Annotated in this window: 47 protein-coding genes and 2 pseudogenes; 28 read left to right on the top strand and 21 right to left on the bottom strand. The window is 69.7% G+C overall.

Annotated features, from left to right (window positions below; genetic code table 11):
• Positions 1-177 precede the first annotated feature (177 nt).
• The 7 genes from ACNPQM_RS30545 to ACNPQM_RS30515 form a co-directional block, all read right to left on the bottom strand.
• Positions 178-918 (bottom strand): amino acid ABC transporter ATP-binding protein, encoded by a 741-nt coding sequence (locus ACNPQM_RS30545; RefSeq protein ID WP_418086493.1) that lies wholly within the window; start codon positions 916-918, stop codon positions 178-180.
• Positions 915-1,805, bottom strand: a complete 891-nt coding sequence (locus tag ACNPQM_RS30540; protein ID WP_418086492.1) for an amino acid ABC transporter permease — start codon at positions 1,803-1,805, stop codon at positions 915-917. Before ACNPQM_RS30540 ends, ACNPQM_RS30545 begins: the two co-directional genes overlap by 4 nt.
• A gap of 11 nt (positions 1,806-1,816) precedes the next feature.
• Positions 1,817-2,686 (bottom strand): ABC transporter substrate-binding protein, encoded by an 870-nt coding sequence (locus ACNPQM_RS30535; protein ID WP_358857391.1) that lies wholly within the window; start codon positions 2,684-2,686, stop codon positions 1,817-1,819.
• Positions 2,687-2,898: 212 nt separating this feature from the next.
• Complete coding sequence (locus ACNPQM_RS30530; protein ID WP_418086491.1) at positions 2,899-3,759, bottom strand: SAM hydroxide adenosyltransferase; 861 nt, start codon at positions 3,757-3,759, stop codon at positions 2,899-2,901.
• A 583-nt stretch (positions 3,760-4,342) separates the two neighbouring features.
• Positions 4,343-4,732, bottom strand: coding sequence for a hypothetical protein (locus ACNPQM_RS30525; protein ID WP_418086490.1), 390 nt, complete (start codon positions 4,730-4,732; stop codon positions 4,343-4,345).
• A 19-nt stretch (positions 4,733-4,751) separates the two neighbouring features.
• Positions 4,752-5,429, bottom strand: coding sequence for a DUF429 domain-containing protein (locus ACNPQM_RS30520; RefSeq protein ID WP_358857389.1), 678 nt, complete (start codon positions 5,427-5,429; stop codon positions 4,752-4,754).
• Between the two features lie 430 nt (positions 5,430-5,859).
• Positions 5,860-6,177: a hypothetical protein gene (locus ACNPQM_RS30515; protein ID WP_418086489.1), complete on the bottom strand. Its 318-nt coding sequence runs from the start codon at positions 6,175-6,177 to the stop codon at positions 5,860-5,862.
• A gap of 368 nt (positions 6,178-6,545) precedes the next feature.
• On the opposite strand from ACNPQM_RS30515, the gene ACNPQM_RS30510 reads away from it, so the two are divergent.
• A complete protein-coding gene (locus ACNPQM_RS30510) occupies positions 6,546-8,495 on the top strand; it encodes a S53 family peptidase (RefSeq protein ID WP_418086488.1) in 1,950 nt (649 codons plus the stop codon).
• A gap of 126 nt (positions 8,496-8,621) precedes the next feature.
• Here ACNPQM_RS30510 and ACNPQM_RS30505 read toward each other — a convergent pair whose 3' ends face one another.
• Positions 8,622-9,680, bottom strand: a complete 1,059-nt coding sequence (locus ACNPQM_RS30505; RefSeq protein WP_358857387.1) for a Ku protein — start codon at positions 9,678-9,680, stop codon at positions 8,622-8,624.
• Positions 9,681-9,750: 70 nt separating this feature from the next.
• On the opposite strand from ACNPQM_RS30505, the gene ligD reads away from it, so the two are divergent.
• The 7 genes from ligD to ACNPQM_RS30470 all read left to right on the top strand — a co-directional run bounded on the left by ligD (position 9,751) and on the right by ACNPQM_RS30470 (position 18,924).
• Entirely contained in the window at positions 9,751-10,638 is an 888-nt protein-coding gene (ligD, locus tag ACNPQM_RS30500; protein ID WP_418086487.1) for a non-homologous end-joining DNA ligase, read from the top strand.
• A gap of 127 nt (positions 10,639-10,765) precedes the next feature.
• Positions 10,766-12,925 carry a HEAT repeat domain-containing protein gene (locus tag ACNPQM_RS30495; protein ID WP_418086495.1) on the top strand — a complete coding sequence of 720 codons (2,160 nt, stop codon included), beginning with the start codon at positions 10,766-10,768 and terminating at the stop codon, positions 12,923-12,925.
• Positions 12,922-13,239, top strand: a complete 318-nt coding sequence (locus ACNPQM_RS30490; RefSeq protein ID WP_358857385.1) for a zinc-ribbon domain-containing protein — start codon at positions 12,922-12,924, stop codon at positions 13,237-13,239. The genes ACNPQM_RS30495 and ACNPQM_RS30490 overlap by 4 nt, the downstream gene beginning before the upstream one ends.
• A 239-nt stretch (positions 13,240-13,478) precedes the next feature.
• The gene (locus tag ACNPQM_RS30485) at positions 13,479-14,804 is read left to right on the top strand and encodes an ATP-binding protein (RefSeq protein WP_418086486.1); all 1,326 of its coding nucleotides are present in this window, start codon (positions 13,479-13,481) and stop codon (positions 14,802-14,804) included.
• Positions 14,805-15,021: 217 nt separating this feature from the next.
• Positions 15,022-16,401: an FtsW/RodA/SpoVE family cell cycle protein gene (locus ACNPQM_RS30480; protein ID WP_418086485.1), complete on the top strand. Its 1,380-nt coding sequence runs from the start codon at positions 15,022-15,024 to the stop codon at positions 16,399-16,401.
• The gene (locus ACNPQM_RS30475; protein WP_418086484.1) at positions 16,398-17,927 is read left to right on the top strand and encodes a penicillin-binding transpeptidase domain-containing protein; all 1,530 of its coding nucleotides are present in this window, start codon (positions 16,398-16,400) and stop codon (positions 17,925-17,927) included. The genes ACNPQM_RS30480 and ACNPQM_RS30475 overlap by 4 nt, the downstream gene beginning before the upstream one ends.
• A 121-nt stretch (positions 17,928-18,048) precedes the next feature.
• Positions 18,049-18,924, top strand: coding sequence for an alpha/beta fold hydrolase (locus ACNPQM_RS30470; protein WP_418086483.1), 876 nt, complete (start codon positions 18,049-18,051; stop codon positions 18,922-18,924).
• 174 nt (positions 18,925-19,098) lie between these two features.
• Here the strand turns inward: ACNPQM_RS30470 and ACNPQM_RS30465 are convergent, their stop codons facing one another.
• Entirely contained in the window at positions 19,099-20,202 is a 1,104-nt protein-coding gene (locus ACNPQM_RS30465) for a ferritin-like domain-containing protein (protein ID WP_358857380.1), read from the bottom strand.
• A gap of 178 nt (positions 20,203-20,380) precedes the next feature.
• On the opposite strand from ACNPQM_RS30465, the gene ACNPQM_RS30460 reads away from it, so the two are divergent.
• From ACNPQM_RS30460 to ACNPQM_RS30445, 4 genes are all read left to right on the top strand, one after another.
• A complete protein-coding gene (locus tag ACNPQM_RS30460; RefSeq protein ID WP_418086482.1) occupies positions 20,381-21,316 on the top strand; it encodes an AurF N-oxygenase family protein in 936 nt (311 codons plus the stop codon).
• A 254-nt stretch (positions 21,317-21,570) separates the two neighbouring features.
• On the top strand, positions 21,571-21,837 hold the full coding sequence (locus tag ACNPQM_RS30455; protein WP_327244355.1) for a hypothetical protein: 267 nt from the start codon (positions 21,571-21,573) through the stop codon (positions 21,835-21,837).
• Positions 21,838-21,937: 100 nt separating this feature from the next.
• Positions 21,938-24,550 carry a PQQ-binding-like beta-propeller repeat protein gene (locus ACNPQM_RS30450; RefSeq protein WP_418086481.1) on the top strand — a complete coding sequence of 871 codons (2,613 nt, stop codon included), beginning with the start codon at positions 21,938-21,940 and terminating at the stop codon, positions 24,548-24,550.
• A 193-nt stretch (positions 24,551-24,743) separates the two neighbouring features.
• Positions 24,744-25,913: an NlpC/P60 family protein gene (locus ACNPQM_RS30445; protein ID WP_418086480.1), complete on the top strand. Its 1,170-nt coding sequence runs from the start codon at positions 24,744-24,746 to the stop codon at positions 25,911-25,913.
• 281 nt (positions 25,914-26,194) lie between these two features.
• On the opposite strand, the pseudogene ACNPQM_RS30440 reads toward ACNPQM_RS30445, so the two are convergent.
• Both ACNPQM_RS30440 and ACNPQM_RS30435 read right to left on the bottom strand, forming a co-directional pair.
• Positions 26,195-26,678: pseudogene (locus ACNPQM_RS30440) on the bottom strand (hypothetical protein); the annotation flags it as partial.
• A 102-nt stretch (positions 26,679-26,780) separates the two neighbouring features.
• Positions 26,781-26,963 carry a hypothetical protein gene (locus ACNPQM_RS30435; RefSeq protein ID WP_418086479.1) on the bottom strand — a complete coding sequence of 61 codons (183 nt, stop codon included), beginning with the start codon at positions 26,961-26,963 and terminating at the stop codon, positions 26,781-26,783.
• 274 nt (positions 26,964-27,237) lie between these two features.
• On the opposite strand from ACNPQM_RS30435, the gene ACNPQM_RS30430 reads away from it, so the two are divergent.
• Complete coding sequence (locus ACNPQM_RS30430; protein WP_418086478.1) at positions 27,238-27,780, top strand: carbonic anhydrase; 543 nt, start codon at positions 27,238-27,240, stop codon at positions 27,778-27,780.
• Between the two features lie 81 nt (positions 27,781-27,861).
• On the opposite strand, the pseudogene ACNPQM_RS30425 reads toward ACNPQM_RS30430, so the two are convergent.
• Positions 27,862-28,189 (bottom strand): annotated as a pseudogene (locus ACNPQM_RS30425) (tyrosine-type recombinase/integrase); the annotation flags it as partial.
• Between the two features lie 293 nt (positions 28,190-28,482).
• Here ACNPQM_RS30425 and ACNPQM_RS30420 point away from each other — a divergent pair.
• The 7 genes from ACNPQM_RS30420 (at position 28,483) to ACNPQM_RS30390 (ending at position 35,032) form a co-directional block, all read left to right on the top strand.
• A complete protein-coding gene (locus ACNPQM_RS30420) occupies positions 28,483-28,953 on the top strand; it encodes a hypothetical protein (protein ID WP_418086477.1) in 471 nt (156 codons plus the stop codon).
• 120 nt (positions 28,954-29,073) lie between these two features.
• The gene (locus tag ACNPQM_RS30415; RefSeq protein WP_418086476.1) at positions 29,074-30,225 is read left to right on the top strand and encodes a DUF4331 family protein; all 1,152 of its coding nucleotides are present in this window, start codon (positions 29,074-29,076) and stop codon (positions 30,223-30,225) included.
• Positions 30,226-30,314: 89 nt separating this feature from the next.
• A complete protein-coding gene (locus tag ACNPQM_RS30410; protein ID WP_418086475.1) occupies positions 30,315-31,298 on the top strand; it encodes a tetratricopeptide repeat protein in 984 nt (327 codons plus the stop codon).
• Positions 31,299-31,343: 45 nt separating this feature from the next.
• Positions 31,344-32,675 (top strand): Dyp-type peroxidase, encoded by a 1,332-nt coding sequence (locus ACNPQM_RS30405; RefSeq protein ID WP_418086474.1) that lies wholly within the window; start codon positions 31,344-31,346, stop codon positions 32,673-32,675.
• Positions 32,676-33,023: 348 nt separating this feature from the next.
• Complete coding sequence (locus ACNPQM_RS30400) at positions 33,024-33,407, top strand: hypothetical protein (protein WP_418086473.1); 384 nt, start codon at positions 33,024-33,026, stop codon at positions 33,405-33,407.
• Between the two features lie 240 nt (positions 33,408-33,647).
• Positions 33,648-33,872 (top strand): hypothetical protein, encoded by a 225-nt coding sequence (locus ACNPQM_RS30395; RefSeq protein ID WP_418086472.1) that lies wholly within the window; start codon positions 33,648-33,650, stop codon positions 33,870-33,872.
• A 395-nt stretch (positions 33,873-34,267) separates the two neighbouring features.
• On the top strand, positions 34,268-35,032 hold the full coding sequence (locus tag ACNPQM_RS30390) for a hypothetical protein (protein ID WP_418086471.1): 765 nt from the start codon (positions 34,268-34,270) through the stop codon (positions 35,030-35,032).
• 436 nt (positions 35,033-35,468) lie between these two features.
• Here the strand turns inward: ACNPQM_RS30390 and ACNPQM_RS30385 are convergent, their stop codons facing one another.
• From ACNPQM_RS30385 to ACNPQM_RS30360, 6 genes are all read right to left on the bottom strand, one after another.
• A complete protein-coding gene (locus tag ACNPQM_RS30385; protein WP_418086470.1) occupies positions 35,469-36,017 on the bottom strand; it encodes a GNAT family N-acetyltransferase in 549 nt (182 codons plus the stop codon).
• Positions 36,018-36,204: 187 nt separating this feature from the next.
• On the bottom strand, positions 36,205-37,452 hold the full coding sequence (locus ACNPQM_RS30380; RefSeq protein WP_418086469.1) for a styrene monooxygenase/indole monooxygenase family protein: 1,248 nt from the start codon (positions 37,450-37,452) through the stop codon (positions 36,205-36,207).
• Positions 37,453-37,748: 296 nt separating this feature from the next.
• Positions 37,749-38,399: a GTP-binding protein gene (locus ACNPQM_RS30375; protein WP_418086468.1), complete on the bottom strand. Its 651-nt coding sequence runs from the start codon at positions 38,397-38,399 to the stop codon at positions 37,749-37,751.
• Positions 38,380-38,793: a DUF742 domain-containing protein gene (locus ACNPQM_RS30370; protein ID WP_358857364.1), complete on the bottom strand. Its 414-nt coding sequence runs from the start codon at positions 38,791-38,793 to the stop codon at positions 38,380-38,382. Before ACNPQM_RS30370 ends, ACNPQM_RS30375 begins: the two co-directional genes overlap by 20 nt.
• On the bottom strand, positions 38,790-39,272 hold the full coding sequence (locus ACNPQM_RS30365; RefSeq protein ID WP_418086467.1) for a roadblock/LC7 domain-containing protein: 483 nt from the start codon (positions 39,270-39,272) through the stop codon (positions 38,790-38,792). The genes ACNPQM_RS30370 and ACNPQM_RS30365 overlap by 4 nt, the downstream gene beginning before the upstream one ends.
• Positions 39,269-42,127, bottom strand: coding sequence for a nitrate- and nitrite sensing domain-containing protein (locus ACNPQM_RS30360; RefSeq protein ID WP_418086494.1), 2,859 nt, complete (start codon positions 42,125-42,127; stop codon positions 39,269-39,271). The genes ACNPQM_RS30365 and ACNPQM_RS30360 overlap by 4 nt, the downstream gene beginning before the upstream one ends.
• 365 nt (positions 42,128-42,492) lie before the next feature.
• Here ACNPQM_RS30360 and ACNPQM_RS30355 point away from each other — a divergent pair, with 365 nt between their 5' ends.
• On the top strand, positions 42,493-43,278 hold the full coding sequence (locus ACNPQM_RS30355) for a hypothetical protein (protein WP_418086466.1): 786 nt from the start codon (positions 42,493-42,495) through the stop codon (positions 43,276-43,278).
• 110 nt (positions 43,279-43,388) lie between these two features.
• On the opposite strand, the gene ACNPQM_RS30350 is transcribed toward ACNPQM_RS30355, so the two are convergent.
• The gene (locus tag ACNPQM_RS30350; RefSeq protein WP_418086465.1) at positions 43,389-43,886 is read right to left on the bottom strand and encodes a MarR family winged helix-turn-helix transcriptional regulator; all 498 of its coding nucleotides are present in this window, start codon (positions 43,884-43,886) and stop codon (positions 43,389-43,391) included.
• Positions 43,887-44,111: 225 nt separating this feature from the next.
• Between ACNPQM_RS30350 and ACNPQM_RS30345 the strand changes: the two genes are divergently transcribed.
• Together ACNPQM_RS30345 and ACNPQM_RS30340 are read left to right on the top strand one after the other, a co-directional pair.
• On the top strand, positions 44,112-44,963 hold the full coding sequence (locus ACNPQM_RS30345) for a lysozyme (protein ID WP_418086464.1): 852 nt from the start codon (positions 44,112-44,114) through the stop codon (positions 44,961-44,963).
• Positions 44,964-45,131: 168 nt separating this feature from the next.
• Entirely contained in the window at positions 45,132-45,896 is a 765-nt protein-coding gene (locus ACNPQM_RS30340; RefSeq protein WP_418086463.1) for a polysaccharide deacetylase family protein, read from the top strand.
• On the opposite strand, the gene ACNPQM_RS30335 is transcribed toward ACNPQM_RS30340, so the two are convergent.
• Together ACNPQM_RS30335 and lon are read right to left on the bottom strand one after the other, a co-directional pair.
• Positions 45,884-46,099, bottom strand: a complete 216-nt coding sequence (locus ACNPQM_RS30335; protein ID WP_418086462.1) for a hypothetical protein — start codon at positions 46,097-46,099, stop codon at positions 45,884-45,886. The genes ACNPQM_RS30340 and ACNPQM_RS30335 overlap by 13 nt on opposite strands.
• Positions 46,100-46,202: 103 nt before the next feature.
• Positions 46,203-48,623, bottom strand: coding sequence for an endopeptidase La (lon, locus tag ACNPQM_RS30330; protein WP_418086461.1), 2,421 nt, complete (start codon positions 48,621-48,623; stop codon positions 46,203-46,205).
• 40 nt (positions 48,624-48,663) lie between these two features.
• Between lon and ACNPQM_RS30325 the strand changes: the two genes are divergently transcribed.
• The 5 genes from ACNPQM_RS30325 (at position 48,664) to ACNPQM_RS30305 (ending at position 55,930) form a co-directional block, all read left to right on the top strand.
• The gene (locus ACNPQM_RS30325; protein WP_418086460.1) at positions 48,664-49,044 is read left to right on the top strand and encodes a hypothetical protein; all 381 of its coding nucleotides are present in this window, start codon (positions 48,664-48,666) and stop codon (positions 49,042-49,044) included.
• A 114-nt stretch (positions 49,045-49,158) separates the two neighbouring features.
• The gene (locus tag ACNPQM_RS30320) at positions 49,159-49,851 is read left to right on the top strand and encodes a spermidine synthase (protein WP_358863164.1); all 693 of its coding nucleotides are present in this window, start codon (positions 49,159-49,161) and stop codon (positions 49,849-49,851) included.
• Positions 49,852-50,085: 234 nt separating this feature from the next.
• On the top strand, positions 50,086-50,823 hold the full coding sequence (locus ACNPQM_RS30315) for a response regulator transcription factor (protein WP_358863165.1): 738 nt from the start codon (positions 50,086-50,088) through the stop codon (positions 50,821-50,823).
• Positions 50,820-51,896 carry a HAMP domain-containing sensor histidine kinase gene (locus ACNPQM_RS30310; RefSeq protein WP_358863166.1) on the top strand — a complete coding sequence of 359 codons (1,077 nt, stop codon included), beginning with the start codon at positions 50,820-50,822 and terminating at the stop codon, positions 51,894-51,896. The genes ACNPQM_RS30315 and ACNPQM_RS30310 overlap by 4 nt, the downstream gene beginning before the upstream one ends.
• 260 nt (positions 51,897-52,156) lie before the next feature.
• On the top strand, positions 52,157-55,930 hold the full coding sequence (locus ACNPQM_RS30305) for a multifunctional oxoglutarate decarboxylase/oxoglutarate dehydrogenase thiamine pyrophosphate-binding subunit/dihydrolipoyllysine-residue succinyltransferase subunit (RefSeq protein ID WP_418086459.1): 3,774 nt from the start codon (positions 52,157-52,159) through the stop codon (positions 55,928-55,930).
• Positions 55,931-55,977 lie beyond the last annotated feature (47 nt).

Raw genomic sequence — 55,977 nt, 5'->3', positions numbered from 1 at the left:
ATGTTTGCCCCGTGAGGAGCGTCGTCCAGTGCGTGCGATCGCAAGGCGGGCGGAAGTCCTTGTAGCGGAGCTACCAGGACTTTTGGCCAACGCGGAAGGGGGTCCCCCCTGGCCCTTAAGGCCTTGGGGGAGGGCGTGCTGGACGGTGCGACGGGGCAAAGCTTGCCGGGAGGGGCACTAGCGTTCCAGCACGCGGGACAGGAAGCGCCGGGTCGATTCGTGGCGGGGGTCGGTGAACACCTGCTCCGCGGTGCCCTGTTCGCGGATCACGCCGTCCTGGAGGAAGCAGACCTGGTCAGCGGCCTGCCGGGCGAAGCCCATCTCGTGCGTGGCCATCAGAATGGTCAGGCCGCGCTCCTTCAGGTCCGTGACCACGTCCAGCACCTCGCCCACCAGTTCGGGGTCGAGCGCCGAGGTGATCTCGTCGAAGAGCAGCACCTGCGGGTCGGTGGCCAGGGCCCGGGCGATCGCGGCCCGCTGCTGCTGGCCGCCGGAGAGCCGGTCCGGGTAGTCGTGCGCCTTGTCCGCGAGGCCCAACCTGGCGAGCAGTTCGCGGGCCGACTCCTCGGCCTGCCTGCGCGGCACCTTGTGCACCTGGCGCGGGGCGAGCGTGATGTTGTCCAGCACGTTCAGGTGCGGGAACAGGTTGTACGCCTGGAAGACGATGCCGATTCGTCGGCGGGCCAGGTTCGCGTCCAAGCGAGGATCGGTCAGCTCGGTCCCGCCGAGATGGATGGTGCCGTCGTCGACGACGTCCAACAGGTCGATGCAGCGCAGCAGGGTTGATTTGCCTGAGCCCGATCCACCGATCAGGCAGACCACCTGGTGCTCGGCGACATCCAGGTCGATCGAGCGCAGGACCAGGCGCGATCCGTACGCCTTACGCAGGGCGCTGATCCGCAGCAGTGGCTCGTTCACTGTCCAGCCTCCGCCCAGGTGCGCTGTGCAGCGCGGCGCTGCAGTCGGTCGGCGTACCTCGTCAAGGGGATGGTCACCGCGATGAACAGGGCTGCCGCCCCCAGGTAGGGGGTGTAGTTGAAGTCGTAGTTCGCCTTGATCTGCGCGACCCTCAGCGCCTCCAACGGCCCGAGGACGGCCACCAGGGCGGTGTCCTTCTGCAGTGCGATGAAGTCGTTGAGCAGGGGCGGCAGGACGTTGCGCACCGCCTGCGGGAGGATCACCCGCCGGAGGGTCTGCGACTCGCTGAGCCCGAGCGCCCGCGCGGCGTTCCGCTGCGCGGGGTGAACCGAGTTCAGGCCGGCCCGTAGCACCTCACCGACGTAGGCGGTGTAGGAGAGCACCAGCGCGATCACTCCGAGCAGCCAGGGCTGGGAGGGGGTGCCCTGCAGCTGGAGCGCCGGCAGGCCGAAGCCGACCAGGAAGACCAGCAGCAGGGTCGGCACTCCGCGGAAGACGTCCACGTACAGGGTCGCGGCCAGGCGCAACGGCTGCAGGCCGGGCGCCCGGGTGACCCGCACCAGGGCGATCAGCAGGCCCAGGACGAGGATCAGCACCTCGGCGATCAGGAACATCTGGACGTTGAGCCAGAAGCCGTCCAGGATCGCGGGGAACGTCTTGCGGAACTCCGCGCCGTCCAGGAACCGGCTGTGCAGCCGGTCCCAGCCGGGCGAGGCGACCACGGTCGCCGCCACCGCCACCAGGGTGCACAGGGTCGCGATCCATCTGTTGCGCCGCTGGCGTGCGCGGCGGAACCGCTCCCGCTCGCGCTGCCGCTCGCTCGGCCGGTACTGCTCGTCCTGCGGGTTGGCCTGCTGATTCAGCTCGGCCGTGGTCTCGTGCTTCACTGTGCGACCCGCTACGGCTTGAGCTCGGGGGCATTGGCCGAGGCCGACAGCCACTGGGAGGTGATCTTGTCCAGCGTGCCGTCGGCCTTGAGCGCGGCGAGCGCCTGGTTGACGCAGGGGGTCAGACCGCTGCCCTTGCCCAGCAGCAGGCCGAACTGCTCCGGCGTGCCGCCGTGGTAGCCGAACTGGCCCAGGATCTTGCCACCGTGCACCTGTGTGCCGGCCAGGTAGAACACCGTCGGCAGGTCGGTGACGAGCGCGTCGATCTGGCCGTTCTGCAGGGCGTTGATCTCGTCGTTGGTGGTGTTGAAGACGCTCGGCTGCCGGCCGGGCTTTATCTCGTCGAGCACCGCCTGGTAGCTGGTGGTGGCAACCTGCACGCCGATCTTGGCATCCTTGAGCGCGGCCAGTGAAGTGGCGCCCGCGTACTTGGACTTGTTCAGTACCAGGACGGCCTGATTGGCCGTGTAGTAGCTGGTGGAGAAGTCCACCGCCTTCGCCCGCGCCGGGGTGCTGGAGATCTGGTTGATGTCGAAGTCGAAGTTCTTCGGTCCCGGGGCGTAGGAGTTGTCGAACGGTTCGACCACCCACTTCACCTGGTTCCGGCTGAAGCCGAGCTTGCCGGCCACCGCGTAGGCCACGGCACTTTCGAAGCCCTTGCCGTTGGACGGGTCGTTGTGGTCGAACCACGGCGTGTAGGCCGGGGAGTCGGTGGCGACGGTCAGCTGCCCCTGCCGGTGGAGGCTCGGGCTGGTCGCGCAGTTGCCGGAGGCCGTCGCGGTGGCCGTGGCCGTGCTCTGGGGCTGGGGCGCGCAGGCGGCGGCCGTCAGCACCACGACGGCGCCCAGCGAGGCGGCGAGGGACGTGCGGGAAAGGGACATGGGGGTTCCTTTGGAAATGCTGTCCGGAACGGACGGTGCGAAAGAAAAGCGGGGGCAGTGCGCTCAGCGACACAGATCGGCGGCGCAACGCACGTGGTCAACGTGCCGACGGCGCACCAGGCGGAGGATTCCGGACATGCGCTTCAGCATTCCGGGCGGTGCGCTGCGGTGTCAATGGAGGCGGCCGTCGTTCGAGACGCCGCGACAAAGCGTCAGCCGATGGGATGGAGGACCCGGTCGCCTTCGCGCAGACCGAACAGTTCGGCTGCGGAACCGCCCCGCACCACCAGTTCGGCGAATCCCAGCCCCGAACTTCCGGTGGTGATGCCCGGCTCGCCGTACGGCACATCGGGCAGCCGGTCGTAACAGCGCACCTGGATCCGGCGGCCGTCGCGGGCGCTGTGGACGGACAGACCAGCCGCCGCCCGGTGGCCGGGGATGGCAGCGACGGGGCGGTCCAGCTTGCAGTTGCCGAAGTTGTCCACCACAGCGACCCGCACCGCGCCGGCCGTCTCGGCGCCCGCCGCCCGCCGGTCGGGCCCGCCCACGACGTGCGGCCGCGCCGGGACCGGGCGACCGTCCACCAACCAGCGGGCCAGCAGCGGCACGTACCAGAGGCTGCGGAACTGGGTCCGCCCGATCTCCTCGGCCTCGGCCGGCGACAGCTCGGCCCACTGAGCGGCGGCCGTCTCCAAAACCTCGCGTACGTCGGTGACCCGAATCTCCGTCAGGTCCAGGTAGGTCGACAGCGGCGCGAGGACTCGGGGATTCAACGTGCTGATCACCAGGTGCTGCTTGTGGCGGAAGTAGCAGAACGGCGCCCCGTTTGGCCAGGAGCCGTCCCGCGGCGCGATATTGACCAGCACCACGACCGGGTGCGTCGGCCCGCCGACGAGATCGGTGGCGCGCAGCAGGTCGAGCAGCGTGAGCGCGGCGACGCCCTCCGGGTCCGGCCCGGTCAGCGGAAGGACACTCGGCGTGGCTCCGAAGAGGGCGGCGATCCTGGCCGACTGTCGGGCCACCGCGTTGGGGTCGGCGCAATCGGTGAGCGAGATGACCGGGGGGTGGGTCATGGCGAGGTTCTCCTGCGGATGGAGTCGGCCGCACGCGGCAGCCACGGGGACGACTGGGAATCGGTGAGGAGCGCGGGAGGCAACGGGGGCAACAAAAAACGGACCCCCCGTTGCCGGAGGGTCCGTCGCGTCCTGCGCGCACACGGCTTCGCTAGCGAAGCGCCTCCGACATTCGGGGCATCATTCGCATCATGGCGAGGGTGGTGGTGTGCAGCATGGAGGGCACATTAGCACCGCAAATACCCACCCGATCCACCCTGACCAGCATGTGGACCGGGACCGTCGCGGGGAGGGGCTACGCGGATCGGTCGGCAAGGACCGCGTTGGGAGTGCGACCCGGGTGACCCGCTTCTTCAACGCTGCCGCTGTCCACCGCGCGGGACCAGACGGTGCTCGACTTCACTGGGGTCCGAAACCCGCGCTGGCGGGTGGTGGCGAGCCTGCGGACCCGCTGGGAAATCCGCGACGACATCCACAAAGCCTTCCTCACCCTCGGATGCGCCCTGATCTGCTGGAGGCGTCTTGCCGCGTCACGACAGCAGCCGGTCCCTGCACCAGAAGGTCCTTGAAGCGCTGGAGCCAGTCAGTGCACGCGATCCCCGCACTCCGCCGGAAACAGCACGGCACCTGGCGGCAGTTCGCCCGGATGCCGGGCAATCACCCGCAGGCATGCTTCGAGAGAGCCCTCCGCGGGCGGGTATTCGAGGGTGAGTTCGCTCAGCACAGTCATGGCATCAGCAAGATGCATTTCCGCCGCATGCACGCCGTCGGGGAGACAGCCGGCCAAGGTGCCGAAGGCTGCCGTGTCGCTGCTGTCAGCGACACACTCGCGGATCTCGAAGCGCCAGTGCACGGTCGCGTCGGCCAGCAATGACTTGCCCCTCTTGCCCAGCCCGACAAGGAAATCGGTGCGAGTTCGCAGATGGTGGGCGATGGCACAGCAGACGGGAACCGCGGTGCCGTCAGGAGCCATCACCCGCGTGGTGGATTGATCAGTATCGAATCTCGACGAGGCGCCCTTCTGCGTCCAGCTCGGGCACCTCAGGAACCCGGTTCGCTGTCCCGAGCGCGATCCGGTGCGCCGACCAGGCCGCGACAGCGGCGTCGAGCACGTCGTCCACGGGAATGCGGTCCGCCTCGCCAATCTCGTCCGGGAGCACGAGGCCGGCCTCGGCCAGCATGGAGCGGCGCAGGTTCTGGCCGCGCCAGGTCTTCTTGGCGTAAGCCAGCGGTACTCCGTCGGCCAAGGCGTAGAAGGACACCTCGGGGTGCACCTCGTGGATCCGCTCATCGGCGAGCCAACACGCCCGCGCCTCAAGCAGCTTCGGTCTCAGCGCCCACGCCTGCTGGCTCAGCCGATTACCGGTGAGCTCCTGGCATCGGCCGGCGGCTGCCCTGTAGTCCTGCTCCTGCCACGCCATTCTTGGCGCTATGGGGAAAACGCTGCTGCGCCGCACCCCGAGCAGCGCCCTGGCCGCGAGATCTGCAGCGCGCCAGCCCTTCTCGACCAGGCCCAACGGCATGTCCACCGCGATCGCATCCACCTCGGCGGCGCGCTCGATCAGCCTCTTGAGCCGGGGATCCACCAGGCTGCCCGCGTACGCGCCGCCCGTGAGCCTGATCCCGACCCACCCCTGCTTACCACAGGCGTCGACCCCAAGGACGTCCATCCCACCCCACCCCTCGCGCACAAGCCGAGCCGCAACGTAGCGGCACCCACGATCCCAGAAACTGCCACCCGCCGCCGTTCCCAGCTGTCTGTGCCCTGCCGGGGACCCGCACCTGCGACCTCTCCCAACGCTCCACCGGTTCAGCCGGACGACGGTCTGGATCACCAGCTGCCCGTCTCCGACCAGCGGTCCGACCTGTCCCCATGTCCCGTGTCCCCCGCCGGAGGCGCTTTCCGGATAGACCTTCCGACCAGTGGAAACACTGATCGGAAGGTCTTTTTCATGTCACAAGCCCATCCGCCGTCGGCACGACCCGGCGCGGTGCCGGTCCCGGTTGCCACGGCGCTCCAGAACGCGACAAGGGCCTGCACGGCCACGTTTCGTGGCCGTGCAGGCCGGATGCCACGCAGGGCGGGGACGGACCGTCAGGTCAGACGTTCGTCTCGCCGCGCCGGACCGGCAGCACGCGCTCCTGTATGCCGTTCCCGTCCCGCCAGCGGAACCGGACGCTGAAGCGGCGTGCGCCCCGGTGAGCGTCTGCGACCGGGAGCCAGGGGACCGGCCGCCCGAGCACGACCGCGGGCAGGCTGTGCGCGATGCAGACCTGGGCTTCCGTGCAGTCGAGCAGAAGGTCGCGTGCCGAGTCCTGGTAGCGCTTCTCGCTGCTGAGGATGGCGCCGATATAGCCCATGAGGTCGATGAGCACCTGCGTGCCGTTGGCGGGGATGCCGCCGGGCATCTTCCACACGCGGTAGTTGGTGGTCGCGGAGGTCAGCCAGCGGACGCGGCGTTCACGGCGCCCCTCGGTCGAAACCGCCGCTGCCGTCCACGCCCCACCGCGAGTCGGTCCGGCGGAGCGGTCCCGCTCGCGAGGTAATGGCCGATTTCCGGGTGGACACGCGCAACAACCGGTCAAAGGCGGTCGGAGCAGCGCCCTCACGGTCGCACACATTCCCGACCTTTCACCTCGAACTTCCCTTCGGTCGCCCCCTCTTGACAGTCTTTTGGTGAACGCATGCCCCTTACGTAAAGGGATCCTCGCCAGAGTGGCGGCTTACATGTGCACATCATCCGGCACATGCTCCACACGCGAAGACCCACATCGCAGGGGGTTACATGAGAACCAGTCGTGCCAGACGTCGCGCCGGGCTGAGCATGGCAGCGACACTGCCGCTGCTCGCCGGTGCACTCGCCCTCGGCATCCCGTCCGCCAGCGCGGACTCCGCCCCTGCCGGACGCGATGCTCTGCAGGGCACCAAGCCGGTCTGGGCCACGGCCAAGGCCGACCAGGGGCCCACCGCCGACAGCGGAAAGGTGAGTGTCCGGGTCCATCTGGCCGGCCGGGACGCGAAGGGGCTGGCCGCCTACGCCACCGCCGTGTCCGACCCGGCGTCCCCTTCCTACGGGAAGTACCTGAGCGCCAAGGAGGCGCAGGCCCGCTTCGGGGCGACCCAGCACCAGATCGACCAGGTCGTTCAGTGGCTGAAGTCGAGCGGGCTGACCGTCACCGGCGCCCATCAGCACTACGTCTCCGCCACCGGTGACGTCGCCGCGGCCGAGAAGGCGTTCAGCACCCAGCTGCGCAACTACCGCAAGGGCAGCCGGACCTACCGCGCCCCGTCCTCCACGGCCTCCGTCCCGGCCGCGCTGAGCGACGCCGTCCTCGCCGTCTCCGGTCTGGACAACGCGCCGCACAAGTCGAGCCACGACGAGACGCTGCCGCCGCCGGACGCGGTGTTCCGCAACTCCGGTCCGTTCTCCTCGTACTTCGGCTCCAGGACGGCCTCGACGCTGCCGAGCGCCTACGGCTCCAAGGTGCCGTACGCGGTCAAGGGCTACACCGGCAAGCAGCTGCGCGCCGCGTACGGTGCGGGCCGATGGACCGGCAAGGGCGTGACCGTCGCGATCACCGACGCGTACGCCTCGCCGACCATCGCGAAGGACGCCGCCGAGTACGCCGCGCGCAACGGCGACGCCCCGTACAAGCGCGGGCAGCTCCGCCAGGTCCTGCCGGACGACTACACGAAGACCGAGGAGTGCGGGGCCTCCGGCTGGTACGGCGAGGAGACCCTCGACGTGGAGGCCGTGCACGCGGTCGCGCCCGCCGCCGACATCGTCTACGTGGGCGGCGCGTCCTGCTACGACGCCGACCTGCTGGACTCGCTCAACAAGATCGTCGACCACCGGCTCGCCGATATCGTCTCCAACTCCTGGGGCGACATCGAGGCCAACGAGACCCCGGACGTCGCGGCCGCGTACGACCAGGTCTTCAAGATGGGTGCGGTCGAGGGCATCGGCTTCTACTTCTCCTCCGGCGACGACGGCGACAACGTCGCGTCCACCGGCACGAAGCAGATCGACGTCCCGTCCAACTCCGCCTGGGTGACGTCGGTCGGCGGCACCTCACTGGCCGTCGGCAAACACGACAAGTACCAGTGGGAGACCGGCTGGGGCACGCTGAAGGCGTCCCTCGCCGCCGACGGCAAGAGCTGGACCGGCTTCCCCGGCGCATACACCTCGGGCGCGGGCGGCGGCACCAGCTCGACCGTGAAGCAGCCGTTCTACCAGCGCGGTGTCGTCCCGGACTCGCTCGCGCGGGCGAACGGCAAGACCCGGATGCGCACCGCCCCGGACATCGCGGCGGTTGCCGACCCGAACACCGGCTTCCTGGTCGGCCAGACGCAGACGCTGCCCGACGGCTCCCTCGGCTACGACGAGTACCGCATCGGTGGCACGTCGCTGGCGGCGCCGGTCATCGCGGGCGTTCAGGCGCTCGCGCAGCAGGCCCAGCACGGCCGCCCGCTCGGCTTCGCCAACCCGGCGATCTACGCCCGGTACGGCTCGGCGGCGTACCACGACGTCACCGACCACCCGCTGGGTGCCAAGCGTGACCTCGCGGTCGCCCGCGTCGACTTCGCCAACGGCTCCGACGCGGCGGACGGCTTGCTGACGTCGGTGCGCAGCCTCGGCAAGGACGCCTCGCTCAAGGCGGTCAAGGGATACGACGACGTGACTGGTGTCGGGACTCCGGCAGCCGGATACGTGAACTCGTACCGCCGGCACTGACGCACGGGCTCGATGCGAGGACTGCCCCGGAGCTTCGGCGCCGGGGCAGTCCTGCGTGGCAGACCTTGCGGACAGCTCGGCAGCGCCACGTCGCCGCGGGCAGGGGCAGCGACTGCCGGCGTCCCGTCAGGCCGAGGCGCGTTTCCTGGGTGCTGCCTTCTTGGCCGTGGTTTTCGCGGTCTTTTTCGTCGCCGTCTTCGCGGCCGACTTCGTGGTCGACCGTGCGGCGGTCTTCTTCGCCGGGGTTCTGCCCGGCGTCGACGTCTTCGCAGCGGCCTTCCGGGGGGTGGCGGTCGCGGAGGCCCTCTTCTTCGCGCCGGTTCCGCCGCTCTTCTTGCGGGTGGCGAGCGACGTCACCTCGGCCACCGGTGCGCTCTCGGATCCCTCCGCCTCTTCCACCTCCTCGCCGCGGGCCTTCTTCGCCGCCCGGACGCTGCTCTCCAGTGCCGCGATCAGGTCGATGACCTTGCCACCGCTGGTCTCGCCGGCTGCTGCCGGTTCGAGTGCCTCGCCGGAGGCCTTCGAGGCGATCAGCGCCTCGACCGCCTCGCGGTAGTCGTCGTGGAGGGTGTCCATGTCGACCTCGCCGAGAGTGGCCATCAGGGCGTCGGCCAGGTCGAGTTCGGCTTCGCGGATCGTGACGTCGGTCTCCGGGGCCACACCGTCGGTGGCACGGATCTCGTCGGGCCAGAGCAGGCCGTGCATCGCGATCACGTCGTCGACGACGCGCAGCATGCCGAGCCGCTCCCGGCCGCGGAGCGCGTACTTGGCGACGGCCACCTTCTGGCTCCGCTTCAGGGCCTCGCGCAGCAGCGTGTACGGCTTCGCGGCGGGGACTCCGTTGGCGGAGAGGTAGTACGCCGTGTCCATCTGGAGCGGGTCGATCTCGGTGGCGGGCACGAAGGCGACGATCTCGATCGTTTTCGCGGTGGGCAGCGGGAGCGAGCCGAGCTCCTCGTCGGTGATCGGGATGATCGAGCCGTCCGCGTCCTCGTACCCCTTGCCGATCTCGGCGGCCGTCACTTCCTGCTCGTCGATTTCGCAGACCTTCCGGTAGCGGATCCGGCCGCCGTCGGCGAGGTGGATCTGGCGGAAGGAGATCGAGTGGCTCTCGGTGGCGTTGACCAGCTTGATGGGGATGCTGACCAGCCCGAAGGAGATCGCGCCGTTCCAGATGGACCTCACCGTTCACCCCTTTGTCCATGGCAATGCCGATAGATCACTGTTGGTCCCGAATTCATGTGATTCTTATCGTATGACGCCGATCACAGAGGTGGAGGGGCGGCGCCTGGCGCTCAGCAATCTCGACAAGGTTCTGTATCCGGCCACCGGAACCACCAAGGGCGAGGTGCTGCACTACTACGCGGCCACGGCGGCGGGGTCCCTGCTCGCGCATCTGTACAACCGGCCGGTGTCCTTCCTGCGCTATCCGGACGGGCCGGACGGGCAGCGTTTCTTCACCAAGAACCCGCCACCGGGCACCCCGTCCTGGGTACGGATCGCCGAGGTGCCGCGGCACATGGCGCAGCAGGCCGGACAGGTGCTCATCCAGGATCTGGCGTCGCTGATGTGGGCGGCGAACCTGGTGGTGGAGTTCCATACGCCGCAGTGGCAGGCCGACAGGCCGGGTGTCGCCGACCGGATGGTGTTCGACCTCGATCCTGGGGATCCGGCAACCGTCGTGGAGTGCTGCGCGGTGGCGCTGTGGCTGCGCGACAGGCTGGCGACGGACGGGCTCCTCGCGTACGGGAAGACCTCCGGATCGAAGGGGCTGCATGTGCTCGTACCGCTGGAGCCGGTCTCCTCCGACCGGGTGTCGGCGTACGCCAAACAGCTGGCGGTGGAGGCGGAGCGGGATCTTCCGGAGCTCGTGGTGCGCCGGATGACGCGGGCGCTGCGACCGGGGAAGGTGTTCGTCGACTTCAGCCAGAACGCTGCGGCGAAGACGACCGCCACCCCGTACACGCTGCGCGCCAGGACCGAACCGACCGTGTCCGCGCCCGTCACCTGGGCGGAGATCGAGGACTGCCGGAGCCCCGCCGAGCTGGTCTTTCTGGCAGGTGACATGGCCGGGCGACTGGAGCGGTACGGGGATCTGCTCGGCCCGCTCATCAACCCGAACCGGGCCCGGCCGCTGCCCTGATGGCGCACGCATCCGGCCGTTGTCATGTCTGTAAGCAAAAGGCTGCATGTGGCGGGTGGATTGCCCGGGCCGTGGTGCACACTCTGCGCAGACACTGCAATACGTGAATGCGCGGGGAGGCGACGGCATGTTCGCGGGAATCGACGAGGTCAACTGGGCCTCGATGGAGCATGCGTACGGGCCTGCCGACGACGTGCCGAGCCTGCTGCGGGGGCTCGCGTCCGCCGATCCGGCGGAGCGCGAACAGGCGCTGGACGGTATGTACGGGGCCGTTCACCACCAGGGGGATGTGTACGACTGCACACTGGCCTGCATTCCCTTCCTCTTCGAGCTGGTCGTGGACCCGGGGATCCACGACCGGGGCGGCATCGTCGAGCTGCTCACCAGCATCGGCGGCATCGATCTGGACGCGGACGACGACGAGGACTTCGACGGGGAGGAGTTCGACGAGGAGGAGATCGAGGACGCGGCGAACTACGCCATGGCGGCCTCGGCCGTCACTGCGGGCGCCGGGGCGTTCTTCGAGCTCATCGCCGACGAGGACCAGGGGGTACGGCTCGCCGCGCCGCTGGCGCTCGCCACGCTGCACAGCCACCCGGCGGGGGTCCTCGCGCTGCTGCGGGAGCGGCTGCCGGTGGAGCCGGACGAGGAGGTGCGGCTCGCGCTCGTGGAGGCGGCGGGCCGGGTCGCGCTGCGGAACCGCCCGCTGGCCGGGCAGACGGCGGACTGGCTGAGCCGGCTCGTCGCGGAGGCGTACACCCCGGCGCTGCGGCTGGCTGCCCTCGCCCAGTTGGCCCGCTGCGCACCGGACGCGCTGCCGGGCGATGTCGTACGGCTGGTGGCGGGGTTGCTGACGGAGCTGCGCTCGACGCCCGGCACCTCAGCCGGTGTGCCGGATCCGGTGGGCGCCACCGCACAGTTCGACGAGCCGGAGCCGGGCGAATCGGCCGAGGAGCGGGGTGCGCCGGTGACCCTGGTGGGGCAGCTGCGGGCGCTGTCCGCGGCGGAATCCGCCGGGCGCAGCGCCCCCTGGACGGCAGATCTGCTGCGGACGCTGCATGTCGGGCTCGATGACCGGGTCGCCGACCGGAGCGCGCTGCTGATCGACCAGTTGCGCAGCCCCGACCGCTGGCAGCGCATCGATGCGGTACGGATGAGCAGCGGGCTGATACGGGCCTGGCGGGGCTCGTACGAGGAGCTGGTCCGCCTCGTGGGTGCCCAGCTCGCGGACCCCGAGCCGCGGCTGGCCCAGGCCGCCTCGCACATGCTGGAGGAGCTGTTCGGCCTGGCCGCGCCCGCCGCGGACGCGCTGGCGGCGCGGGTGGCGGCGGATCCCGGGTCCTGGGTGAAGGAGCGGGAGAGCGAGCCGCCGGGGCTCGGCAGCGCGGTGAAGGCGCTGGCCCGGCTGGGTGACGCCCGGGCGGTGCCCGCGCTGGCCGCCGCACTGGAGCGGCCCGAGGTGCCGCACGACGTGGGGTCCACCATCGGGTATCTGGGAGCGGCCGCGGCCCCGCTCGCCGAAGTGCTGCGGCGCAGGCTGGGCGGGCTCAATCTCGACGAGGGGCTGTACGACCGGGCGAGTCCGCTGCTCGGCGGGCTGACCGCGCTGCGGGCGGGCGAGGCGGCGCCGGAGGTGCTCCGGGTGCTCCGCGGGGCGCCGGAGTACCGCGGGGAGTGGCTGCGGACCTCGGCACTGCGGGCGCTCGGCTCGTTCGGCCCGGCCGCCCGGTGCGCCGTCCCGGAGCTGCGGGCGCTGATCCGCAGCACCGGGACCCCGGCGGCGACGGAAGCGGCTCAGGCGCTGTGGGCGGTCGAGGGGGACGCGGAGGCCGTGCTGCCGGTTCTGATCGAGGGGCTGGGGGCGGACCATGCGCACGGGCGGCGCGCGGCGGTGAGTGCGCTGGGCGGGCTGGGTGCGCGCGCGGCCGTGGCGGCCCCCCGGCTGCGGGCGCTGCTGGTCCATGACGAGCTGTGGCTGCGGGTGGACGCGGCGATCGCGCTGTGGGAGGTGACGGGGCGGACCGAGGAGTCCGTACCGGTCATGCTGGCCGCCTGGGAGATGAACCGTCATGTCAGGGTCCGGGTGGCCGAATGCCTGGCGCTGATGGGTGTTGCTGGTGCAGGGTCGGATGCGGCACATGTACTGCGCGCCGAACTCGCCTCCGTACGACGTCACAACGCCATGGACGGCGGTTACGGCAGCCACGACACATACGAGGACGAAAAGCTGCTGGTGCTCTGCCGGCGAGCGCTTGAAGAAGCAACGGGGAAGGGGCCCACGACATGATCATTTTTGGTACGCGAGGCTATCTGTACCAACTGGCCGTTCTGACGATGGTCTGCGGCTGGTGCAGCAATCCGGCCGCGCACACACTGCGGAAGCGGGTCACGAAGTTCACGCTGTTCTTCGTGCCGCTCTTCCCGTTCTCGACGAAGTACGCGACGCAGTGCACGTTCTGCGGCGGGGAGCAGAAGATCCCGAAGGAGCAGGCCGACCAACTGCTGGCGCAGCACGTGGCATCGCAGGACGGCAACCCGTTCGGACAGGCCCAGCAGCAGCCGGGGTATGCCCAGGACGGGCAGAACCCCTACCAGCACTGACACAGCCGCGGCTATGCCGACAGCAAAAAGGGCATAAGGGACTTCCTTCCGCATAAGGTCGTCGGGTCACGGGTCGGCGGACCCATGACCCGACGTCCGGGAAGGGAGGGAGTCATGCGCTTGCGCCGCCGGGTGATGTGCCGCGCGAGGGCGGCCCTCGTGGCCGGCCGGCCGAGCGCGAAGCCCAGCCCCCAAGCGACCATGGTGCCGCCGCCGGCCACCGCCTCCGCGGGGCGGCGATGAGGCGACCGGGACTGCGCGCGCCCGCGTGGACCGCGACGCTCGCCTGGAAGTCGGCCGTGTTCATCACCGTGATGTGCTGCGCGTTCGCCGCACTGCTGGGCGTACTGGTGCACACCGCGGTGACCCGGGAGACCGTCGACGAGGCCCGCACCGAGGCGCTCTCCCGGCTGAACGACGTCATCGCGGCGTACAAGGCGGGCGAGGAGCTCCCGCCGGATTCCGGCATCGATCCGCCCGGGCTGCCCGCGTCCCTGCGCGCCCTCGCCGTGAGCGGGCATCAGGGCACGCTCGTCGCCGACCACCACGGGCGTCCGGCCATGTGGGCGGCAGCCCCGGCAAACGGCCGCGCGCTGGCCACCGCGATCGACTACAGCCGGAGCGCCCACGTGATCAACAGCCTCGACCGGGCGATCGTCGGCTCCTCGCTGCTGGCGATCGGCGCCACGCTGCTGGTCGGCGCGTTTGCCGTCACCCGGGTCACCCGTCGGCTGCACCAGACCGCTCAGGTGGCCCGCCGGATCGGTGCGGGCGATCTCGACGCCCGCGTCGACGATCCCCGTACCTCGGACCCGTCGCGCCCGCAGGACGAGGTGGCGATCGTCGCCGGTGCGCTGGACACGATGGCATCCACGCTCCAGCGCAAACTGCTGGCCGAGCAGCGCTTCACCGCCGACGTGGCGCACGAGCTGCGCACCCCGCTGACCGGTCTCTCGGCTGCGGCCGAACTGTTGCCGGCGGGCCGCCCGGCCGAGCTGGTGCGGGACCGGGTGCGGACGATGCGGACGCTGACGGAGGATCTGCTGGAGATCTCCCGGCTCGACGCCCGCACGGAAGAGGTCGATCTCGCGGTTCACGAACTGGCTCCGCTCGCCGTGCGAGTGGCGGGCGCCTCGGGAACGGAGACCGAGGTCCGCGTCCTGGGGGCGGAAGCCGGAACCGGGGCGAGGCCCGTGCGGGTCGAGACCGACAAGCGGCGGCTGGAGCGGGTCCTCGGCAATCTGATCGCCAATGCGCACCAGCACGGCCGGCCCCCGGTGGTCGTGACGGTCGACGGGCCGGTGGTGACCGTACGCGATCACGGTCCGGGATTCCCGGACTATCTGCTGGCCGGTGGCCCGCAGCGGTTCCGTACCGAGGAAGGCGGCAAGGGCCACGGGCTCGGACTGACCATCGCCGTCGGGCAGTCGGCGGTCATCGGCGCCGAGCTCGTCTTCGCCAACGCGGAGGACGGCGGGGCGGTGGCGCGGCTGACGCTCCCGGAATACGTACGACTCGACGGCGGCGAACCGCCCGGCCACGACGACCAGACAGAGGCGACGTAAGAGGCCGCGCGGATAGGTGGGGTGGAGGAAGGAGCGGGGCGAGGGGCAAGCTTGGCAAGGCGGAGGAGGGAAGCGACGTGGAGCGTCGTCGACCGACGACAACGCCGCCAGGCGCCGCCCATCGCCCCGCGACGCCGCCCCACCTCTCCGCGCGGCCTCTAAGGGAAATGAAGTGACATAAAGGGAATATGTCGCACCTCTTGCTACGTTGCGTGGCATGACCGCAACGAGGACGGACGCGCCCCCGCCGCAGCTACGCCTGCCCAAGCGGCGCGGGGTCGAGCTCGCACTCCTCATCGGAGCGGTCCTCATCTCCGTCTACGGCTACGCCGCCGTCGGCCTCGCGCACGACCACGCGATCCCGCCCGATGTCGCCGGTTACGGTGCCGGCCTCGGGCTGCTCGCACTCCTCGCCCATCTCGCCGTCCGCTTCCGTGCCCCGCACGCGGATCCGCTGCTGCTCCCCATCGCCGTCCTGCTCAACGGTCTCGGGCTGGTGCTGATCTACCGGCTCGACCTGGAGACCCCGAAGGACCATGCGGCGCCCACCCAGCTGGTCTGGTCGACGCTCGGAGTCGCGCTCTTCATCGTGGTCGTCGTCTTCCTCCGCGACCACCGGGTGCTCCAGCGGTACGCCTACCTGTCGGTCGCCGCGGCGCTCGTCCTGATGATCGTGCCGATCTTCTTCCCCGCGGTGAACGGTGCCAAGATCTGGATCCGGATCGGCGGATTCTCCTTCCAGCCGGGCGAGTTCGCCAAGATCCTGCTCGCCGTCTTCTTCGCCGCTTACCTCTCCGCGAACCGCCACGCGCTCGCCTACACGGGCCGCAGGATCTGGAAACTCCAGCTGCCCACCGGCCGGGTGCTCGGCCCGATCGTGGCGATCTGGCTGCTCAGTGTCGGGGTGCTGGTCCTCGAGCGGGACCTGGGGACCTCGCTGCTCTTCTTCGGCCTCTTCGTGATCATGCTGTACGTGGCAACCGGCCGGACCGGGTGGATCGCGGTGGGGCTGCTGCTCGCCGCCGTCGGCGCGTTCGCCGTCGGCTCCTTCGAGCCGCATGTGCACAGCCGGGTGCAGGACTGGCTCGATCCGTTCGCCTCCATCGCCGCGGGCCAGGGACCGAGCCAGCTCGCCCAGTCGCTGTTCGCGTTCGCCGCGGGCGGGATGCTCGGCACCGGGCTCGGTCTCGGCCACTCCATCCTCATCGGTTTCGCCGCCAAGTCCGACTTCATCCTGGCCACGGCAGGCGAAGAGCTCGGGCTGTCCGGGCTGACCGCGATCTTCCTGCTGTACGCGCTGCTGGTCGCCCGCGGCTACCGGGCCGGGCTCGCCCTGCGCGACCCTTTCGGGCGGCTGCTGTCGATCGGGCTCTCATCCATCCTGGCCCTCCAGGTCTTCGTGATCGCGGGCGGCGTGATGGGGCTGATCCCGCTGACGGGCATGGCGATGCCGTTCCTCGCCCAGGGCGGTTCGTCCGTCGTGACCAACTGGATCATCGTGGCGCTGCTCATCCGGGTCAGCGACCTCGCCCGCACCCCCCACCCCGATCAGGTGGAGAACGGGGTCATCGCACCGATCGTGGAGGACCCGTCGTGATCCGCTACATCCGGCGGGCCGCCGCGTTCTGCCTGCTGCTGCTCATGGCGCTGCTGCTGAACGCCGCCCGCATCCAGGTCTTCCAGGCGGACGAGCTGGACGACAACCCCGCCAACCGCCGCCGGACGATCGCCCGCTACGACCAGGCGCGGGGCAACATCCTGGTCGGCAGCACGTCGGTCACCGGTTCCAAGAACACGGACGAGCAGCTCGCCTACGAGCGCACCTACACCGACGGGCAGCTGTACGCGCCGGTGACCGGGTACGCGTCGCAGACGTACGGCACGACGCTCATCGAGAACGCCGAGGACGACATCCTCTCCGGCACCGATCCGCTGCTCGCCCCGCTGCCGCTGTGGGACGAGATCACCCGCAGCCGGCAGCCCGGCGGCAATGTCGCGACGACCGTCAAGGACTCCATGCAGCGCGCCGCGTACGCCGGGCTGGGCGGGCGGCGGGGTGCGGTCGCCGCCCTCGAACCGTCGACCGGCAAGATCCTGGCGCTGGTCTCGACGCCTTCGTACGACCCCGAGCGGCTCTCCGGCACCGGTTCCTCGGTCACCGACGCCTGGCTGCAGTTCAACAGGGCGAGGAGCCAGCCGATGCTCAACCGGGCGATCCGGCAGACCTATCCGCCCGGCTCCACCTTCAAGATCGTGACAGCGGCCGCGGCGCTCGACGCGGGTGTGGTCGAGGACCCCTACGCGGAGACCGACACCCCGTCCCCGTACGTCCTGCCGGGGACCAGCACCACGCTCCCCAACGAGGCCGGCGGCTGCGATTACGCGTCGCTCGCCGAGGCGATCCGCGTGTCGTGCAACACCGTGATGGCCCATCTGGGTGTTGAGGTCGGGCTGGACGGGATGGTGAAGGCGGTGCAGAAGTTCGGCTTCAACGACACCGGACTGAAGATCCCGTCCGGCGTGGCAAAGAGCAACTTCGACACCGACATGAGCGACGACCAGCTGGCCCTGTCGTCGATCGGACAGTTCAACACGTCGGCGACACCGCTGCAGATGGCCATGGTGGCGTCGGCCGTCGCGAACGGCGGTGACCTCAAGTACCCGTATCTGGTGGACCGCACGACGACCAGCACCGGCACCACCGTCCATCAGAACCGCCCGCGCTCCTACCACCAGGCGATGAGCCCGCGGACCGCGACGCAGCTGCGGCAGATGATGATCGACGTCGTGGAGCAGGGCACCGGGTCCAATGCCGCGATCGACGGGGCGACGGTCGGCGGCAAGACCGGCACCGCTCAGCACGGCATCGACAACTCCGGCACTCCGTACGCCTGGTTCATCTCGTGGGCCCAGGCGCCCGACTCGAGCCGGCCGACGGTCGCGGTCGCGGTGGTCGTCGAGGACGCCGCCGCGAAGCGGGCCGACATCAGCGGGGGCGGCAGCGCGGCGCCGATCGCCCGGGCCGTCATGGAGGCGGCGCTGCAAGCCGGCGGCACGGGAGGCGCGCCCCCGTCCGGAGCGTCTCGCGGCTCGGAACAGCGCGTGCGGGGCGGCACACGCTGACGGGTACGACACGGGTGGCTGCCGTCCGCCCCTCGTATATCCATCATGACCCACGGAAGCGGCTCATTCCGTCCTGCCCACGGATGATCTCGACCCTTTTTCGGCGCCCTACGGTGAGTCCATGCCTCTTCTCCATGTACGCGACCACGGCGGCGAGGGCCCACCGCTCGTGCTGCTCCACGGCGCTTCGCGCTCCCTCGCCGACTGGGACTCCGTCGCCCCCCTGCTGACGGCCGGTCACCGGGTACTGGCCGTGGACCTGCCCGGCCACGGCCGCAGCGCCGCCGCACCCGTCTGGTCCTTCGGCGCGGCGCTCACGGCTCTGGACGAGGCGCTCGCCGCCCGGGGGATCACCGGCCCGGTGGTCCCGGTCGGACACTCGCTGGGCGGAATGCTCGCCGCGCTGTACGCCGCGGAGCGGCCGGGCCGGGTGCGGGGAGCCGTCGACCTGGACGGCTTCTGGTGGGGCCGCCCCGCGCAGTATCCGGGGCTGGACCCGGAGCCGGTCGCGCAGCGGCTGGCCGACATCGGGGCGATGTCACGGGCTTCGGCGGGCCGGCGGATGCCCGCGGATTACGTGCAGCAGCAGGCCGCGTACAGCACCGGACTCGGCATCCCGTACGAACGGGCCGAGGCGGCGTTCCGTGCGAGCGTGCGTGAACTCGACGGCGGGGGCTGGCAGCTGCTTCCCGAGCGGCCGAACGCCCTGGAGATGCTCGACGCGATGGACGCCCTGGACCTGTTCACCGTGTTCCGGCGCGCCACCTGTCCGCTCCTGATCGTCCGGGCCCTGCACCGCGTCCCGCCGACGCCCGGACTGGAGTGGATGGACGAGCTGATGGACGCGTACGGGCGGGGCCTGGCCCGGGATCTGGCCGAGCTGGTCACGCAGCGGCCGGGCGTCACCGCCGAGGGCATCGCGGCAACGCACGCCATGCTGCTGGAGGCTCCGGTGCGGGTGGCGGAGCTGGTGCGCACCTTCACAGCCGGCCTCTGACCGCCGACCGCTAAGGGCTGTCCCGTGATCCCTGGCGGGCGCACGACGACAGCTGCGGCACCTCGCCGCGTTGTCGGAACGCCCGAATACACCCAGTATGAGGACGCCCCTCCGCCTTGCGATGCACCACATCTGACGCCGCGCGCTGATCCACCAGGGATGACGGGACAGCCCTTAGGCTGCGCCCTCCGCTATCGCCTCCTCGACCTCCGCGACCCGCGCCTGCTCCTCCGCCGCGAACCGGTCCCGGTCCAGCTGCTCGGCTATCTCTTCGTCCTGGGCCATGAGCAGGTCGAGGCTGGAGTCGCCGAGTTCGAGGACGCCCATGTCGACGTACGCCTTTTGCAGCCGCTCGCCCCACAGACCGATGTCCTTGACGCACGGGACGATCCGGCTGAACAGCAGCTTGCGGAAGAGCTGCAGGAACTCCGAGTGCTCGGAGAGTTCCTTGGCCTCCTGCGTGCCTATGCCGAAGTTCTCCAGCACCTCGACGCCGCTGAGGCGGTCGCGCATCAGGTAGCAGCCCTCGATGACGAACTCCTCGCGCTCGCGCAGTTCGGCGTCGCTCAGCTGCTTGTAGTAGTCGCGCAGCGCCATCCGGCCGAAGGCGACGTGCCGGGCCTCGTCCTGCATGACGTAGGCGAGGATCTGCTTGGGCAGCGGCTTGGCCGTGGTGTCGCGGATCATGCCGAACGCGGCCAGCGCCAGGCCCTCGATCAGGACCTGCATGCCCAGGTAGGGCATGTCCCAGCGGGAGTCGCGCAGCGTGTCGCCGAGCAGGCCCTGGAGGCTGTCGTTGACCGGGTAGAGCATCTGCACCTTCTCGTGCAGGAACCGGCCGTATATCTCCGCGTGCCGGGCCTCGTCCATGGTCTGGGTCGCGGAGTAGAACTTCGCGTCCAGGTCGGGGACCGACTCCACGATCCGGGCGGCACAGACCATCGCGCCCTGTTCACCGTGGAGGAACTGGCTGAACTGCCACGAGGTGTAGTGCTTGCGCAGCTCACCCCGGTCCTTCTCGGTCATCTTGGCCCAGTGCGGGGTGCCGTACAGCGTGAGGGCCTCGTCGGGGGTGCCCAGCGGGTCGGCGGGGTCGACCTCCAGGGACCAGTCGATGCGCTTGTTGCCGTCCCACTGCTTGTCCTTGCCCTTCTGGTAGAGGGCGAGAAGGCGTTCACGGCCGTCGTCGTAATCCCAGTTGAAGCGGGCCGCGCCGGAGGCGGGCACCTGCCAGAGGGGCGTGTCGGGGGCGGTGGTGTAGAGGTCGTGTGTCGACACGGACGGCTCCTTCGCCTCGCATGCTCGGACAAGTTCCGCTGCGGTTGCGCCGGTTGGCAGGTTCACACGCTGCTGGACGCCGGGTCAACAAGTCGTGCGTCAGGGATTGACTGTCTTACTGACAAGCAGTCTCATAAGCAGTGACCCCCGGTAACCCACGTGCGAGGTGCCCTCAGCCATGACGACAGTGACCGGACGCGACGTGCGGGTGCTCCGCGACGCACTCGGCCCGCTACGGGACCGCGAGCAGATCGCCGAGCGCCTCCTGGAGTCCTCGGCCAAGCACTCCTTCGATCCGGACACCGAGCTCGACTGGGATGCGGCGGTCGAGGACGGCAAGTGGTTCTGGCCGCCCGAGCTCGTCTCCCTCTACGACACCCCGCTGTGGCGGAGGATGCCGGAGGAGCAGCGGATGGACCTGGCCCGGCACGAGGCGGCGTCGCTGGCCTCGCTCGGCATCTGGTTCGAGATCATCCTGATGCAACTGCTGGTCCGGCACATCTACGACAAGCCGGTGACCAGCAATCATGTCCGTTACGCGCTGACCGAGATAGCCGACGAGTGCCGGCACTCGATGATGTTCGGCCGCATGATCCAGTGGGGGCGGGCGCCCAGCTATCCCGTACCGCGCGTCTACCACAACCTGGCGCGGGTTCTGAAGACCGTGTCCACGACGCCGGGTTCGTTCGCCGCGACCCTGCTCGGCGAGGAGATCCTCGACTGGATGCAGCGTCTGACGTTCCCGGACGAGCGCGTCCAGACGCTGGTGCGCGGCGTGACCCGGATCCATGTGGTCGAGGAAGCACGGCACGTGCGCTACGCCCGCGAGGAGCTGCGCCGCCAGATGGTCACGGCACCCCGCTGGGAGCGCGAGCTCACCCGGCTGAGCTGCGGGGAGGCGGCGCGTGTCTTCTCTGTCTGCCTCATCAACCCGCAGGTGTACGAGAACGTCGGCCTGGACCGCCGCGAGGCCGTCGCCCAGGTGAAGGCGAGCGGCCACCGGGCGGAGGTCATGCAGTCGGGTGCGAAGCGGCTGACGGACTTCCTCGACGACATCGGCGTGTTGAACGGGGTGGGGCGCAGGCTGTGGAAGAGCTCGGGTCTGCTGGCCTGAGCCGGCTCCCCCGGCGGAGGGGGCGGCGCAGGGAGTGCCCGGCGGATCATGGCCGGGAGCCGCGGCCTGTCCGCCCCTGATCGGCCGGGCACAGCTGATCGCCCTGCTCACGGCCACCGCGGCGAGGGACGAGGAGACGGCATCCGTGGCGGCGGCACTGCTGCCACTGGAGACCGCCTCCGGTCCGGCCGGGAGGCCGGCGGACCGGCCGGTCCCCGTGAGCCCCGGAACACGCCCTGGGTCAGACTGGGGACGTGAGAAGCGAGAACACCACCTTCAGGGGCGGCCCGCTGGACGGGCGGGTCCTCCCCGTCCTGGTCGGTTCGACCGGCCACCCGCCCAAGTGGTACGAGGTCCCGGTGCCGGATGCCGACGGCGGACCGGCCACCGTGTACGCGTACCGACGGGTCCCGGCCGGATACTCCAAGCGGCTGGGTGTGCAGCGCGGCTGGGTGTACGAGTACGCCCCCGAGGGCCGCGAGCGCCACACTCTCAAGTGGCCCTGGTCGAAACCGAGCTGACCCGCCGGTCCGGGCGGGGTGCGTCGGCCGCCTCTTGATTGCCGGACCCTCTAGGATCGACGGATCCATGGTCACGAGAACGGTCACAAGGGGGTGCGCCATGGAGGCGCTGCGCCAGGACGATCCACGCCGCCTCGGTCCGTACACCGTGCTGGCGCGGTTCGGCGAGACGGCGAGCGCTGTCCAGTACCTCGCGCACGACGCGAGCGCTGCCGACACCACGGACGGCGCCGCGGACCAGACCGTCGTGATCACCGCAGCCCGGCCCGGGCTCGCCGCACTGCCCGCCTTCCGCCGCCGCTTCGAGGCGGAGGCGCGCTCCGGGGACCGGCTGGCGGGTAGCTGGGTCCAGCCGCAGCTCGCCACCCGTACGGACGACGGGGAGCTGTGGACGGCCGTGGCGTACGTACCGGCGCTGACGCTCGCCGAGGCGATCGACGCAGCGGGTCCCCTCCCCGAGCGTGCCGTGCGGATACTGGGCGCCGGCATCACCGAGACGCTTTCCCGGGTACACGCCACCGGGGCCGTACTGGAGGGGCTCGCCCCGAGGACCGTGCTGCTGGCCGGGGACGGACCGCGGCTCACCGCCTTCGGCCCGCTGGGCGCGGCGGCCGATGCCGAGGCCAGAGCGGGCGGGCAGCTCTCCGTACGGCTCGGATATCTGACCCCGGAGCAGGTCGCGGGCGAGACCGCGGGACCGGCCTCCGACATCTTCGTGCTCGGCCTGCTGCTGGCGTACGCGGCCACCGGCACGACCCCGCTCGCGGACGGCCCGGCGGCGGAGGCAGCCGAGCGGATCGCGCATGCGGAGCCGGAACTGGGCGCGGTCCCGGAGGACTTGCGCGGGCTGATCGCGCGCTGCCTGGCCAAGGATCCGGCCGAACGGCCGAGCTCAGGGGCGGTGGCGGCGGAACTGGCACTGGAAGGCGCAGCGGGCCTCGCGAGGGGCGGCTGGCTGCCGGAGCCGCTGTCGAAGACGCTTGCGGAACAGGAGTCCCGCGTCAGGGAGCTGGTGTCCGCAGGCACGGCCGGCGAGCCGGCGGACAGCTCCGTCGGCACAGCCCCGCACGGGTCTCCCACCGAACCTGTCGACGCCGCACCTGGCAGCCCCGCCACCGGCGCGCCCGGCGACGGCGGCGTCGGAGAAGACACCCGGACCACCCGGATCGGCAGTGTCGGCAGCCCCCGCGCCCCGGAGCCCGACCGGCCGACCACCCAGTTGTCCATCCCGCGTGAACGGACCGGTCCCCCGGACCGGCTGCCCGCCGTCCTCCCACCCGTCGCGCCGCTCGTGCCACGCCCCCACCCGGCCCCGGCAGCGGAGGTTCCCGCCTCGCCCCCGCCGCCCGTGACGCCCACGCCCCCACCCCCACCCTCCTCGTCCCTCTCCGCCGCGCTCGACCGCCGCACCCTGCTCTTCGGCGCGGCCGCCGGCGCGGCCGGGCTGATCGTCGGCGGTGGGGGTGTGTTCGCGCTCGGGGGCGACGGCTCCGACGCCCCGGACGACGGCAAGCCCGCCCCGTCCCCCAGCGGTCCCACCGTGGCCGGGCTGCCGCCGCAGCCGCGTTGGGTGTACAGCCAACCCGAGGCCCAACCCGCGCCGCTCACCGCCGCGCTCTGGCGCGACCGGCTGCTCGTGCTGACCGGCGAGACACAGGCCTCCGCCGTCGATCTGCGGACCGGCCGCCGCCTCTGGGAGTGCCCGGACGCGGCGAAGGGGCAGGCGGCCCTGGCTGTCGGTGACGCGTTCTGTTTCGTCGCCGGGCCGTCCGAGTTCCTCTGGCTGTCGCCGAAGGACGGAACGGTCGCGCACCGGGTGGCGTACGAGAACCAGTTCGAGGGTGCACCGCTCCTGACCGTGTCCGACGTCATCGGCCAGTCCGGTCCGGCGATCTGGTTCACCGGCTCGCACAAGGTCACCGTGAAGGCCAAGAAGCCGAAGAAGGGCAAGAAGCCCGGGAAGGACACGCAGGTCGTCACGTCATTCCTGTTCGCGTACGACATCGTTCGGCGCAAGGAGCTGTGGCGGACCCCCGTACCCACCGGCCGGGAATCGACGACCCCCGCCTACCAGTTGATCGCCGTCCGCCCCGACGACATCGTCGTACGCCAGAAGAGTTCGACGCTCACCCCCGGCGACGTCAAGGCCGCCAAGGGCAAGGCCGTCTTCCGTGGGTTCGACCGCAGGAGCGGAAAACTGCTGTGGACCAAGTCGTTCGGCACGGTCGATCCGGACGGGGCAGCCGTCGGGGATGACCGGGGACTGCTGTACGCGGCGGCGGGCGACGCCCTCCAGTCGTTCGAGATGCCCGCGGGCAAGCCGAAGTGGACGCTGAACGGCACGGCCGGGTCCGCGTTCGGAACACCGGTCCCGGCCGGGGACCTGCTGCACACCACCAGCCGCAACCAGGAGGTGGGCGCGGTCGAGCGGGAGTCCGGAAAGCTGCGCTGGCGGCGGTCCACCGAGGCGGTGCCCGGCGGATGGGCGCCGGTCGTCACCGTGAGTTCCAGCGGCAGGACCGTGCTTGCGGCCGGGGCCGCACAGGTCACCGCGTTCGCCGCGGCGGACGGCCGGCGGCTGTGGAAGTTCCAGGACATCGGGGTGCAGGACCCGAAGGGCGCCACGGTCACCGCCCCGTACCGGGTGCTGGCCTTCGGGAAGTCCGCCGTCGTCCAGCGGGACCGGATGTTCTACGCGTTCCCGGTGAAGTGACCTCGGAGGTGTCGGGATCAGGGCACCGGCGGTGATCCGCCAGGCCCCTTGAGCGTCGTCCCGCCGTCCGGGCGAATCCGGGTGCCGCCACACCGCACGGTTCTTGCGTCACCCGCCCCCGAGTGACCGTATTGACGCGTTGCGCTCACTCATGGGGTGGTCCCGCGATCGCCCCGTCACCGGAGGTGATCCCGTGTCGTCCAGGGTTCTGCGCACCGTCTGCGCGGCGGCACTCGCCGCGGTGGCCGCGGCCTCACCCGCCGTCGCCGCCCACGCGGACCCGAGCAGTCCCGGCCTCTCCGGCTCTTCCGGTGAGCCACGCGCCACGAAGAGCGTCGCTGACCTGCTGACCGAGCTCACGACGCTGTACCAGCAGGCCGAGGAGGCCAGCGAGACGTACAACGGAACCACGGCGCAGCTGACGAAGCGGAAGGCGGATACAAGGAAGCTGGACACCGCTCTCGCCGAGGCGCGGACCGCGCTGGGCCGCAGCCGCAACGCCGCGGGGCGGCTGGCCCGGGAGCAGTACCAGGGGCAGTCCGACTTTTCCCCGTACGCCCAGCTGATGCTGTCCCGCGATCCCGAACACGCCCTGGACCAGGAACACGTCATTCAGAGGGTGGCGGCCGGCCGGGCCGCGACCGTGAAGCGGCTCACCGGCGCCGAGAAGCGCGCCGACGGGCTGGCCTCCGCGTCCCGCAAGGCGCTCGAGAAACAGCAGGTGCTGGCCGCGCGGCAGAAGAAGCAGCGCGACACCGTGCAGTCGCGACTGAAGAAGGTGGAGGCGCTGCTGGCCAAGCTCTCCGCCGAGCAGATCGCCCAGCTCTCCCAACTGGAGCAGCAGGTCACGGACAAGGCCCAGGGCACACTGGTCACCTCGGGCGCCCTGTCCTCGGCCCTGCCGCCGTCCCAGGAGGGCGACGAGGCGGTGAAGTACGCGGTCAGGCAGCTCGGCAAGCCGTATGTGTGGGGCGCGGAGGGTCCGGCGTCCTTCGACTGCTCCGGGCTCACCTCGCAGGCCTGGGCGAACGCGGGGCACGCGATTCCGCGGACCTCGCAGGAGCAGTGGAAGCAGCTGCGGAAGGTACCGCTGAACGCGCTCCGCCCGGGTGACCTCGTGATCTATTTCCCGAAGGCCACTCACGTGGCCCTGTACGTCGGCAACGGCCTGGTGGTGCAGGCGCCCCGGCCCGGGTCCCAGGTGAAGATCTCGCCGCTGGCGTCGAATCCGCTGCTGGGCGCCGTGCGTCCGGATCCGGAGAGCCCGTCGCTGAGTACGTACAGCCCCCCGGAGCCGGCCCAGGACACGTCCGGCGGCTCGGATGCGGGGTACGACTCCTCGTCCGAGCCGGGCGACGAGTAGCCGCATGCAGTAACCCCTGTACACACGTCAGCCGGCCGCGCAGGTCGCTCTGGCGGTACGACGGTCAGGCCGCCGCCTCCAAGACCTGCGCGAGGTACGCGTTCGTCTTCTCCGGGTCGGAGAAGCAAGCCGTACATGTCACAAACCTCCCACCTGCGAACTCTCCGCATATGGGGGGGCTCCTGGCATCCCGTGGGCCGTCTGTGGGCCGTCAGCCCCGAATCGGACCCCTGCTGTAGGCCGTCGCGATGGCCTTGCGCGTGCGCTCCCGGCTACTCGGCCTCGGAGAGCACGTTGACCGTGGTCACGTCGATGAGCACCCGCCCCTGGTGGACGCCTTGCGAGGCGACGGCGGTGCAGCCGTGCGGCAGCTGGGCGTCGGCGGACGGTGCGGCGGAGTGCTGGGCGATCCGGTCGTAGGTGGTGCCGCCCAGGGGGGAGTTCGGCGTCGATGGTGAAGCCGGTGCCGGTCGGCCAGATCTCCACCGCGAGGATCCGCAGCGTGATGTTGCAGACCCGCTGGACCCGGTCCACCCACTCCGCAGCAATCGCCCGACGATCCGCACTGAGCTCGCGGGCGACCTGACGCTCATCAGCGGCGATGGCCTCCAGCTCCCGCGCCTCCTCGTAGAGCAGGGTGGAGCGGGCGGCGGCGCCGATGCCGACGCCGATCGTGGCGAGGGATCCGAGGGCGGCCCAGGTGAGCGGGCCGGTGGTCATGGCCCATGTCGTCCACCCGGCGCCGACCAGCCAGGCTCGCCGTCGGCGCCGCAGGCGCCATCGGCCACACCATCAGCAGCCTGCGCGAACGCCCCTCCGCCCGGACCGTCGGCATGCGGTCGGCTTCTCTGGGAACCCGTGGGTGGATCAGTGGCCGTCGAAGATCTCTTTAACCTCGCGGGCAGCGTAGTAGACGAGCACGTACCCGGCCGCAGGGTCTGCCCACCACCAACCGACCGCCAAATTGAGCAGGAAGCCGAGAAGGACAGCGGCGGCCAACAGACCATTGATCAGGGTGACCCCTTCGGTCCGCAGCACTGGGTTGTCCAACGCGGCCCCGTGCGAGCCTTGCCGAACGCGAGAGCGAACATAACCGCTGCCGTAACGGCCGTCCATCCAATGCCGAGCGGCGAGTGATGCGGGCGGAATCCGGTGGCGGGCCTGCCTGGCGCACGTTCCCCTCGTGGGTGATGGTGGTAGGGGGGCTTGCTGTCAAGCGGTTCATGGCCGAGCGGGCCAGCTCGCGGATCGCGGAGATCGATGGCACGCATGCAGTGCTGGTCCCACAGCCCCAGGCTGCCACCGCCTCCTGAAGGGATCAGCCGTGTCGAACTTCACCCCATACCTGGAGCGCAACCAGGCTTTCGCGGCCTCCGGTGCCCAGGCCGACGTCCCCCGGCTCCCGTTCATCCCCTTCAAGCAGCTGTACCTGATCATCTGCATCGATCCGCGCGTGGAGCCTGCGGCTGTGCTGGGCGTCCGGCTCGGAGAAGCGATCGTCGCACGTAACGTCGGCGGCCGCGTGACGCCGGCGGTCATCCAGGACCTTGCCTGGATCGTGCACCTGCACGAGAACAAGACTCCCGACGCGGACTGGTTCGAGATCGCTGTCATCCACCACACCGACTGCGGTTCGGGATTGCTCGCCGACGACGATCTGCGCGCCGGCTACGCCGCCCGCGGCGGCTGGGACGAACAGACCTCCTTGGAGATGGCCGTCCTGGAGCCGTCTAAGACGGTCCAGAAGGACATCGCCAAGCTGCACGCGGCACCCGAGCTCGCGCCGGCCATCGGCAACATCAAGATCGGCGGCTACGCGTACGACCTCGGGACCGGGAAGATCACCACCGTCGTGCAGCCCGGCTGAGCAGCACACGGTCGCCATTGCTCTCACCGGGCAAAACGTCGAAGGGCCCCACCGCTTGCGGTGGGGCCCTTCGACGTTGTCTCAGCCCTCGTTGTCCTGTGTCTTTGTCCACAGGGGCTGTTTCCGGGGTTCCCCAGATCGCCGCGCGAGCCACTTCCTTCAACAGGTGGTCGGGGAGATGGAGATACCGCGCCCTCATCCGTGCAGCCCCGCCCGGTTCCCAACCCATGATCTGGTCGATCACCCGATCCGGGACGCCCAGCAGCATCAGCACCGCGCCGGCCGTGTGCCGGGCGTCGTGCAGTCGGCCGTCCCGGACCGCAGCGTCCTCCAGGAGCCGCTTCCAGTCGTGGTAGTCCGTGTTCGGGCTCAGCGGCCCACCCGTGAGCTTGGTGAACACGTAGTCGGTGTGTGGGTCGACGGCGTACGGGATGGGAGCTGGGGAGAGTGGTGGTGAAGGCGGAAGCGGCCGCGAACCTCTCGTGCGGTAGCCCGCAGACCAGGGAGACATGCGTCAAGGTTCCCTCCTTCACGTCTTCGGCCCAGGGGGCCTGATCGCCTTGCCGACGCACTGGAGCACGACAAAACTAGCTATGTGGGCATTCCGGAACGCGCTCAGAAGGGAGGAGAGTCCGCAGCCCAGCCGATAGACGATCAAAGGGAGAGGGAGTCATGACGGCACAGAGTTCCGCGACTCCAATCGTGACCAGGCAGCCCGACGGTCTCGGCAAGCGGGTCGGGGAGGTAGCGGAAATCACCGTTCTCTTCGATGCCAAGCCAGGAGGGGCAGAAAGGTTCCACCAGAACGCCGCCAAGATCCAGGACGACGCCTTTCAATACGAAAAGGTCGTCGGCACTGTCCACGACTTCCGTGTCACATTCATCAACAATGACACCCAGGTCATAGGCGCGGTCACTTATGACGGTGAATTCAAGCCGTACATGGCTGACATCTTCGCCAACGCCGCACCGTGGTTCGACGAGATGTTCGAAGGTGTCGTTGAGGGCTGGCCCGGGGCGACCTCTCCGAACATCGTCGACTGGCTGACGACGAAGATCGTGGAGGCCGACATGTGGTACGCCTCCAATCCGACCATGACGGTCGAGGACACCGCCAAGGCACAGAAGGTCACGCAGGCGTTCAACGCGTTGCTGGATACTGCGTCCAGCTAGCGGCTGTCTCGCGTCCCAGGTGCCTACAGCCCCGTGGCCATGGCGCCTGGGTACCACCAGGGGGCCTGGCAACGGCGCGCGGTCGTCGGCTCGGGCCCCGTCAGCGGAGGTCGCAGCATCATGTCCGACCATCTTTCCGGCACTCGCGCCCTGGCCGATCCGGCCATAGACCTGACCGACCTCTATGCCTTTCCCAGCCCCTCCCGGTCGGGTCGGCTCGTCCTCGTCATGAATGTCTTTCCCAATGCGCGGCCGGGAGCCCTGTTCTCTGACGCTGCCAGCTATCGTTTCCGCGTCCGTCCGGCATCCGTGCCTATGGGAGATTCCAGCTCACTCCTCGATGTCGGCACCGACGAATTCGCGCTTACCTGCACCTTCTCGATTCCGATCGGACCGAATGACAACGGGGAGTTGGCGCAGCGGGGAACGTGCGTGCTGCCCAACGGGGAATCGGTTTCGTTGCTGGTGAATGACGAGCGGGGCGGCGAGGGGCATGGCGTGCGCTGCTACGCCGGGCTGCAGCTGGATCCCTTCTTCATGGACGTGGCCAAGGAGGTGGAGACGCGGGCGAGGCGGCAGCTCGCCTTCGTACCGAAGGGCACCAACTCCCTGGAGGGCGCCGACGTCCTGACCGTCGTGGTAGAGCTTGACGTCGCCAGGGTGTTCGGGGCGGCCTCGGGGAGCGTCTTCGCCGTTGCGGCGGAAACCGTCACGGTCGGGCCGTATCCGGTGCGCCTCGAACGCCTCGGCCGCCCCGAGGTCAAGAACATTCTCCTGTCGGACAACGGGGTCGACGCCGCCAATAAGGTCGTTGACCTGCGCGATCTCTACAACGAGGAAGATCCGTTCCGGCTGGGGCCGAGCTACGTGGCCGCCTATCGCTCACGCCTTAACGCCAACCTGGTCTTCTTCGACGGTCTCGACGGCAAGCTGGACTGGACGACGCAGCCGGACGGGACGCATCCGCTGACGGAGCTGCTGCTCGCGGACTTCCTGGTCGTGGACGTTGCCAAGCCGTACGCCGAAGACAGCTATTTCGAGATCGAGCGGGCCCTGCTGGAGGGACGGGAGCATGCGACCTGTGGCGGCCGGTCGCTCAACGACGATGTCATCGACACGCTCTACACGCTGATCGTCAACGCGGGCCATGGCCCGCGCGTGAGCGACGGCGTCGACGGGACCGTCCCGGCTTCGCGCGAGTTCCCGTACCTGGCACCGCCCAACCCCGAACCGCCCGAACCCGTTTCCGTCCCGACGGCCGCCGCAGGCTGATGAGCAGTTCCAGGGCGGCCACTCTTGCAGACGGTGAGAGGGGGCCCGACCTTGTGGGCGGGCCGTCCACGACAGCCGGCATCATCGCCATGGGCAACCTCGACGCGCGCATCGAAGGTCTGACGTCGCAGGCGACACGGGGACGACTCACCGCCGACGGCTGGGGCGAGTTGGTGGAGCTGACCGCCCTGCGCGGGCATGTACGGGGCCGCATCGACGAGGCCGAGCGCGCGGCATCGCTGGCCGAGACGTTCGTCGACCAGGTGCCGCGCGATCCTCGCTCGTTTGTGGCGCGTGCCAGGCTGGCGGGCCTCTTCCATCGATTCGCGGCGGCGCTGGACGATCTGGACGCGGCGGCTGCGCTGGGGCTCGATCGGCGCAGCGTGGACGAGGAGCGAGCCGCCGTCTGTCAGGCGGTCGGGCGGTACGACGAGGCGCTTGCGCTGCATCGACAGGGGCTGTCGACGCAGCAGGACTTCTGGACCCTCGGCGCCATGGCCCGCTGTCAGGCCGAGAGCGGCGAGGTGGACGAGGCCGAGTTGTGGTTTTTGGCAGCGAGACGCGTCTTCCGCGGGGTCAGTCCCTTCCCGCTGGCGGTCCTCGAATTCCAGTGCGGGCAGATGTGGCTGGCCCAGGGTGGACTGGTGAGCGCGCGCGTCTGGCTGGAGTCGGCCACTCGCCGACTGCCGTCCTACGTGCCGGCGCATGGCCACCTCGCTGAGGCCGATGCCGCCGAAGGCAGGGTGGCCGTAGCGATAGAGCGCCTGCGCCGATTGGCCCTCGCCAGTGACGATCCCGACTACGCGACCCGGCTTGCCCGCCTCCTGGGCAGGTGCGAGGCATCGACGGAAGCTCGGTTCTGGCGTGCCCACGCTGCCGCACGCTACGAGGATTTGATGGCGCGCCACCCCGAGGCGTATGCCGATCACGCGGCGGAGTTCTGGCTGACCGTCGGCGACGATCCCCAACGAGCGCTGCGGCTCGCGCGGTGGAACCTCGCGCTTCGAGCGACCCCGCGCGCCCACGCGCTCGTCAATCGCGCGATGTGCCGTGTCGGACAGCGCCGACAGTAGCGGCAATTGGTACAAAGTCGGCCGATACCTGACCGGAAGGACGACATGACAGCGACTGAAGCACCGCCGCTGCAGCTGGATGAGATTCAGGGCATCGTGCTGCGCAACCGGCCGTCACCGTACGTCGGCACCTACATCCTGCTGCGCGTGGACAATCCCGGCGCCGGGCGTCAGCTGATGGGGCGCCTGGCCGAGCTGGTCGACTCCGCTGCCAACTGGTGGCAACCCGACCTGCCCGCGCTCCTCAACGTCGGACTGACGTACCAGGGACTCGAAGCGCTCCAGGTCCCACCGGCCGCCCTGAGCACCTTCCCTGAGGAGTTCCGGCAAGGCATGGCGGCACGCGCCGAGTCCATCGGTGATACCGGTGAGAGCGCACCCGCACGCTGGGAGCCGCCCTTCGGCACCGGCCAGGTACATGTCGTGCTGTCCCTCCTGGCCGCCGACCAGGAGTCATTGGCGGTCGTCCTCGAACGTGCGCGCAAGGCCCACGCGCAGCTTCCCGGTCTTCAGTTCGTCCATCGGCAGGACTTCTACCAGCTGTCCACAGGGCGTACCAGCTTCGGCTACAAGGACGGCATCGGTAACCCCACGATCGAAGGCAGTGGCGCCGAGACTCCGCCCGGTGACGGTTCCGTGCTCAAGGCAGGCGAATTCGTGCTCGGCTATCCCGACGAGACTGGAAACCTGCCGCCGATGCCGCAGCCGGCCGAGCTCGGCCGCAACGGCACCTTCGTGGCCTGGCGGAAGCTGCACACACGCGTCGCGGCCTTCCGCCGGTATCTCCACGACAACTCCGGCAGCCCGGAGGAAGAGTCGCTGCTCGCCGCCAAGATCGTGGGCCGCTGGCAGAGCGGCGCCCCGTTGATCCTGGCGCCCGAGCACGACGCCCCGGCCCTGGGGGCAGACGACCAGCGCAACAACGACTTCCGCTACGAGTCCGATCCGCGCGGCGCTATCTGTCCCCACGGCGCCCACGCCAGGCGGGCCAACCCGCGCGACTCGGAGATCATCGGCGACGTTCGTCTGCACCGCATGATTCGACGGGGCACCAACTACGGACCGCCGCTGCCGGCCGGCATCCTGGACGACGACGGCGCCGACCGTGGCATCGTCTTCGTCTTCATCGGCTCACATCTCGACCGTCAGTTTGAATTCGTGAAGTCGCAATGGTTGAACGAGGGCAACTTCACCGGCCTCGACCAGGAGAAGGACCTGCTCACGGGCGACAACGACGGCTCCGGCATCTTCACCATCCCGCAGCACCCCATCAGGCGCCGCCTGCACGACGTAGAGCGTTTTGTCATCACCCGCGGCGGAGAGTACTTCTTCCTGCCGAGCCTCAGCGCGCTGCGCTGGCTGGCCGACGTCCAGTGAACCGAGCACCGGTCAAGCGAGCCCGTGCCTCCGCGCTGGCTCGGAACGTCACCAGTAGCCGCACCACAACCGCACCAGAACGGATGGGGAACAGCGGGGAAACACGGTGAAAGCAGCCGGGCCCGACGCGGGGCGCCGTACGCGAGTGCCGGCCGGAGCGCGGCGAGCGTCGCGCGGGGACTCACGGGGAACTGCGGCTGCCGACAGGGACCACAGCCAACAAACGCTGAAGTCGGCGTCCCACAGGTCAGACCCCAACTCGCCCCACCTCGCTCCTAAAGCGGTGGTCCGAGTCAAGGGAAAGCTTCTTCACCTGGGCAGATAGCATCCCTCGCCATGAGGCGTTCATTGATCGCGCTGACCAGCGCAGGGGCAATCGCTCTCGTCATGGGCGGGTACGCCGCCGGGGCAGCCCAGTACGACAGCGTGTCCGGGCGGTCCGCGACGTGCGAGCAGGCCAAGCGGGAGTTTGAGACGCGGGCCGGTCAGATCCGAAGGCAACTGCGACGGGAGTCCCAAGAAGGGGAGACCGATTCCCGCCAGGGCACCGTAGTCGCGACGCGGGCGAAGATCATCAGCGTGCTCGTGGAGCAGAATCCAACGTGCTTCGATGTCGGGACTCGTGCAGCAGCGGCGGTCATTCAACAGCGTTCCTCTGAGGGCCAAGCGGACGCTGCCGTGTGTGATCTCACCGGCATCGAGCCCGAGAACTGTTCCGTCGCGGCTGACTGATCCGGTAAAGCCTGGGACTTTAAGGTGTGCCCGATCCGTGCCCGACAGGTCGGTAAGCCACGGTCAACAGCGTGTGCCAGGGCGAGCCCTGAGGTTCCCTCTGGCACCCATTGCCGCTGGTCAAGACCGAGCCGATACGTGATCCAACGCCGAGTCCCTGCTGGAGCATTGTCCTACCGGGCAAAGGTGGGCAGCATACGCTTGTACTCAGGCATCACCCCGCGATGACAGAGGGCCATCATGGCAGTTGAACCACGGCACGATGTGCATCGGCTGCGTGTGCGTCTGCGTGGCTACTTCCTCGCCGTGCCGATCTCCGCCGCCTGTGCGGTCATAGGTCACTGGTGGGTGCCTGAACCGTGGTCAGCGAGCATAGAGACCGTGCTCTTCATACTTGCGGCATCCGTGCTCTACGGCGAGATCCGCGCCTATCGACTCCGTCGTATCCACGGTATGCCCGATTGAGCGGGAATCAACGGGCAGCAACAGTGAGTGTTTAAGTGCGTGACAACGCCGTCGAACAGCGGCGGACATGCACGCACACCGGTGGACCGTCGCCGCAGGTGAGAAGCACACCAACCCAAGGTCAAGCGCCCGCCCAAGTTGCTTCGGGACGAAGGGGTCGTCCGTACAGCAGCGTGGTACCGCAACCCCAGCAACCACCCCCGCCCGTTACCCCCCTCCAGGGGCCTCGAAGCGGCCGGCATGACCGTCACTGACCGATCCGGCTAGAGCTACGGATCAGAAGGTGCACAGGGCTGGCGGCTTCACGGTCGCCAGCCGCCGTCACGCGGGCGGGTCGCAGCAGTGGCTGCCTCGCGGCTGAGTCTGATACTTCCGAGCGCTGACATACTCCCTGCGTGTCCCTAGTGCAGGAGTTCGCCGAGCCGATCGATCCCGCGGGAGTCTTGTCCGCGACGCGCTGGGGTGACCTGGAGCACGCCCATGGGCCGGCCGCCAATGTGCCCGAGATGCTGACCGGGCTTCTCGACCTGAGTGAAGGCGTACGGTCCCGGGCGCTGGGCGTCTTGCACAGCGTGGTTCACCACCAGAACACCCTGTACACCGCCACCGCCCCGGCTGCCTTGTACGTGGCGGGAATCCTCGACGATGAACGTTCGCTGTGGTCCGTCAAGAAGAACGCTCGCAGCTTCCCCGGACCGATGCGCGCCGAGCTGCTGGGATGGCTTGACTCTGTGGCGAACGAGGCCTGCGACGAAGCCGCAGCGATCAGCCGCCGATGCGGCTTCCCGCCTGAGGAGTACCCGCCGTACGTCGAGATCTGCCGCATTCGACCGCAGCTCTTTCGCTCCGCCTCCGCGTACCTCGACGACCCTGACGTCCACGTACGCGAGGCAGCCGTCTCCACCTGCATTCCACTGCTGGACGACCCCCACCTGCTCCATCATCGAGTTGCCCTGGTCCCTTTCCTGCGGGAGGTTCTGGCCGCAAGCGCGCTGTGGCAGTACCGCGAGCGGTCGATAGAGGCCCTGACGAGCTGGGGCGAGGACACCACGGGACTGGAGGTCCGACGAGAGCGGTACGCGTTCTGCGACTCGGAGCACAATCCCTGGCCCAGGGCCGACGAGCCGTGGCGCGGTGACGGCCCCGAGCCCCCCTTCTGACAGGTCCGTCCAACCGGATCGCTGACGGAAGGCCGTCTCAGTTTCCGTCTCATTCAGCTCCGTTCACTGGCGTTCGGACACGACCAGGCCCCAGCAGCATCCGAGTGAGCAAGTCCCCGTGAACGCAGGTGAACGCCCCTGCACTCACGCCTCCGAGCCACCAACAGACTTGGAAAGCGTGCACCAACGAAAACGATGATTGGCCAGGGCGCGGGGGCCAAACGGGGGGCCAACGGCAGCAGCCCTCCCCATCCTCCTGTGGACGACTACGAACAGAACCTTGCGTGCCATCGCAGGTCAAATGACAGACGTACAAGGCAACTTGCGCACGCGATCGCGTTCGGAACGTAGAGGTCACCGAAGGTGCTTTCGGCCAACCTGCGGCCAGGACCTAAGCATGGAGGCCCGGTGGGGCCTGTACGTCCAGGGGCCTGGCTCAACCGGACGGCGTGACCGAGGACCGCACGCCGAACCACTGCTCGGCGCCGTACTCCTCGAACCGCTCCACCTCGGCGAACCCCAGCTTCGCCGCGAGGCGCATCGAGCGGTCGTTGGCTGTCTGGGTGCAGAGCACCACCGGCTCGCCGGGAAGTGCGTCGGCGAACCAGCCGAGCGCCGCCGCGCACGCCTCGGCGGCGTACCCGCGTCCCCACGCTCCTGGCAGGAATGTGTAACCGAGCTCGGCCTCCCCAGCGTCCGGACGGACGTGCCCAGGACGCTCTACATCACGTCGATCGAGCGAGACCGTGCCGATCATCGCTCCGTCGAGATCGATCACGAAAACGCCAGGGCGGCGCCCGGGTACCTCAGGTACCGCGCGTTCGAGCTCATCACGCGGTCGAGGGCCACCGAGGAAGGTGCGCACCTCTGGCGATGCGAAAAGCTCGATGAACGCCGCACGGTCCCGGGCCTCGGACTCACGGAGCACGAGCCGCTCGGTCTTGATCGGGGCAGGTGGCCAGGCGACGTGTTCGAGTCCACTCATGGCGGGCAACGTATCGCACGCCCGTGAGAGTGATCCGAAGGAGAAGGCCTAGCCGGCAGGGACCGACATCTCATAAGCGCACCCGGTGCCGCTCGCTGGCTGAGGTCTCCCTCCGGGCCGTCTGTGGGCCGTCCGAAGACGGCCCACAACCACCAACGTTGACCAACGCCAACCGCTGCTTCGCAGGTCAGGTGGCGGATGCGGCCCCAGAGACCTGGGTCAGATACGCGTTCGTCTTCTCCGGGTCGAAGAAGAAGTTGTCGAAGTCCGCCGGGTTGTCGAACCCGTTGGCGAACCGGTCGGCGACCGGCTGCAGCTGACCGGCGGCGCCGATCAGGTTCAGCACGTGCTCCGGCGGTACGCCGAGCATGGCGTTCGTCCACTTCACGACGTGCTGCGCGGTGTCCCAGTAGCGGTCGAACGTGGACTGCATCCAGTCCGCGTCAAAGGGCTGGTCGCCGTGCTCGATGATCGACTTCAGGTACGCGTCGGCGCACTTGGAGGCGGAGTTGGAACCCTGGCCGGTGACCGGGTCGTTGGCGACGACGACATCCGCCACGCCGAGCACCAGGCCGCCGCCGGGCAGCCGGCCGATCGGCTTGCGCACGGTCGGGGCGTAACGGCCCGCCAGGGTGCCGTTGGCGTCGGTCAGTTCGACCTTGGTGGCGCGCGCGTACTCCCACGGCGTGAACTGCTCCATGAGCTCGAGCGTCTTCGCGAGGTGCTCGGAGGGGTCCTTGATGCCCTGGAAGACGTCCAGCGGGCCGCCCGGAATGCCCTCCCAGAACAGGATGTCGGCGCGGCCGGACGTGGTCAGGGTCGGCATCACGAAGAGTTCGCCGACACCGGGGACCAGGTTGCAGCGGACCGCGTCGAACTCGGGGTGCTCGGGGCGCGGGCCCATGCCGTGGACGTACGCGACGGCCAGGGCGCGCTGCGGGGCGTCGAACGGCGAACGGGACGCGTCCCGGCCGAACATGGAGACCAGCTCGCCCTTGCCCGCGGAGACCATCACCAGGTCGTAGGTGCGGGAGAAGTAGTCGAGGTCGGAGACGGCCGCACCGTGGATGACGAGCTGTCCGCCGCGCTCGGCGAACGTATCCATCCAGCCGGCCATCTTGACGCGCTGGTCGACGGACTGGGCGAAGCCGTCCAGCTTGCCGACCCAGTCGACGGCGCGCGAGGAGTCGGGGGCGGCGACCGAGACGCCGAGGCCCTCGATGCGCGGGGCCTGGGACTCCCAGAAGTTGAGCTTGAGGTCGCGCTCGTGCTGCAGCGCGGTGTGGAACATGCACTGCGTCGACATGACCCGGCCGGACCGGACCTCGTCGGCGGTGCGGTTGGACATCAGGGTGACTTCGTACCCATGGGACTGCAGTCCGAGGGCGAGCTGGAGACCGGACTGGCCGGCTCCGACTATGAGTATCTTCCGCATCGCGGTTCTCCGTTACGTCTACGTGGTACGTGCGCAAGGTGTGTCTGGTGCGGTGAGGGGCACCAGTGCCGTGACCGGCAACGTCTGCCGCATGGCAGGCGGGCTTTTCACGCCCTTACGGGTTAGCCCCTCTTAGAGCCTGTCGGGTGACCTCCGACCGGGCGGCCACGCCCTGGCACGCACGCTTCCCGCGTTGTCGTCAGTCACCAACGCTCCGCGTTGACTCCCTCCTCCGCCTTGGAATCGCACGCACCAGACCGCGTCCGCTATCCGATAAGAGGTCACCCGACAGGCTCTTAGGCGGGGGCCGCGTCAAAGGCGTGACCCACGAGGGCCAGCAGCGATTCGACGACAGTGGTCCTGTTACGCGCGTCCATGATCACAACAGGCACGTCCGGGGGTACGGTCAGGGCCTCCCTGACGTCCTCCGCCTCGTAACCGGGCGTCCCCTCGAAGTGGTTGACGGCCACGATGTACGGCAGTCCGCAGCTCTCGAAGTAGTCGAGCGCGGGGAAGCAGTCGGAGAGCCGCCGGGTGTCGGCGAGCACCACCGCACCGATCGCGCCGCGCACCAGGTCGTCCCACATGAACCAGAAGCGCTGCTGTCCGGGCGTGCCGAACACGTACAGCACGAGGTCGTCGTCGAGCGTGAGACGGCCGAAGTCCATCGCCACGGTCGTGGTGACCTTGTCGGGCGTCGCGGTGAGGTCGTCGGTCTCCTCGCTGGCCTGGGTCATCAGCGCTTCGGTCTGCAGCGGGGTTATCTCGGAGACCGATCCCACGAAGGTCGTCTTGCCGACCCCGAACCCGCCCGCAACCACTATCTTCGTGGCGGTGGGGGCCCTGGTGTGATCCAACTGCCAGGCCTGGAGCGACTCCTCGGCCTGGTCCTCCGGACCCGGCTGACGCGGGACGGACAGATGCGAATCAGAGACGACGGAGTCCATTCAGCACCCTTTCGAGCAGTGCGCGGTCGGGCTGGCCGGTGCCGTGACCGGTCCCGTACACACGGATCTTTCCCTGGTCGGCCAAGTCGCTGAGCAGCACGCGAACCACGCCGAGCGGCATCTTCAACAGGGCCGAGATCTCCGCGACCGTACGCATGCGGCGGCAGATTTCGACAATGGCCCGGAGCTCCGGCATCACCCGCGTGGCGAGGTTGCCGTTGGTGAGCTCGCGGCGCTCCTCGGGCGCTTCCAGCGCGGCCACGAATGTCTCGACGAGAAGGACGTGACCGAAACGGGTGCGGCCGCGGGTGAGCGAGTACGGGCGGACCCGGGCGGGCCGTCGGTCGGACCCGCGGACCGGGAGCCTGGGGGCGGGTTCAGCAGCGGGCGTCACTGGGCGCTCTCCATCGATTTGCGCAGTTCACTGCGGAGTTCGGGGGTGAGTACGTGTCCGGCACGGCCGACGAAGAGCGCCATGTGGTACGCGATGACGCTCATGTCGCAGTCGGGGGTGGCGTGCACGCCGAGCAGTGAACCGTCACTGATCGACATGACGAAGACGCTGCCCTCGTCCATGGCGACCATGGTCTGCTTGACGCCGCCGCCGTCCATCAGTTTCGCGGCACCGACGGTGAGGGACCCGATACCGGAGACGATGGTCGCCAGGTCGGCGCTGGAGCCTCGGGGGCCGTCCTGCGGGCCGCCTGTCGCTGCGACTGTCTGGCGGCCGGGGTCGGAGGAGAGCAGCATCAGTCCGTCGGACGAGACAACGGTGACCGAATGGACCCCTGGTACCTCCTCCACGAGATTGCTCAGCAACCAGTGAAGGTTCCGGGCCTCGGTGCTCAGCCCGAATGTGCTGGGCGCAGTCAACTGCGTGCCTCCTCGACTGTGTCCCCCGACTCATCGGTTCGACCCCCGAAACGGTCTGCCCGCTCGGTCAGCTCGGTCTGTGCGGTGTCGGCACCGGTGACGGCACCGTCGGCGATCTCCGCCTCGACGTCGCGGCGGCCGTCCTTCGCCCCCTGGTGGAAACCGCCGAGGCGGCGGCGCAGCTCGTCCTTGTCCAGACTGCCCGTGCGCTCGGCGGTGGGGGCGGCGGGCTTGACGACCTTGGGAGTGCGCTTGGGAAGGCCCTTGTCGGTGATGCGTTCGGCCTGCGGCTCCGGCTGACGGGGGCCGGGAAGGGCCTCCGCGGCGGGCGCCGGGGAAGGAGCCGGGGCGGTGAAGGGCTCCGGGGTCTCGTCCGCGGTGCGCTCGTGGCGGTCGGGGCCGATGGCGTACGGGTCGGGGGTCGCCGGGGTCTCATGGGCCGGCGCGGCCGTCGGGACCGGCTGAGCCGCGGGTTCGTCCCGGAGCTCCGGGAGCCGGACCTGCATCGTGGTCTCGGACTCGGACTCGTCGGGGGCGACCGGCTCGGCTTCCGCCGGAGCGGGGGCCTTCTCCTGGGCCGGGTTCGGTGCCGACTCGCGGATCGCCTGCTCGGCGGCGGCGATCAGCGGGTCGCCGGACAGCGCGAGCGTCCGGCCCGGCAGGGCATTGGAGTTGGCCTCGGCAACCGATCCGGGCAGGTTCAGCGCGGGCGCGTCCCCCGGCGCGGTCACGGACGGCGGTGTGGCACCGGGCGGCGCCTTCGGCAGCAGCGCCTGCGGCAGCACGACGACCGCCGTCACCCCGCTGCCCTTGTGCTCGCGCAGCTGGACCTGCACCCCGTGGCGCGCCGCGAGCAGCGATGTCACCTGGAGTCCGAGGCCCGCGCCGTCGGCGCTCTGCTCGCCCGCCTCGAACGAGGACGGGTCGGCCAGGCGGGCGTTGAGCTCACCCATCCGTACGGACGACATGCCGATGCCCTCGTCCTGCACGGAGAGCATCACCTCGCCGGTCTCCAGCAGCCAGCCGGAGAGCTCGACCTGCGAGTCGGGCGGCGAGAAGGAGGTCGCGTTCTCAAGGAGTTCGGCGACCAGGTGGCTCAGGTCGTCGGCGGCGAAACCGGCGATCTGGGCCTGCGGCGGCAGGGACTGGATGGTGACCCGCTCGTACCGCTCGATCTCGCTGACGGCCGCACGCAACACGTCGACCAGCGGGATCGGGCCGGAGTGCCCGTGGCTGTGCTCGGCGCCCGCGAGGACCAGCATGTTCTCGCTGTGGCGTCGCATGACCGTGGCCATGTGGTCGAGCTTGAAGAGGGTGGCGAGCCGCTCCGGGTCCTGCTCGCGCTCCTCCAGGCTCTCGATGACGCCGAGCTGGCGCTCGACGAGGCCGAGGGTGCGCAGCGAGAGGTTGACGAAGGTGTGGTGGACCGTGTTCTTGAGCCGCTCGAGCTGGGCGGTCAGCTCGGCGGTGCGGACCTGGAGTTCGGCGCACTGGAGGGTGAGGGCCTCGCGTCCGGCGATCAGTTCGCCGCGCTCGTTCTCCAGATTCTCGAACCGGCCGTTGAACTCGTGGAGCAGCCCGTGCAGCTTGCCGTGCAGGGCGTTGAGGGATCGAACGACCTGGGCGAACTCGTCGTTGCGGCCGGTGTAGCGGACCGGCTCGGCGGTCGCGGGTTCCGCGGCGAGGCGGGCGGCGCCGATCCGCAGGACGGCGAGCGGCTGGGTCAGCGTGCGGGCCACGGCGGTGGAGACGCCGACGGCGATCAGCAGACAGCCGCCGAGGAGCGCGATGCGCAGTTCGAGAGCGGTGACGTCGTCGTCGCGCAGCTGCTCCAGGCGTTGCACCTGGGCGGTGCCGAGGGCGGACTCGACACTGCGCATCCGGTCGACGCGGGCGGAGAGTGCCGCCTCGACCTTCTTCCGGTCGGCCTTCTGGTCGGAGTCCGACAGCTCGGGACGGTCGGTGAGTGCGGCGAGGTACTTCTCCGCGCGGTTGACCTCGGGCCCGGTGACGGTGGAGGAGAGCTTCTCGCGGGCGGTGCTGCCCGCGGCCTGGTCGAAGTCGGCGAGCGAGGAGAGCTCGCGGACCCTGGCCTGCTGGGCGGCGGCGCTCAGCGCGTCACGGTTGCGGTCGTCCTCGCTGCTGCCCTCGTCCTGGGTCTGGACGGGCAGCCCGGTGAACGGATCGATCTGCGGGACCGCGGCCTCTGCGCGGGGCACGGAGAGTGCGGCGATCAGCAGCCCCCGGGTGGCGGAGGCCTGATCGGCGGCCCGGCCGAGGGCGAGGGGTGCACGGGTGGCCTCGGCGGCCCGCGGCGGGGTCTTCTCGGCGAGGTCGTCGGCGAGGTCGTGGAGCTTGGCGATGACCTCGGAGTACGCCTGGTGGGCATCGAGTGCCGAGCCCTTGCCGGTGAGGGCGGTCCGGCGCAGGGAGGGGATCGTGGAGAGGTCGCGGCGCAGCGCGGCGGGAGCCGCGGCACGGATCTCGTCGATCTGCTGGTCGACGCGGGCGCTCGGACCGTCGTTCTTCGCGCCGGACTTCCCGTCCCGGCCGCCCGCGATATAGGCGGTGACCTCGTCGCGCTCGTCCGCGAGGGAGTGGGCGAGGGCCACCGCCTGCTGGTTCAGCTGGGCAAGGGTGACCAACCGCTGGGACTCGGTCAGTTCGGCGGAGGCGCCGAGGGCCGCGGGCGCGCCCGCGGCGATGACGGTGATGCCGACGACCGCGACGCCGGCGACCAGCCGACTGCGTACGCGGACGGTGCGCCGGGTCGGCTCACTCCCGCTCGGCGCCGGAGGTGTCGCCCCGGTACTGCTCTGCTCGCTGCCTTTGCTCCGCGGCCGCTTCTTCTGCACCGGTGCTCGCAATCTTGACTCGTCCACCCTTGAAGCAGAGGTGACGCACGGTCATATGTGGAAGGACACCCCGACCCCTGGTACGGCTTCTGACCATTCCAGTGCTTTTGAGAGGGGGGCACGCATCAACCGCTCCGCCACCTGAACGAGTGAACATCACTCCGGAGTTGACGAACAAGTCTCCCCCGGGCGCCGCAGTCCACACCGGGATCACCGGCTGGAACTTCCGCCCGGGCTTTGGCAGGATGCCCGCCCGCACCCGGCGCGGAGCCACTCCTTCCGCTCAAGCCTCCCCGCTGACCTGCCGGTACCGCCCAACGCCACGATCGTGCAGGCCCCGTGAAGGCGTCGTGCAGACTGGCCGTATGCGCATCGAACTCGCCTCGGTCCCCGGTAGTCCCGAGCGCCCCAACGAGGACTGGGCAGCCACCGCACTCCCCGCTTCCGGCGGGGGTGGCACGTTGGTTCTGCTCGACGGAGTCACTCCGCCACGCGGGGACGACGGTTGTGTGCACTCCGTGCCCTGGTTCACCGCGCGGCTGGGCGGATCGCTGGTCGAACTGTCGGGTTCGCGGCGGGATCTGACGCTCACCGAGATCCTCGCCGAGTCCATTCGGCGCACCGCCGACACACATCGCACCCTGTGTGACCTTTCTCACGTACGCACCCCCCAGGCGACCGTTGTCGTGGTGCGCTGGGACGGGGAAGAGATCGAACACCTGGTGCTCTCCGACTCCGTACTACTGTTCGAGTCGCCGGACGGAACGGTGCGCGCGCTGCTCGACGACCGGCTCGACCGCCTGCCGCCGGGCTCGCTGGCCACCGAGGCGATCGCCGATACGCGGGCACGGAACAAGGAGGGCGGCTTCTTCACCGCCGCCGCAGACCCCGGGGTGGCTGTCCGCGCCGTGACCGGGCGGACGCCGCTCACCGAGGTGCGGGCGGTGGCCGCGCTGACGGACGGGGCGAGCCGCTGGACGGAGATGTTTCATGAGGGCGACTGGGCGGCCTGCCTCGCAGTGCTCCACAAGGAGGGCGCACAGGGGCTGATCGACCGGGTCAGGGCGCTGGAGGACGCGGACACGGAGCGTGCACACCTGCGGCGCAGCAAGACGCACGACGACGCGACGGCGGTCTACGTGGTGCTGTAGGTCACCCGGGTGCGGGACCGGCCCGCGCCCGCGGCGTGGGCGGTCTCCCGGGGGCGGGGCCAAAGAGCACCCGGGGGCGCCCGGCCGGGCCGGTTCGGGCCCGGCCGGCGTCAGCCCTCGGCCCGCGCGTTCAATTGGTGCAGCAGCCGCGCCAATTCCGCCACCTCGGTCCGGTCCCAGTCGGCGAGCTTGCTCACGTACCGGTCGCGGCGCGCGTCACGGACGCTGCGGAAGCGCGCAAGCCCCTCGTCGGTGAGATGGACGAGGAAGGCCCGCCCGTCGGCCGGATCGGGCTCGCGCGCCACCAGTCCGAGCTCCTCCAGGGCGCGCAGTTGACGGCTCATGGTCGCCTTCCCCACGCCGAAGTACGCGGCGAGGTCGGTGGCCCGCTGCCGCCCCACCGACTCCAGCCGCACGAAGAGTCCGTAGGCCGCGGCCTCCAGCTCGGGATGGACCTCCCGCGCCATCTCACCGGAACTGGCCCGCGCGCGGCGCAGAAAGACAGCCAATTCCCGCTCCAGTGCCAGGAATTCGTGGTCTGCACCACTTCCTCCGGTCGCGCCGGGTTCACTACCGCTTTCGCTCCCGTGCACGTCAACACTCCTCATGAGCTTTCCTGCCGCTGAAAATTTCTTGCGCCGCCGGTCATCGCCGCAGCTCCGCCAGTATTTCGCAGGCGTAGACCAACGGCACCGCCCAGGCCCTCTTCCGTCGCACGGGTCTACGTGCGTAGCGTCATTACTGACATGTCCACACCACGGCATGTCACAGGGGGGCGCCGAGCCGCCCCCCTGGTCTGCAGATCCCCCCACCGAGGCCTCGGAGGCACGCACATGCCCGTGCACAGATCCGGATCCGGAACGACCCGTCGCTCACGCCTGGCGGCACTGGGAACCCTCCTCGCAGCACTTTCGCTTCTGCTCACCCTGCCCGGCGCGGCCATCGCGGCCGACTCCCCCACGGCTGCCGCCAAGAAGCCCGCGCGCGGTTCGGCCACGATGGGCATGGGCGTCGTCGCCCACGACGGCCGGGGCGGCCTGCCGGGCGACACGCTTGTCGCCCAGACCGAAGGCGTGGACGTCAGCAGCCACCAGGGCAACGTCGACTGGGCGACCCTCTGGAACAGCGGCGTCCGGTGGGCCTACACCAAGGCCACCGAGGGCACGTACTACACGAATCCCTACTTCGCGCAGCAGTACAACGGCTCGTACAACGTCGGCATGATCCGCGGCGCGTACCACTTCGCCACCCCGGACACCACGAGCGGCGCCACCCAGGCCAACTACTTCGTGGACCACGGGGGCGGCTGGTCGAGGGACGGCAAGACGCTGCCCGGCGTGCTCGACATCGAGTGGAACCCGTACGGCGCGCAGTGCTACGGCAAGACGCAGGCCGGCATGGTCTCCTGGATCCGCGACTTCGTGAACACCTACAAGGCGCGCACCGGGCGTGACGCGGTCATCTACACCGCGACCAGCTGGTGGACGACCTGCACCGGGAACAATGCGGGCTTCGGCACCACCAACCCGCTGTGGGTGGCCCGTTACGACACCACGGTCGGCGCGCTCCCGGCCGGCTGGGGCTACTACACGATGTGGCAGTACACGTCGTCCGGCCCCTACGTCGGCGACCACAACCACTTCAACGGCGCCCTCGACCGCGTACAGGCACTCGCCAACGGCTGAGCCTCCGCATTCCGGAGCCCCGGTGACGCACCCCGTCACCGGGGCTCCCGCATGCCTGCACCGTCACCCCCACCCCCGGCACTATGCACTCGACGTATACGCTCTATGTATAGTCCCTGAGCGTCGCACGCCGTGTGCGTTGTTCAGTCGTGAGGGAGTGTCGTGATCATGCCCAGGAAGTCGAAGCCGATCGGTACGGGGGCGGCCGTCGCTCTCGTGACGGCAGTCACTCTCACGCTGAGCGGCTGCTTGATGCAGACCACGGCCCCGGGCTCGGCGCGAGCGGACGCGGCCTCCGACGCCAAGGGCTCGTTCGGTCCGGTGGACTGCCGCAAGGCGAAGTGCATAGCGCTGACCTTCGACGCGGGGCCCGGCGAGGACACCCCGCACCTGCTGGACATCCTCAAGGAGAAGAAGGTGCACGCCACCTTCTTCCTGCTCGGCAAGAACCACGTGCTGAAGCACCCCGACACGGTGCGCCGCATCGAGGCGGAGGGCCACGAGGTGGCCAACCACACCTGGTCGCACAAGATCCTGACGGGCCAGAAGCCCGCCGTCATACGTGCCGAGCTGGAGAAGACGCAGGACGCGATAGCGAAGATCACCGGCAAGAAGCCGCGGCTGATGCGCCCGCCGCAGGGCCGTACCGACGACACGGTCTCCGGCATCAGCAAGGACCTGGGGCTCTCGCAGATCCTCTGGAGCGCCACCGCCAAGGACTACTCGACGACCGACTCCGCACTGATCAGGAAGCGGATACTCGACCAGGCGAGCAAGGACGGCATCATCCTGCTGCACGACATCTACAAGGGGACCGTGCCCGCGGTGCCGGGCATCATCGACGCGCTGAAGGAGCGCGGCTACACCCTGGTGACGGTGCCGCAGCTGATGGCCCCCGCCGAGCCGGTGCCGGGGGCCGTCTACCGCCCCTGAGCCGTCACGACGCGCAGCAGGGTCCCGGCGCCGGTGTCCTTGAGCCCGGTGCCGTCCCGGTTCACCCGGCGCACAGCGAGCCGCCCGTCATCCACCCCCTCGCCGGCCGGGCGCGCCACGGAGTCGACGGGGACGGCGGTCCGGTCTGCGGGCCGCGGCGGCAGCGTGGCCTTTCCGCGCCCCGCCCGGAAGCGGAGCAGCACGCTCCGGCACCCGGACAAGCGGAACGGCCCGCACCGCCCTCTCGGGGGCGCGGGCCGTCCGACCGGCCGCGCACGTCGTGCCACGCCCGTCACGCCATGGCGCTCACGCCGCGGCCGGGACCCTCTCCTCCGCTCCGGCCGTGGCCGGGGCGAGGGCGATCTCCAGCACCTGGCGGACATCCGTCACCGGGTGGACATCCAGCTTCTCCAGGACCTCCGCCGGGACGTCGTCCAGATCGGCCTCGTTCCGCTTGGGGATCACCACGGTGGTGATACCGGCCCGGTGGGCGGCCAGCAGCTTCTGCTTCAGCCCGCCGATCGGCAGCACCCGTCCCGTCAGCGACACCTCACCGGTCATCGCCACATCCGTACGGACGAGCCGTCCGGAGAGCAGCGAGGCCAGTGCCGTCGTCATCGTGATACCGGCACTCGGACCGTCCTTGGGCACCGCGCCCGCCGGGAAGTGGATGTGCGCTCCCCGGTCCTTGAGGTCGGCGACGGGCAGTTCCAGCTCGGCGCCGTGCGAGCGCAGGAAGCTCAGCGCGATCTGCGCGGACTCCTTCATGACGTCGCCGAGCTGACCGGTGAGGGTCAGTCCGGCCGCGCCGGTCTCCGGGTCGGCCAGCGACGCCTCGACGAACAAGACGTCGCCACCGGCGCCGGTCACCGCGAGTCCGGTCGCCACGCCCGGCACCGCGGTGCGGCGCTCGGCCGGGTCCTGGGCGGACTCGGGGACGTGGTGCGGCCGTCCGACGAGACCCCGCAGGTCCTCGTCGGTGACGGTGAACGGGAGCTCCCGGTCGCCCAGTTCGTGCTGGGCCGCGACCTTGCGGAGCAGCCGGGCGACGGCCCGCTCCAGGTTGCGTACGCCCGCCTCACGGGTGTACTCGCCGGCCAGCTTGCGCAGCGCCGACTCGTCGAGCGTCACCTCACCCTTCTCCAGACCGGCCCGCTCCAGCTGGCGTGGGAGCAGGTGGTCGCGGGCGATGACGACCTTCTCGTCCTCGGTGTAGCCGTCGAGCCTGACCAGCTCCATGCGGTCGAGCAGCGCCTCCGGGATGGCTTCCAGGACATTGGCGGTGGCCAGGAAGACGACGTCGCTGAGGTCGAGTTCGACCTCCAGGTAGTGGTCACGGAAGGTGTGGTTCTGCGCCGGGTCGAGGACTTCGAGGAGCGCCGCGGCCGGGTCGCCGCGGAAGTCGGAGCCGACCTTGTCGATCTCGTCGAGCAGGACGACCGGGTTCATGGAACCGGCCTCCTTGATGGCGCGGACGATGCGTCCGGGGAGCGCGCCGACGTACGTACGCCGGTGGCCTCGGATCTCCGCCTCGTCCCGCACACCGCCGAGCGCGACGCGGACGAACGTGCGGCCCATGGCGTGCGCGACGCTCTCACCGAGGGACGTCTTGCCGACGCCGGGCGGTCCGACGAGGGCCAGCACCGCACCGCCCCGACGCCCGCCCACGACCCCGAGGCCGCGTTCGGCACGGCGCTTGCGCACCGCGAGGTACTCGGTGATCCGTTCCTTCACGTCCTCCAGGCCCGCGTGCTCGGCGTCGAGGATCTCCTTGGCCGCGCGGATGTCGTACGCGTCCTCGGTCCTTTCGGTCCACGGCAGTTCGAGGACGGTGTCCAGCCAAGTTCGGATCCAGGAGCCCTCGGGGCTCTGGTCGGACGAGCGCTCCAGCTTGCCGACCTCCTTGAGCGCGGCCTCACGGACGTGCTCGGGAAGATCGGCGGACTCGACGCGCGCCCGGTAGTCGTCGGACTCGTCCTCCGCGTCGCCGTTGAGCTCGGACAGCTCCTTGCGTACGGCTTCCAGCTGGCGCCGCAGCAGGAACTCGCGCTGTTGCTTGTCGACGCCCTCCTGGACGTCCTTGGCGATGGACTCGGCGACGTCCTGTTCGGCGAGGTGCTCGCTGAGCCACTGGATGGCGAGCTTCAGCCGGGCGACCGCGTCGGCGGTCTCCAGGAGCTGCACCTTCTGAGTGGTGGTGAGGAACGGTGAGTAACCCGAATTGTCGGCAAGCGCGGAGATGTCGTCGATCTGCTGGACCCGGTCCACGACCTGCCAGGCGCCGCGCTTCTTCAGCCAGCTGGTGGCGAGGGCCTTGTACTCCTTGACCAGCTCGGCGGCGACGCCGGGGAGCGGCTCGGGAGCCGAGACGTCCACGCGGGTCCCCTCGACCCAGAGCGCACCTCCGGGCCCGGTGGTTCCGGCCCCGATCCGTACGCGGTCACGGCCGCGGATGAGGGCGCCCGGGTCTCCGTCGGAGAGCCGGCCGACCTGCTCGACGGTGCCGAGTACACCGGTCCCGGTGTAGGTCCCGTCGATCCGCGGCACCAGCAGCACCTCGGGCTTGCCGCCACCCGGACGGGCGGCGGCCTGAGCAGCCTCGACAGCGGCCCGGACATCGGTGTCGGACAGGTCCAGAGGAACCACCATTCCGGGCAGCACCACCTCGTCGTCGAGTGGCAGCACAGGCAAGGTGAGCGGAGTGACCGCGTTGGACTCAATAGCCATGATCTCCCCTTCGGCAGTCAACTTGAGCTATGCAGACTCAATGCTCCTGACCGACCCAATGTTCCCGGAGCCGTGTTCGCTCTCAGCGATCTCCTGCCACCCGTCCGTCACCTGCGCAAACCACTCGGCAGCCGCGGCGCGCAGCTGCACAGCGCCTACCTCTACGGCAGCATTCCGCGCGGCACGGCGATTCCCCCGCGTCCCCCGCGTCTCCGGTCCGGACCTGCTGCTCGCCCTGCGCGCCGAACCCACCGTGGCGGACCGGGCCGCGGCCCGGTCCTGCCAGGCCGCGCTGAACGCCTCGTCCGACCTGATCGACGACGTCGGCATCCCGGAGGCACCGACCCCCCGTAGCGTGGCGGCGTACGCGGCCGGCGGGGCGCTCCTCGTGGTGCGCGGCGCACGGCCGGAGCCCGTGTGACCACTCCTTTCACCTCCCTGCGCCCCGGACGGATCCGGCAACTCGCTGGTCCCGGCCGCGCGGCCGGGCGAGGATGGCAGGGACTCACCCAACCCTCTACCGGAGACCGAGGACATGCCCACCGCCGACCGCCGCACCGCCCACAGCCCCGTCACGCTCGACCGCCGGGAAGGACCATACGGAGAGGTAGTCCTGCGGGAGCGGGGTGACGACTTCGAGATCATCGCCAACGGCTGCTTCCTGATGGACACGGCGGACGGCCGCTCCGAGCGGCTGCTGATCGACGCGGCGCTTGCCGCGCTGCCCGCCGGGCGGCCGGACCCGGCGGTGCTGATCGGCGGTCTCGGGGTCGGCTTCTCCCTCTCCCACGCGGCAGCCGAGCCGCGCTGGGGGCGGATCGCGGTCGTCGAGCGGGAGCAGGCGATCATCGACTGGCACCGGGGTGGCCCGCTGGCCCGGATCACCGGTGCCGCGCTCGCCGACCCGCGGACCAGGATTCTGGCGACGGATCTGGTTGCGTACCTCCGCACGACTACGGACCGTTACGACGCGTTGTGCCTGGACATCGACAACGGACCGGACTGGACCGTCACCGACGACAACGGCAGCCTGTATTCGCCCGCCGGTCTCGCCGACTGCCGGGAGCGGCTGAATCCGGGCGGAGTACTCGCGGTCTGGTCCGCGCAACCGTCCGCCCACTTCGAACAGGCCTTGCGCAATGCCGGATTCAGCGGCGTAAGGACGGAAGAGGTACAGGTTGCCCGAGGTGTGCCCGACGTGGTTCATCTCGCACTTCGGACCGCCTGAGGACGCCCATCGGGCATGCACGGCCCCCGGACGCTCGGGGGCCAAGCGCCACAAGGCAGACACTCCGCCTCCTCCTTGGGTCCAACCCGTTCCTGTGCCGTTACACCCTGCGTAGCCGGGAGCCGTCCGGTGGCTTTACGCTGCTGACCGGCAAACGGGATCACCCATGAAATTCACAAGCGAAGACCGTGCGTCCGGGGGATTGGCCCCCGCGAGAACGGGCAGGGCGGGGCGATGGAACAAACACACACCACCCACAACGGTGTCGCGGCGACCCCGGGCGCGCAGCGCCGGGTACTGGTGGTCGAGGACGACGCGACGATCGTCGATGCCATCTCCGCCCGCCTGCGGGCCGAGGGCTTCCTGGTGCAGACCGCGCTCGACGGCCCCGCGGCCGTCGACGCGGCCGAGTCCTGGCAGCCCGACCTGATGGTGCTCGACATCATGCTGCCGGGCTTCGACGGCCTGGAGGTGTGCCGCCGGGTGCAGGCCACACGACCGGTGCCCGTGCTGATGCTGACCGCCCGGGACGACGAGACCGACATGCTGGTCGGCCTCGGTGTCGGCGCGGACGACTACATGACCAAGCCGTTCTCGATGCGTGAGCTGGCCGCCCGGGTGCATGTCCTGCTGCGCCGGGTGGAGCGTGCCGCCCTGGCCGCGGTGACACCGCGCAGCGGCATCCTTCGCCTCGGCGAACTGGAGATCGACCACTCACAGCGCCGGGTGCGGGTGCGCGCCGAGGACGTCCACCTCACGCCGACCGAGTTCGATCTGCTGGTCTGCCTGGCCGGCACACCGCGCGCGGTGCTCTCCCGGGAGCAGTTGCTCGCGGAGGTCTGGGACTGGGCGGACGCCTCCGGCACCCGTACCGTCGACAGCCACATCAAGGCGCTGCGCCGGAAGATCGGTGCGGAGCGGATCCGCACCGTGCACGGTGTCGGTTACGCCCTGGAGACCCCGGCTCCATGACCCGGACCGGCTCGCGACTGCGTCCTTTCTCGGTCAAGGCCAAGCTGGGCACGCTCGTCGTGGTATCGGTGTTCATCACGACCGGACTGCTGATGGTGGCGGTGCGCACCAGGACCGAGCTGCGGTTCATCACCGTGTTCTCGGTGATCGCGACGCTGCTGATCACGCAGTTCGTGGCGCACGGTCTGACGGCGCCGCTGGAAGAGATGACGAAGGTCGCCCGGTCGATCTCGCACGGCGACTACACCAGACGGGTGAGGGGCGCCGACCGGCGTGACGAGCTCGGCGACCTGGCGCAGACGATCAATCTCATGGCGGACGATCTGGAGGCCGTGGACCGGCACCGCAAGGAGCTGGTGGCCAACGTCTCGCACGAGCTGCGTACGCCGATCGCGGCGCTGAGAGCGGTGCTGGAGAACGTCGTGGACGGGGTCTCCGCGGCCGATCCGGAGACGATGCGCACGGCGCTCAAACAGACGGAGCGGCTCGGCAGGCTGGTGGAGACGCTGCTGGACCTCTCCCGGCTGGACCACGGGGTGGTCACTCTGAAGGCCCGCCGCTTCGAGGTGTGGCCATATCTCTCGGGCGTCCTGAAGGAAGCGAACCTGGCCGCTTCGCACCGCCGGCTCTCCTCCGGCTCCGGGAACCACAGCCGCAAGGACGTACATCTGCATCTGGATGTGTCGCCGCCCGAGCTGACCGCGCATGCGGACGCGGAGCGGCTCCACCAGGTGGTGGCCAATCTGATCGACAACGCTGTGAAGCACAGCCCGCCGCACGGTCGGGTCACGGTGCGGGCACGGCGCGGCGCGCAGCCGGAGTCGCTGGATCTGGAGGTCCTGGACGAGGGCCCGGGCATCCCCGAGTCCGAGCGGCACCGGGTCTTCGAGCGGTTCAACCGGGGCGAGGTGCCGTCCCCGCACGGTCCGGGCAGCGACGGCGGCACCGGTCTGGGGCTCGCGATCGCCCGCTGGGCGGTGGATCTGCACGGCGGCCGCATCGGCGTGGCTGAATCAGCTCGCGGCTGCCGGATCCAAGTCACTCTTCCGGGGATCCCTCAGCCACGCAGTTGACATAGGGTTCGAAGCGGAAGGGCGCGTTCTACGTGTCGTCCCACGAGGGGGGTACGGTCCACCTGGCCGTAGCCACGGCCTCGCGTACCCGGACTGAAGCGGAACCAAGCTTGTTTCCCGCCATTTCCTGCATCGAAACCCGCTCTTTGATGTGACATGCACGACGAAGACCGGCCCGGCCTGCATGGAACGGTCAGGGAGGCGTAGCCTTGATTTCCGCTGTCCATCACCTTGTGAAGCGGAAGAGGGCGGTTGCCGCCGTGTCGTCTCAGTCCCCCAGTAACTCAAGCATCTCGACCGACCAAGCCAGCCCGGGCACGAGCCCGGCTGCGGCTTTCGGCCCCAATGAGTGGCTCGTCGACGAGATCTACCAGCAGTACCTCCAGGATCCCAATTCGGTCGATCGCGCCTGGTGGGACTTCTTCGCCGACTACAAGCCGGGTACGTCCGGCACGGCGGACAAGCCCGTTCCCGGCGCCGCACCCGCGGGGGCTGTGGTGCCCCCGGCCGCCACCGCGCCGACCGCGCCGGCGCAGGCCCCGGCCGCCGTCCCGGTGAAGCCCGCGGCTGCCGCTCCGGCCGCTGCCCCGGTGGCCCCGGCTGCGCCCGCCGCTCCGGCCGCGAAGGCCGCCGCGCCCGCCAAGGCGGCCCCGGCCACTGCCGCCGAGGGCCCCGAGTACGTGACGCTGCGCGGCCCGTCCGCCGCCGTGGCGAAGAACATGAACGCCTCCCTGGAACTGCCGACGGCCACGTCCGTCCGCGCCGTTCCGGTGAAGCTGCTCTTCGACAACCGCATCGTCATCAACAACCACCTCAAGCGCGCCCGCGGCGGGAAGATCTCCTTCACGCACCTCATCGGGTACGCGATGGTGCAGGCCCTCAAGGCCATGCCGTCGATGAACCACTCCTTCGCGGAGAAGGACGGCAAGCCGACCCTGGTCAAGCCGGAGCACGTCAACCTCGGTCTGGCCATCGACCTGGTGAAGCCGAGCGGCGACCGCCAGCTGGTCGTCGCGGCCATCAAGAAGGCCGAGACGCTCAACTTCTTCGAGTTCTGGCAGGCGTACGAGGACATCGTCCGCCGCGCGCGCATCGGCAAGCTCGGGATGGACGACTTCACCGGAGTCACCGCATCGCTGACCAACCCCGGCGGCATCGGCACCGTCCACTCGGTGCCCCGCCTGATGCCCGGACAGGGCCTCATCATGGGTGTCGGCGCGATGGACTACCCGGCGGAGTTCCAGGGCACCTCCCAGGACACGCTGAACAAGCTGGGCATCTCGAAGGTCATGACCCTGACCTCGACGTACGACCACCGGGTCATCCAGGGCGCCGCCTCCGGCGAGTTCCTGCGGATCGTGTCCCAGCTCCTGCTCGGCGAGAACGAGTTCTACGACGAGATCTTCAAGGCGCTGCGCATCCCCTACGAGCCGGTCCGCTGGCTCAAGGACATCGACGCCTCGCACGACGACGATGTCACCAAGGCCGCGCGGGTCTTCGAGCTGATCCACTCCTACCGGGTCCGCGGCCACGTCATGGCCGACACCGACCCGCTGGAGTACCGCCAGCGCAAGCACCCCGACCTGGACATCACCGAGCACGGCCTCACCCTGTGGGACCTGGAGCGGGACTTCGCGGTCGGCGGTTTCGCCGGCAAGACGCTGATGAAGCTCCGCGACATCCTCGGTGTGCTGCGTGAGTCGTACTGCCGCACCACCGGCATCGAGTTCATGCACATCCAGGACCCGAAGCAGCGCAAGTGGCTCCAGGACCGGGTGGAGCGTCCGCGCCCCAAGCCGGAGCGCGAGGAGCAGCTGCGGATCCTGCGCCGCCTCAACGCCGCCGAGGCGTTCGAGACGTTCCTGCAGACCAAGTACGTCGGCCAGAAGCGGTTCTCGCTGGAGGGCGGCGAGTCCGTCATCCCGCTGCTCGACGCGGTCATCGACTCCGCCGCCGAGGCCCGCCTCGACGAGGTCGTCATCGGCATGGCCCACCGTGGCCGTCTGAACGTCCTGGCGAACATCGTCGGCAAGTCGTACGCGCAGATCTTCCGGGAGTTCGAGGGCAACCTCGACCCGCGGTCGATGCACGGCTCCGGCGACGTCAAGTACCACCTGGGCGCCGAAGGCACCTTCACCGGCCTGGACGGCGAACAGATCAAGGTCTCGCTGGCCGCCAACCCCTCGCACCTGGAGGCGGTCGACCCGGTCCTCGAGGGCATCGCCCGCGCCAAGCAGGACATCATCAACAAGGGCGGCACGGACTTCACGGTCCTGCCCGTCGCGCTCCACGGCGACGCGGCCTTCGCGGGCCAGGGCGTCGTCGCCGAGACGCTCAACATGTCGCAGCTGCGCGGCTACCGCACCGGCGGTACCGTGCACGTGGTGATCAACAACCAGGTCGGCTTCACCGCCGCCCCGGAGTCCTCCCGCTCCTCGATGTACGCCACCGACGTGGCGCGCATGATCGAGGCGCCGATCATCCACGTCAACGGTGACGACCCCGAGGCCGTCGTCCGGGTGGCCCGGCTGGCCTTCGAGTTCCGGCAGGCATTCAACAAGGACGTCGTCATCGACCTCATCTGCTACCGCCGCCGCGGTCACAACGAGGGCGACAACCCGGAGTTCACCAACCCGCAGATGTACACCCTGATCGACAAGAAGCGCTCGGTGCGCAAGCTCTACACCGAGTCCCTTATCGGGCGCGGCGACATCACGCTGGAAGAGGCCGAGCAGGCGCTCCAGGACTTCCAGGGCCAGCTGGAGAAGGTCTTCGCGGAGGTCCGCGAAGCCACCTCGGCTCCGGCCCAGACCCTTGTCCCGGAAGCGAAGCCCGAGTTCCCGGTCGCCGTCACCACCGCGGTCTCCGCGGAGGTCGTGAAGCGGATCGCCGAGTCCCAGGTCAACATTCCGGAGCGGATCACGGTCCACCCGCGCCTGATGCCGCAGATGCAGCGCCGTGCCGCCTCGGTGGAGAACGGCACGATCGACTGGGGCATGGGCGAGACCCTGGCCATCGGTTCGCTGCTGATGGAGGGCACCCCGGTCCGGCTCGCCGGCCAGGACACCCGCCGCGGCACCTTCGGTCAGCGCCACGCGGTCCTGGTCGACCAGGTGACCGGCGAGGACTACACCCCGCTGCTCTACCTCTCCGAGGACCAGGCCCGCTACAACGTCTACGACTCGCTGCTCAGCGAGTACGCGGCCATGGGCTTCGAGTACGGCTACTCGCTGGCCCGCCCGGAGTCGCTGGTCATCTGGGAGGCCCAGTTCGGTGACTTCGTCAACGGCGCGCAGACCGTCGTCGACGAGTTCATCTCCTCGGCCGAGCAGAAGTGGGGCCAGACCTCCGGCGTCACGCTGCTCCTGCCGCACGGCTACGAGGGCCAGGGCCCGGACCACTCGTCCGCCCGCCCGGAGCGCTTCCTCCAACTGTGCGCGCAGAACAACATGACGGTCGCCATGCCGACGCTCCCGTCGAACTACTTCCACCTCCTGCGGTGGCAGGTGCACAACCCGCACCACAAGCCGCTGGTCGTCTTCACCCCGAAGTCGATGCTCCGCCTCAAGGCGGCGGCGTCCAAGGCGGAGGAGTTCACCACCGGCGGCTTCCGCCCGGTGATCGGCGACGACTCGGTCGACCCGAATGCAGTCCGCAAGGTCGTCTTCTGCGCCGGCAAGGTCTACTACGACCTGGATGCCGAGCGTGAGAAGCGCGGCGTCAAGGACACGGCGATCATCCGGCTGGAGCGTCTGTACCCGCTGCCGGGTGCTGAGCTGCAGGCCGAGATCGCCAAGTACCCGAACGCCGAGAAGTACCTCTGGGCCCAGGAGGAGCCGGCCAACCAGGGTGCCTGGCCGTTCATCGCCCTGAACCTGATCGACCACCTGGACCTGGCCGTCGGCGCCGACGTCCCGCACGGTGAGCGCCTGCGTCGCATCTCGCGGCCGCACAGCTCCTCCCCGGCGGTCGGCTCGGCCAAGCGCCACCAGGCCGAGCAGGCGCAGCTGGTCGCCGAGGTCTTCGAGGCCTGACCGGCAGCTGTACGTACGGAGGGCCCGGCCCCGCGAGTGATCGCGGG

The organism is Streptomyces sp. NPDC056231 (genome assembly GCF_048270745.1).
In the GTDB taxonomy this organism is placed as follows: Bacteria; Actinomycetota; Actinomycetes; order Streptomycetales; family Streptomycetaceae; genus Streptomyces.
Note: the sequence above shows the minus strand (reverse complement) of the source record. Positions and strands in the feature narration are given on the sequence as shown.

What these genes read in the sequence shown, in the direction of transcription:
- ACNPQM_RS30350 (WP_418086465.1), bottom strand. Translation starts at nt 43,886, where the DNA reads ATGAGGAGTGTTGACGTGCACGGGAGCGAAAGCGGTAGTGAACCCGGC.
- ACNPQM_RS30345 (WP_418086464.1), top strand. Translation starts at nt 44,112, where the DNA reads ATGCCCGTGCACAGATCCGGATCCGGAACGACCCGTCGCTCACGCCTG.
- ligD (WP_418086487.1), top strand. Translation starts at nt 9,751, where the DNA reads ATGACGCCGATCACAGAGGTGGAGGGGCGGCGCCTGGCGCTCAGCAAT.
- ACNPQM_RS30495 (WP_418086495.1), top strand. Translation starts at nt 10,766, where the DNA reads ATGTTCGCGGGAATCGACGAGGTCAACTGGGCCTCGATGGAGCATGCG.
- ACNPQM_RS30395 (WP_418086472.1), top strand. Translation starts at nt 33,648, where the DNA reads ATGGCAGTTGAACCACGGCACGATGTGCATCGGCTGCGTGTGCGTCTG.
- ACNPQM_RS30535 (WP_358857391.1), bottom strand. Translation starts at nt 2,686, where the DNA reads ATGTCCCTTTCCCGCACGTCCCTCGCCGCCTCGCTGGGCGCCGTCGTG.
- ACNPQM_RS30415 (WP_418086476.1), top strand. Translation starts at nt 29,074, where the DNA reads ATGTCCGACCATCTTTCCGGCACTCGCGCCCTGGCCGATCCGGCCATA.
- ACNPQM_RS30460 (WP_418086482.1), top strand. Translation starts at nt 20,381, where the DNA reads ATGACGACAGTGACCGGACGCGACGTGCGGGTGCTCCGCGACGCACTC.
- ACNPQM_RS30410 (WP_418086475.1), top strand. Translation starts at nt 30,315, where the DNA reads ATGGGCAACCTCGACGCGCGCATCGAAGGTCTGACGTCGCAGGCGACA.
- ACNPQM_RS30315 (WP_358863165.1), top strand. Translation starts at nt 50,086, where the DNA reads ATGGAACAAACACACACCACCCACAACGGTGTCGCGGCGACCCCGGGC.
- ACNPQM_RS30405 (WP_418086474.1), top strand. Translation starts at nt 31,344, where the DNA reads ATGACAGCGACTGAAGCACCGCCGCTGCAGCTGGATGAGATTCAGGGC.
- ACNPQM_RS30320 (WP_358863164.1), top strand. Translation starts at nt 49,159, where the DNA reads ATGCCCACCGCCGACCGCCGCACCGCCCACAGCCCCGTCACGCTCGAC.
- ACNPQM_RS30310 (WP_358863166.1), top strand. Translation starts at nt 50,820, where the DNA reads ATGACCCGGACCGGCTCGCGACTGCGTCCTTTCTCGGTCAAGGCCAAG.
- ACNPQM_RS30490 (WP_358857385.1), top strand. Translation starts at nt 12,922, where the DNA reads ATGATCATTTTTGGTACGCGAGGCTATCTGTACCAACTGGCCGTTCTG.
- ACNPQM_RS30325 (WP_418086460.1), top strand. Translation starts at nt 48,664, where the DNA reads ATGCTCCTGACCGACCCAATGTTCCCGGAGCCGTGTTCGCTCTCAGCG.
- ACNPQM_RS30375 (WP_418086468.1), bottom strand. Translation starts at nt 38,399, where the DNA reads ATGGACTCCGTCGTCTCTGATTCGCATCTGTCCGTCCCGCGTCAGCCG.
- ACNPQM_RS30470 (WP_418086483.1), top strand. Translation starts at nt 18,049, where the DNA reads ATGCCTCTTCTCCATGTACGCGACCACGGCGGCGAGGGCCCACCGCTC.
- ACNPQM_RS30530 (WP_418086491.1), bottom strand. Translation starts at nt 3,759, where the DNA reads ATGACCCACCCCCCGGTCATCTCGCTCACCGATTGCGCCGACCCCAAC.
- ACNPQM_RS30520 (WP_358857389.1), bottom strand. Translation starts at nt 5,429, where the DNA reads ATGGACGTCCTTGGGGTCGACGCCTGTGGTAAGCAGGGGTGGGTCGGG.
- ACNPQM_RS30480 (WP_418086485.1), top strand. Translation starts at nt 15,022, where the DNA reads ATGACCGCAACGAGGACGGACGCGCCCCCGCCGCAGCTACGCCTGCCC.
- ACNPQM_RS30510 (WP_418086488.1), top strand. Translation starts at nt 6,546, where the DNA reads ATGAGAACCAGTCGTGCCAGACGTCGCGCCGGGCTGAGCATGGCAGCG.
- ACNPQM_RS30355 (WP_418086466.1), top strand. Translation starts at nt 42,493, where the DNA reads ATGCGCATCGAACTCGCCTCGGTCCCCGGTAGTCCCGAGCGCCCCAAC.
- ACNPQM_RS30450 (WP_418086481.1), top strand. Translation starts at nt 21,938, where the DNA reads ATGGAGGCGCTGCGCCAGGACGATCCACGCCGCCTCGGTCCGTACACC.
- ACNPQM_RS30340 (WP_418086463.1), top strand. Translation starts at nt 45,132, where the DNA reads ATGCCCAGGAAGTCGAAGCCGATCGGTACGGGGGCGGCCGTCGCTCTC.
- lon (WP_418086461.1), bottom strand. Translation starts at nt 48,623, where the DNA reads ATGGCTATTGAGTCCAACGCGGTCACTCCGCTCACCTTGCCTGTGCTG.
- ACNPQM_RS30380 (WP_418086469.1), bottom strand. Translation starts at nt 37,452, where the DNA reads ATGCGGAAGATACTCATAGTCGGAGCCGGCCAGTCCGGTCTCCAGCTC.
- ACNPQM_RS30485 (WP_418086486.1), top strand. Translation starts at nt 13,479, where the DNA reads ATGAGGCGACCGGGACTGCGCGCGCCCGCGTGGACCGCGACGCTCGCC.
- ACNPQM_RS30385 (WP_418086470.1), bottom strand. Translation starts at nt 36,017, where the DNA reads ATGAGTGGACTCGAACACGTCGCCTGGCCACCTGCCCCGATCAAGACC.
- ACNPQM_RS30525 (WP_418086490.1), bottom strand. Translation starts at nt 4,732, where the DNA reads ATGGCTCCTGACGGCACCGCGGTTCCCGTCTGCTGTGCCATCGCCCAC.